The 57,388-nt window shown below is 60.6% G+C and carries 51 protein-coding genes and 1 pseudogene (1 of these 52 cut by a window edge); 31 read left to right on the forward strand and 21 right to left on the reverse strand.

Annotated features, from left to right (window positions below):
* Positions 1-92: 92 nt before the first annotated feature.
* From RCH06_RS01465 to RCH06_RS01480, 4 genes are all read right to left on the reverse strand, one after another.
* The gene (locus RCH06_RS01465) at positions 93-2,744 is read right to left on the reverse strand and encodes an SdrD B-like domain-containing protein (RefSeq protein WP_327079665.1); all 2,652 of its coding nucleotides are present in this window, start codon (positions 2,742-2,744) and stop codon (positions 93-95) included.
* A 121-nt stretch (positions 2,745-2,865) separates the two neighbouring features.
* Entirely contained in the window at positions 2,866-5,532 is a 2,667-nt protein-coding gene (locus RCH06_RS01470) for a beta strand repeat-containing protein (protein ID WP_327079666.1), read from the reverse strand.
* Positions 5,533-5,643: 111 nt separating this feature from the next.
* On the reverse strand, positions 5,644-6,144 hold the full coding sequence (locus tag RCH06_RS01475; protein WP_327079667.1) for a hypothetical protein: 501 nt from the start codon (positions 6,142-6,144) through the stop codon (positions 5,644-5,646).
* Positions 6,145-6,521: 377 nt separating this feature from the next.
* Complete coding sequence (locus tag RCH06_RS01480; protein ID WP_327079668.1) at positions 6,522-7,937, reverse strand: aminotransferase-like domain-containing protein; 1,416 nt, start codon at positions 7,935-7,937, stop codon at positions 6,522-6,524.
* Between the two features lie 123 nt (positions 7,938-8,060).
* On the opposite strand from RCH06_RS01480, the gene RCH06_RS01485 reads away from it, so the two are divergent.
* The 7 genes and pseudogenes from RCH06_RS01485 to RCH06_RS01515 all read left to right on the forward strand — a co-directional run bounded on the left by RCH06_RS01485 (position 8,061) and on the right by RCH06_RS01515 (position 14,396).
* Complete coding sequence (locus RCH06_RS01485; protein WP_327079669.1) at positions 8,061-8,672, forward strand: LysE family translocator; 612 nt, start codon at positions 8,061-8,063, stop codon at positions 8,670-8,672.
* Positions 8,669-9,601: a DMT family transporter gene (locus RCH06_RS01490; protein ID WP_327079670.1), complete on the forward strand. Its 933-nt coding sequence runs from the start codon at positions 8,669-8,671 to the stop codon at positions 9,599-9,601. Before RCH06_RS01485 ends, RCH06_RS01490 begins: the two co-directional genes overlap by 4 nt.
* A 55-nt stretch (positions 9,602-9,656) precedes the next feature.
* Complete coding sequence (locus RCH06_RS01495) at positions 9,657-10,874, forward strand: aminotransferase-like domain-containing protein (protein ID WP_327079671.1); 1,218 nt, start codon at positions 9,657-9,659, stop codon at positions 10,872-10,874.
* 95 nt (positions 10,875-10,969) lie between these two features.
* Positions 10,970-11,893 carry a PhzF family phenazine biosynthesis protein gene (locus tag RCH06_RS01500; protein WP_327079672.1) on the forward strand — a complete coding sequence of 308 codons (924 nt, stop codon included), beginning with the start codon at positions 10,970-10,972 and terminating at the stop codon, positions 11,891-11,893.
* Positions 11,894-11,943: 50 nt separating this feature from the next.
* A pseudogene (locus RCH06_RS01505) lies at positions 11,944-12,629 on the forward strand (VOC family protein).
* The gene (locus RCH06_RS01510; RefSeq protein ID WP_327079673.1) at positions 12,630-13,601 is read left to right on the forward strand and encodes a threonine dehydratase; all 972 of its coding nucleotides are present in this window, start codon (positions 12,630-12,632) and stop codon (positions 13,599-13,601) included.
* Positions 13,602-13,655: 54 nt separating this feature from the next.
* Positions 13,656-14,396 (forward strand): histidine phosphatase family protein, encoded by a 741-nt coding sequence (locus RCH06_RS01515; protein WP_327079674.1) that lies wholly within the window; start codon positions 13,656-13,658, stop codon positions 14,394-14,396.
* Positions 14,397-14,543: 147 nt separating this feature from the next.
* On the opposite strand, the gene RCH06_RS01520 is transcribed toward RCH06_RS01515, so the two are convergent.
* From RCH06_RS01520 to RCH06_RS01550, 7 genes are all read right to left on the reverse strand, one after another.
* On the reverse strand, positions 14,544-15,887 hold the full coding sequence (locus RCH06_RS01520) for a PQQ-dependent sugar dehydrogenase (RefSeq protein WP_327079675.1): 1,344 nt from the start codon (positions 15,885-15,887) through the stop codon (positions 14,544-14,546).
* Between the two features lie 209 nt (positions 15,888-16,096).
* Positions 16,097-16,555 (reverse strand): Lrp/AsnC family transcriptional regulator, encoded by a 459-nt coding sequence (locus RCH06_RS01525; RefSeq protein WP_327079676.1) that lies wholly within the window; start codon positions 16,553-16,555, stop codon positions 16,097-16,099.
* A 238-nt stretch (positions 16,556-16,793) separates the two neighbouring features.
* Entirely contained in the window at positions 16,794-17,321 is a 528-nt protein-coding gene (locus RCH06_RS01530) for a hypothetical protein (protein ID WP_327079677.1), read from the reverse strand.
* 153 nt (positions 17,322-17,474) lie between these two features.
* A complete protein-coding gene (locus tag RCH06_RS01535) occupies positions 17,475-18,326 on the reverse strand; it encodes a creatininase family protein (RefSeq protein WP_327079678.1) in 852 nt (283 codons plus the stop codon).
* A 59-nt stretch (positions 18,327-18,385) separates the two neighbouring features.
* On the reverse strand, positions 18,386-18,814 hold the full coding sequence (locus RCH06_RS01540; RefSeq protein ID WP_327079679.1) for a universal stress protein: 429 nt from the start codon (positions 18,812-18,814) through the stop codon (positions 18,386-18,388).
* A gap of 113 nt (positions 18,815-18,927) precedes the next feature.
* Entirely contained in the window at positions 18,928-19,347 is a 420-nt protein-coding gene (locus RCH06_RS01545; protein ID WP_327079680.1) for a hypothetical protein, read from the reverse strand.
* Between the two features lie 114 nt (positions 19,348-19,461).
* Entirely contained in the window at positions 19,462-21,084 is a 1,623-nt protein-coding gene (locus RCH06_RS01550; protein WP_327079681.1) for a B12-binding domain-containing radical SAM protein, read from the reverse strand.
* 247 nt (positions 21,085-21,331) lie between these two features.
* On the opposite strand from RCH06_RS01550, the gene RCH06_RS01555 reads away from it, so the two are divergent.
* Positions 21,332-21,700, forward strand: coding sequence for a hypothetical protein (locus RCH06_RS01555; RefSeq protein ID WP_327079682.1), 369 nt, complete (start codon positions 21,332-21,334; stop codon positions 21,698-21,700).
* An 879-nt stretch (positions 21,701-22,579) separates the two neighbouring features.
* Here the strand turns inward: RCH06_RS01555 and RCH06_RS01560 are convergent.
* On the reverse strand, positions 22,580-23,149 hold the full coding sequence (locus tag RCH06_RS01560) for a hypothetical protein (RefSeq protein ID WP_327079683.1): 570 nt from the start codon (positions 23,147-23,149) through the stop codon (positions 22,580-22,582).
* 320 nt (positions 23,150-23,469) lie between these two features.
* Between RCH06_RS01560 and RCH06_RS01565 the strand changes: the two genes are divergently transcribed.
* From RCH06_RS01565 to RCH06_RS01575, 3 genes are all read left to right on the forward strand, one after another.
* The gene (locus RCH06_RS01565) at positions 23,470-24,156 is read left to right on the forward strand and encodes a hypothetical protein (RefSeq protein WP_327079684.1); all 687 of its coding nucleotides are present in this window, start codon (positions 23,470-23,472) and stop codon (positions 24,154-24,156) included.
* Between the two features lie 436 nt (positions 24,157-24,592).
* Positions 24,593-25,624 carry a helix-turn-helix domain-containing protein gene (locus RCH06_RS01570; protein WP_327079685.1) on the forward strand — a complete coding sequence of 344 codons (1,032 nt, stop codon included), beginning with the start codon at positions 24,593-24,595 and terminating at the stop codon, positions 25,622-25,624.
* 285 nt (positions 25,625-25,909) lie between these two features.
* On the forward strand, positions 25,910-26,089 hold the full coding sequence (locus RCH06_RS01575; RefSeq protein ID WP_327079686.1) for a hypothetical protein: 180 nt from the start codon (positions 25,910-25,912) through the stop codon (positions 26,087-26,089).
* A 72-nt stretch (positions 26,090-26,161) separates the two neighbouring features.
* On the opposite strand, the gene RCH06_RS01580 is transcribed toward RCH06_RS01575, so the two are convergent.
* Together RCH06_RS01580 and RCH06_RS01585 are read right to left on the reverse strand one after the other, a co-directional pair.
* Entirely contained in the window at positions 26,162-26,368 is a 207-nt protein-coding gene (locus tag RCH06_RS01580) for a hypothetical protein (RefSeq protein ID WP_327079687.1), read from the reverse strand.
* A gap of 121 nt (positions 26,369-26,489) precedes the next feature.
* A complete protein-coding gene (locus RCH06_RS01585; RefSeq protein ID WP_327079688.1) occupies positions 26,490-26,963 on the reverse strand; it encodes a helix-turn-helix domain-containing protein in 474 nt (157 codons plus the stop codon).
* Positions 26,964-27,171: 208 nt separating this feature from the next.
* Here RCH06_RS01585 and RCH06_RS01590 point away from each other — a divergent pair, with 208 nt between their 5' ends.
* The 6 genes from RCH06_RS01590 (at position 27,172) to priA (ending at position 35,962) form a co-directional block, all read left to right on the forward strand.
* Positions 27,172-29,319: a protein-disulfide reductase DsbD family protein gene (locus RCH06_RS01590; RefSeq protein WP_327079689.1), complete on the forward strand. Its 2,148-nt coding sequence runs from the start codon at positions 27,172-27,174 to the stop codon at positions 29,317-29,319.
* A 56-nt stretch (positions 29,320-29,375) separates the two neighbouring features.
* Positions 29,376-29,840 (forward strand): CoA-binding protein, encoded by a 465-nt coding sequence (locus RCH06_RS01595; RefSeq protein WP_327079690.1) that lies wholly within the window; start codon positions 29,376-29,378, stop codon positions 29,838-29,840.
* Positions 29,841-29,858: 18 nt separating this feature from the next.
* Positions 29,859-30,599, forward strand: coding sequence for a hypothetical protein (locus RCH06_RS01600; protein WP_327079691.1), 741 nt, complete (start codon positions 29,859-29,861; stop codon positions 30,597-30,599).
* A gap of 83 nt (positions 30,600-30,682) precedes the next feature.
* Positions 30,683-31,990, forward strand: a complete 1,308-nt coding sequence (locus RCH06_RS01605; RefSeq protein WP_327079692.1) for a class I SAM-dependent methyltransferase — start codon at positions 30,683-30,685, stop codon at positions 31,988-31,990.
* A 160-nt stretch (positions 31,991-32,150) separates the two neighbouring features.
* On the forward strand, positions 32,151-33,260 hold the full coding sequence (hemE, locus tag RCH06_RS01610) for a uroporphyrinogen decarboxylase (RefSeq protein ID WP_327079693.1): 1,110 nt from the start codon (positions 32,151-32,153) through the stop codon (positions 33,258-33,260).
* A gap of 377 nt (positions 33,261-33,637) precedes the next feature.
* The gene (priA, locus tag RCH06_RS01615; RefSeq protein WP_327079694.1) at positions 33,638-35,962 is read left to right on the forward strand and encodes a replication restart helicase PriA; all 2,325 of its coding nucleotides are present in this window, start codon (positions 33,638-33,640) and stop codon (positions 35,960-35,962) included.
* Between the two features lie 219 nt (positions 35,963-36,181).
* Here the strand turns inward: priA and RCH06_RS01620 are convergent, their stop codons facing one another.
* The 3 genes from RCH06_RS01620 to RCH06_RS01630 all read right to left on the reverse strand — a co-directional run bounded on the left by RCH06_RS01620 (position 36,182) and on the right by RCH06_RS01630 (position 38,767).
* Positions 36,182-37,426, reverse strand: a complete 1,245-nt coding sequence (locus RCH06_RS01620) for a type II toxin-antitoxin system HipA family toxin (RefSeq protein ID WP_327079695.1) — start codon at positions 37,424-37,426, stop codon at positions 36,182-36,184.
* Positions 37,416-37,706: a helix-turn-helix domain-containing protein gene (locus RCH06_RS01625; RefSeq protein ID WP_327079696.1), complete on the reverse strand. Its 291-nt coding sequence runs from the start codon at positions 37,704-37,706 to the stop codon at positions 37,416-37,418. Before RCH06_RS01625 ends, RCH06_RS01620 begins: the two co-directional genes overlap by 11 nt.
* An 89-nt stretch (positions 37,707-37,795) precedes the next feature.
* Entirely contained in the window at positions 37,796-38,767 is a 972-nt protein-coding gene (locus RCH06_RS01630) for an AEC family transporter (protein WP_327079697.1), read from the reverse strand.
* 409 nt (positions 38,768-39,176) lie between these two features.
* On the opposite strand from RCH06_RS01630, the gene RCH06_RS01635 reads away from it, so the two are divergent.
* Positions 39,177-39,596 carry a PaaI family thioesterase gene (locus RCH06_RS01635; protein WP_327079698.1) on the forward strand — a complete coding sequence of 140 codons (420 nt, stop codon included), beginning with the start codon at positions 39,177-39,179 and terminating at the stop codon, positions 39,594-39,596.
* A 179-nt stretch (positions 39,597-39,775) separates the two neighbouring features.
* Here the strand turns inward: RCH06_RS01635 and RCH06_RS01640 are convergent, their stop codons facing one another.
* Positions 39,776-40,081, reverse strand: coding sequence for a BrnA antitoxin family protein (locus RCH06_RS01640; RefSeq protein WP_327079699.1), 306 nt, complete (start codon positions 40,079-40,081; stop codon positions 39,776-39,778).
* Positions 40,082-40,338: 257 nt separating this feature from the next.
* On the opposite strand from RCH06_RS01640, the gene RCH06_RS01645 reads away from it, so the two are divergent.
* The 8 genes from RCH06_RS01645 (at position 40,339) to RCH06_RS01680 (ending at position 49,592) form a co-directional block, all read left to right on the forward strand.
* Complete coding sequence (locus RCH06_RS01645; RefSeq protein ID WP_327079700.1) at positions 40,339-41,127, forward strand: DUF7946 domain-containing protein; 789 nt, start codon at positions 40,339-40,341, stop codon at positions 41,125-41,127.
* A gap of 239 nt (positions 41,128-41,366) precedes the next feature.
* On the forward strand, positions 41,367-42,056 hold the full coding sequence (locus tag RCH06_RS01650; RefSeq protein WP_327079701.1) for a hypothetical protein: 690 nt from the start codon (positions 41,367-41,369) through the stop codon (positions 42,054-42,056).
* A 343-nt stretch (positions 42,057-42,399) separates the two neighbouring features.
* Positions 42,400-42,525, forward strand: a complete 126-nt coding sequence (locus RCH06_RS01655) for a hypothetical protein (protein ID WP_327079702.1) — start codon at positions 42,400-42,402, stop codon at positions 42,523-42,525.
* Positions 42,522-43,535, forward strand: coding sequence for a helix-turn-helix domain-containing protein (locus RCH06_RS01660; protein WP_327079703.1), 1,014 nt, complete (start codon positions 42,522-42,524; stop codon positions 43,533-43,535). Before RCH06_RS01655 ends, RCH06_RS01660 begins: the two co-directional genes overlap by 4 nt.
* Positions 43,536-43,895: 360 nt before the next feature.
* On the forward strand, positions 43,896-46,037 hold the full coding sequence (locus RCH06_RS01665; protein ID WP_327079704.1) for an ATP-dependent helicase: 2,142 nt from the start codon (positions 43,896-43,898) through the stop codon (positions 46,035-46,037).
* A gap of 342 nt (positions 46,038-46,379) precedes the next feature.
* Complete coding sequence (locus tag RCH06_RS01670) at positions 46,380-46,772, forward strand: hypothetical protein (protein WP_327079705.1); 393 nt, start codon at positions 46,380-46,382, stop codon at positions 46,770-46,772.
* A gap of 52 nt (positions 46,773-46,824) precedes the next feature.
* On the forward strand, positions 46,825-48,015 hold the full coding sequence (locus RCH06_RS01675; protein ID WP_327079706.1) for a phospholipase A: 1,191 nt from the start codon (positions 46,825-46,827) through the stop codon (positions 48,013-48,015).
* Between the two features lie 230 nt (positions 48,016-48,245).
* Positions 48,246-49,592, forward strand: coding sequence for a cation:proton antiporter (locus tag RCH06_RS01680; RefSeq protein ID WP_327079707.1), 1,347 nt, complete (start codon positions 48,246-48,248; stop codon positions 49,590-49,592).
* 174 nt (positions 49,593-49,766) lie between these two features.
* Here the strand turns inward: RCH06_RS01680 and RCH06_RS01685 are convergent, their stop codons facing one another.
* The gene (locus tag RCH06_RS01685) at positions 49,767-50,705 is read right to left on the reverse strand and encodes a class I SAM-dependent methyltransferase (protein ID WP_327079708.1); all 939 of its coding nucleotides are present in this window, start codon (positions 50,703-50,705) and stop codon (positions 49,767-49,769) included.
* A 117-nt stretch (positions 50,706-50,822) separates the two neighbouring features.
* On the opposite strand from RCH06_RS01685, the gene RCH06_RS01690 reads away from it, so the two are divergent.
* From RCH06_RS01690 to RCH06_RS01710, 5 genes are all read left to right on the forward strand, one after another.
* Complete coding sequence (locus tag RCH06_RS01690) at positions 50,823-51,302, forward strand: MarR family winged helix-turn-helix transcriptional regulator (protein WP_327079709.1); 480 nt, start codon at positions 50,823-50,825, stop codon at positions 51,300-51,302.
* Positions 51,303-51,380: 78 nt separating this feature from the next.
* A complete protein-coding gene (locus tag RCH06_RS01695) occupies positions 51,381-51,800 on the forward strand; it encodes an organic hydroperoxide resistance protein (RefSeq protein WP_327079710.1) in 420 nt (139 codons plus the stop codon).
* A gap of 123 nt (positions 51,801-51,923) precedes the next feature.
* Positions 51,924-52,973, forward strand: coding sequence for a serine/threonine protein kinase (locus RCH06_RS01700; protein ID WP_327079711.1), 1,050 nt, complete (start codon positions 51,924-51,926; stop codon positions 52,971-52,973).
* Between the two features lie 160 nt (positions 52,974-53,133).
* Positions 53,134-54,159, forward strand: coding sequence for a L,D-transpeptidase family protein (locus tag RCH06_RS01705; RefSeq protein WP_327079712.1), 1,026 nt, complete (start codon positions 53,134-53,136; stop codon positions 54,157-54,159).
* Positions 54,152-54,730, forward strand: coding sequence for a M23 family metallopeptidase (locus RCH06_RS01710; protein WP_327079713.1), 579 nt, complete (start codon positions 54,152-54,154; stop codon positions 54,728-54,730). The genes RCH06_RS01705 and RCH06_RS01710 overlap by 8 nt, the downstream gene beginning before the upstream one ends.
* Positions 54,731-54,739: 9 nt before the next feature.
* Here RCH06_RS01710 and RCH06_RS01715 read toward each other — a convergent pair whose 3' ends face one another.
* Positions 54,740-55,309: a DUF882 domain-containing protein gene (locus tag RCH06_RS01715; RefSeq protein ID WP_327079714.1), complete on the reverse strand. Its 570-nt coding sequence runs from the start codon at positions 55,307-55,309 to the stop codon at positions 54,740-54,742.
* 298 nt (positions 55,310-55,607) lie between these two features.
* Positions 55,608-57,388 carry the 3' portion of a molecular chaperone HtpG gene (gene htpG, locus RCH06_RS01720; RefSeq protein ID WP_327079715.1) on the reverse strand. It continues 109 nt past the right edge of the window, so the window shows 1,781 of its 1,890 coding nt (coding positions 110-1,890); its start codon lies off the right edge, out of view — the gene reads right to left on this strand; it ends in the stop codon at positions 55,608-55,610.

A 57,388-nucleotide genomic window follows, 5' to 3' on the forward strand; every position in this document is an offset into this window, starting at 1 on the left:
AGCGTGTACTTGGCCCTTGATGTCTTTGTCATTTTCGTTTTCCTTGTCTGAATTGAACCACTCAGCAAGGGATACGTTTTCTGGGGGCAAGGTCAGATGCCGCTGGAAGGCAGCGTACGTCCATCTACAGCCACCGGCAAAGCGGCAGATGAAAGCAAAAGACCTGCAGCCTGCACGACTTCGTTGGGCGCACTCAGCGCCTTGCGCCGTGCCGCGACTTGCTCACGAATGCCCAGCGTGCATTCGGCAATCGCAAAATCCGCCTTCTGCAATTCGCCGTGCGTCAGGTCAACAAACCGGCTGACCGGATCCAGCGCATTGCGGTTGCTCAACACTTCGAGCGTAGCGCCTGCGGGCAAAGTGGTGCTGTCGACCTTGACGACATGGGTGCGCGGTGTCAAACCATACAGGCTGTACTTTCCCTCTTCATCGGTCACTGCGTAGGTGCCATCCTCCAGATAGAGTCGTACACCCGGAATACCGGGTTCACCCGCGTCCTGGATGCCGTTCTGGCGGCAGTCGGCAAACACCTTGCCAATAAGATAGGCTTTGTTTGAAAACACACCGCCAACTACCTGAACGCGAATGCTCGAATTGTTGGACAAGACATTGCCGCTTGCCGCCTGCGCCGTATTCACGCCATTGCCACCCTGACTGCCAGCGCCCACACGAACGCGATAAGTCAAGACCGGCTTGGCGCCCACGGCCACAAGTCCCAGCGAAAACTGCAGCCCCGGACCGGTTCCGCCTGTGGGGTCAGGAAGTGGCATGCCGTTGAGCCTGGCCGTTCCCCGCATATAGGCAAAACCCGCTGGCAGGCTGTCATTGACCACGGTGGCGGGGAGCCGCACGGCAGTGACATTGTTGAACTCGACTGAATAGTCGACAAAATCACCCACTTCGGCCGTGGTCTTGTTGGCTGTTTTTTTAATGAAGAGCCCGCCGGTCGCGCCAGCGTCAAGCGGCACATCAAACCGCACCGGCGCTCGGTCTGTGCTGGCAATGATGAACTCTTTGCCATAAGAACCTTGCGCATCAATCAGGCGTCCTGCCGGCTGAAGCGCTGCCGGCATTTTCGAGGGAAACGCATAACCCGCCAGCGTGCCCAGCGTCACCCTGTAAGTGCTGGGCGCCACCAGCGGAAAGGCAAAACTGCCATCGGGCGCAGTGACGATCTGACTCGGGGCTGATGCGCCGTCAGGCAAAAACACCCTCGCTGCAGCGCCTGCTTTTCCGCCATTGCCCGCGCCGGTGACATCGATCAGTTGCACGGTCACGCCGGCCACCGGCTGGTTGGTCTTGCTGTCGTACACCACGCCGCTGGGGTCGATCAGCAAGGTGGTGGTCGCCGAAACGGAAATGCCGCCACAGGCGGTGAGGGTCGCACTGACCACATCATCGCGCAGCACCTCCAGAATGCCGTCGCCCGAGGCCACGACATGGAGTGCAGCGTTGGCCGTCGGCACGTTGGGCAAGATACGAAACAAGCCGGTATTGACCCCCGTTTCGACCGCAGTAAAGGTTTCCGTATCGCCGGTGAGCTGGCTGACCAGCGTCACAGGTGTCGTATTGATCTGGGTCGGGCTGGTATTGCAGGTGGCCGCGTCCACTTGTACAAACAACGGGCGGCCGGTCAGGCTCTGGATTGCGGAGGCTAGGTAGCTTGTATTGGTATAAAAAGAAATTTTCGCTGCTCTTGAAGGCAGAGGCAACACCACGGTATTGCTGCCTGTGCTTAAGTGCGCACCCTGGTCTGTCCAGTCGGTATAGGCCGTGCCGGCAATCATGCCCGCAGCATTGGCGTTCACAGTAACAGTGAACTGCCCTTGCAATCTAGCGCCTGGCGCAAGGCTGGCAACGCCCCAGGCCACAGCATCCACCACGGCGCCCACTGGCAAGCTGGTGACATAGCTGTCGGCGGCGCTGCCCAGCAGATGGTAGAGCACTTGCACGCCAGAATTGCCTGGCGTCTGGGCGGATGCAAAGGTCACATTGACGGGAACCGGTACCCGCAGCACAAACAAGGTGGCTGGCGCATTGTTCAGCGTAACCGCCGTTGGCGCAGCAATTGAGCTGCCATTGTTGACTGCGCTGGCAGTCAACCCGAGCAACGTTTCAGGAGCAGCGGTGGTCGCCGATGCGGCCAAAGTTGCCACAATCGCAGCTCCGGTGGTCAGCGTTACCGTGTCGGTATTGCTGGCACTGACGCCCTGCAACGAACTCACAGCCGCAATCACCAGTTGTGCGGTCTGCCCCGGCGTACTCGTTGCGGGCGCTTGCGCGGTCAGCAGCAAATTGACGCTGGCCCCGGGTACCAGTGAAATGCCACCGCCCGCAAGAATAACGGGCTCGCCCGCATCGACACGGCCATTGGAATTGGTGTCCTGGGTCACCTGCACGCCCAAAGGCGTAAACGCACTGCCCGCATTGACACTGGCCGTGATGCGGTAGGTGGTCAACGCATTGCCGGTATTGGTCAGCGTATGGCTGATGGCGAATGAAGTGCCACTGGCCGCCAGCACTGTCTGGTTGGCGGCCAGTGTCAAGGCTTCCAGCACCGTAATGGTGGTGTTGACGGTATTGGATTTCAGACGCACCGACAGGCCGGAGGCTGAATCCACGTAACTCCCAGTTCCGGTGTTGCTGATGACGGTGCCTGCAGGCGCGGGCCCAGCCTGTGCTGCGGTCAACAAGACCAGCAACAGGCAAAAGGGCAAGAGCTTGCGAAGCAGACGAAAGAGCATGAAGGGGTGAACGGGTAAGGGCTGGTAGACGGTTGGCCGCTTTTTAGAAGCCACATTGCGGCTGGTTTCTAAAAAGCGGAGGGAGGCTTTTGCCCCCCTCCGCTAGAAGCTCACGACCTTGTTATTGGTCGATCTGCACACCAAAGGTCACCACAGCCGCCTGGCTGGAGGTGAGCGTGCCGATAGTGGCTGTGACAGCGCCCGTCTGACCGGCAGAAGGGCCGGTAACGGTGCCGAGTGACGAAGCAGCCAGGTTTTTCAGCTTCGTGTAGGTCGGTGTCACGTCAGACACGACCACTGCGGTGGCATCTGCAGAGCCCACATTGGTGACCGTAATCTGGTACAGCACGCATTCACCGGGCTTGGCGTTCAAGTTGCCGGAGGTGTAAACCGTCGAGCCTGTTGCACCTGCACAAGCCGTGTCAAGAGACTGGGCTTTGGTCAAAGTCAGGTTACCGGCGATAACCGTCGTGCTGTCCGTGGCAACGGTAGGCACTGGCGCGGCGACAACATAGTTATTGGTACCGTTGGTTGTGGTCACCGTGATAACCGTTGCATTCACGGCACCAGGAACGGAGCCACTCGGAGCAATCACCTTGTCGAAAATGGTGATGGATTGGCCAGGCGCAAGACCCGTAGCCAACACAGCATTCAGGGCACCAGTGATCAACGGATCAGTCGCGTCCAGGGTACCGTTACCGTTGCTGTCGTAGTACAGCGTCGAAGTCCAGCCAGACTGGTTGTTCGCAGCAGCCAAAGCGACGGCGCTGACCGTGCCGTTGCCTTCAGCCACGTTACCGTTGTTGGTCAGCGTGTGGCTGTAGACATACGAGCCGCCTGGGTAGGTCTGGCCTGCGCCGTTAGGCGTGATGCTGAGCGAGCGCACTGCGTTCACCGTAACTGCGTCATGCACGATGTCGCTGACACCTGAGGTAGGCGATTGAGCGCGGAAATACAGATCGCTCGTTCCTGCAGCAAAACCAGCTGGCACTGTGACTACGGCGCAAACCGTGACGGCGCCGCCTGCGGCTACAGAGCCGGAGTTGATGATGTTTGCTCCCGTGCTGGCGCAAGTGCCGCCAACGTTGGCCTTGAACGTCACCGTCCAGCCCGCAGGCAGTGTCAACGAACTGAAACCCGACACCGTGCTGGCGCTGAAGTTGAAGCTGTCAGGCGATGGGCCGGTGTTGTTCGCGACCAGCGTGAAAACCGTCGTGGTGCCGGGATTCGTGGTGTTGGTAACTTGTGCAGTGGCTTCAGGACCCGGGCCAAAGCCAGGCACGCCAGCAGCCGCTACCGAGTTATTGGTCAAGTCAACCGAAGCATTGGCAATGCTCGTCAGCGTGTCAGTCGTGGTAGCAGACTTGGTGGGATCGAACACCGAGGTGGCGATCTTGTTGATGCTGAACGGTGCACCGGCATTGGTGGCATTCGGCGGCAGCGTGGCTTTCAAAATCACGTTGTAGCTTGCGCCAACGGCCAGCGGGCCGGTATCGATGATGCCGTCGCCGTTGGTGTCAACCAGCGGTGTGGCACCGCCACTCTTGAACAACTGGAAGGTGGTTCCCGAAGGGAAGTTATTGGTCGCACCCAAAGTGATGTTGAAGGTGTCAATGCCGGTACCGGTATTGGTCACCACGTTGGTGAAGCTGACGGTAGAGCCTGGAGCGGCAGGACTTGTCACGGTGGCGCCAGTCAAGGTCACGTTCGCCGTTTGCGTCACGGTGAAGGGAACGGTGTTGGACGTGCCCGAACCTGTGTTGGCACCGCTGCCGTTGTTGTAGGACGTGGTGGCGGTATTGTTGATGACGCCCGGGGCCGTCGCAACGTCAACCTTGACCTGGAAGGACAAGGTGCCCGACTGACCGGGCGTCACTTGCGCCAGCGTCGCCAGGAAGGTCTTGGTGCCAGTAGTGTAGGAAGACGTCAGGGTGTTTGGCGAAGTGCCTGAGGAACCATTGGTATCGCTCAGTGCCGTAGAACCACCTGTCACGCTCCAGCGTGCAGAACCTGCGACATAAGTCATGCCAGCAGGAACCACGTCGGAAATGGCGACTGAAGTTGCCGCGCTGTTACCGGTATTGGTGTAGGTCAGGGTGTAGGTGTAAGGCACCTGCGCTGCGGCATTCGCCGGCGAAGGGCCACTGGCAACACTGACCGCTTTCGTCAGCGTGACCACAGCGTTGGTGGTGACGGTGGTGGTATCGATGTTCGATGCATTCTGGGCCGGCGTCAAAGCGCTGGCACCGTTGACCGTAATCACATTGGTTTGCGTTGCCGTTGCCGTAACAGGCAAGGTGCCAACCACGATGAACTTGAACGCAGCACCTGCAGCAATAGGGCCAGTAGACGTAATGGCCAGGCCAGTAGGCTGACCGCTGCCGTTGTCGGCAAAGATCTGCACATTCGTCATCTGGAACGGCGTTCCTGCACTGACAGCCGTCAGGTTGAACGTGTCCGAACCGTTACCCGTGTTGGTCAGGGTATGCGGGTAATAGACAACGCTGCCTGGCGTGGCGGTCTGGTTGCCAGGAGCCGTCAGGGTCAAGCTGGCGACCTGTGTCACCGTGGTACTGACCACGTTGGAGGTCACTGTGCGCGGGACGTTCGAGCCGTCGGTGTAGCTGGCTGACGCCTGGTTACTGATGGACGCGCCTGCAGCAGGCGCTGCAGCATGTGCCGGGATGGCGGCCAGCGCCAGCAAAAAGACAGCAAACAAAGCTGCCAGCCATCTGGTGAAGAAATGGGGCAGGCGCAACGAGTGCGGACTGATGGGATGGGCATACATGGTGGGTTTTCTCCTGGATTCAAAAAATAAAAAAAACAACGAACAACGAACATGCAAACGTTCAGCGCCGGGCCGTCGGGCTCAGCGCTATCACATAAAACTCAAAAATTTTCAGGGTTTGGTGCCAGCAGCGGCGACAGGGGTGTCAATGCGTACGCGCAGGCTGACCACGGTGCTGGCAGCCGCGCCCAGCGTGCCCACATCCCAGCGCAAAGCGCGGTATTCAGCCAGTGGAACGGCTTCCTTGCGCTCGGTGCCGTCGGCCTGCTTGACCATGCGAACCAGCGGCATGGCCGCAAAACGCGTGCCGTCGGTAGAAGCCTGGGCCGACGCCGGCTGGGCGCTACCCGCAATGAACGTGGTGCCGACGGGTACGGGCACGACGGCCTGGAGTTTTTCGATAGGTGTTGCGCCGCTGTTGCGGTAGGCGCCGCTGTATTCAATGACTTCGCCTGGCTTGCTCTGGACAGCCGGCTTAAGCACCGCTTTGCCGTCGACCATTTCCACGCGTTGCGCGCTGAGGGTGGAAGTAACGGCGGGTGTTTGCGCCAGCGCAGCCTGTCCAAAAGCCAGCGCGGCGACTACAAAACAAAGATTCAGAAGTGGTTTCATCGGGTGGGTTTCCAGTCATGAGACATATCAGGTAACCCACTGCGATTAGCCTTTAGCGGCTTTCGTGCAAATTGTTACTGATGTGACATTAGTTTTAAAAGTACGTAACTGCATGTTAGCCACCTGAAGAAAGCACTCTTCCCGACTAAATAAACATGAGAAACACGGCAAATCTCACAAAATTCATTGAAATACCGCCATAAGGCAACGCTTAAAGGCCATTTAGGAAATTTTTATACTTTTTGTTACTTATTTGTTAGGTTGATTTTTCTTGGTTATAAGTAACAAAATAAAAACATATTTTGAAAAAGTAAGCCATTGCCAACGTGGGCACCCCGTAAAAACCGCTTTGAATGCGCTCGATGACCCGGCACAGGTCAGCGCATGCCGTCCCGCAGCCGTGCAAATACGCGCCAGAACGCGGCGTCTTGCGTGGTCGCAAAGTTGATACGCATCAGGGTGCTGGGTTTGCGCACCGCATGGAACAGGGCGCCGGGCGCCATCAGATAGTCCTCATCAAGCATGCGCTGCGCCAGGGCATCGGTGTCCACACCCGTTTCAACCCAGCCAAACAGGCCTGCGGGCTCGGCGGCAAAGGTGCAGCCGTGCGCCAGCGCCAGCTTGACGCTGCGGGCCCGCGCCTGGTCAAGCCGCGTACGGATGCGTTCGGCATGCCGGCGCAACTGGCCTTGGTCAATGCACCAGGCCAGCGCCCGCTCCAGCAGCGCGGGCGTGGTCAGCGTGCCGAGCAGCTTGGTGTTGAGCAGCCGCTCGACCAGATCGGGCGGCGCGGCCATGAAGCCTACGCGCCAGCCGGGCGCCAGAATCTTGGAAAAACCGCTGACATAAATCGTGCGTTGCAGGCCGTCCAGCACAGACAAACGTGTGGCATGGTCGGGTGCCAGATGGCTGTACGTGTCGTCTTCGGCAATGTAGAAATTGTGCTGGCTGGCCAGCTGCAACACGCGGTGGGCGCTGCCCGGCGTCAAACAGTAGCCGGTCGGGTTGTGAAACACGCTGACGCTGACAAACAGCTTGGGGCTGTGCAATTGGCAATACTGCGCCATCACGGCCAGATCGGGCCCATCAGCACGGCGCGGCACCGGCAAAATCCGCATCCCCAGCGCATCGAGCCGGGCAAACTCCACCGCCCAGCCGGGCTCCTCGACCATTACGCAGTCGCCGGCGCGCAGCACGGTGCGGCTGATGATGTCCAGTGCATGGGTGGCGCCAACGGTGGTGATGATCTGCCCAGGGTCGGCATGCAGATTGAACGTGCCCAGCTTTTGCGACAGCGCGCGCCGTAGGCTCATGTCGCCCTTGGGTTCGCCGTAATGGAGCGACACATCCCGCAAGGCGCTGGCGCTGGTGACCTTTCTGATGGCCGTCGGCATGAAGGCAGTTTCCAGCCAGTCAGACGGAAAAACGCCCATGCCGGGCTGCGGCTTGTGGCTGACGGGCTCGAACATGCCGCGAATCAGCGCAGCGGCATCAATCGGCGCATTCACTATGTTTTTTATAGCTACTTGCGCCCGTCCAGCAGGCGCAAAAGGCGTATTTGGCACTAAATCCCGAACAAAGAAGCCGCGATTGCGGCGTGCCACGACCAGCCCCTGCGCCTGCAGCTGGTCATACGCGGCTACCACGGTGGACACACTCACGCCTTGCTGCTCGGCGCACAGCCGCACCGACGGCAAGCGCGCGCCCGGCGCCAGCAAGCGGTTGCGGATGCGGTCGGCAAAACGGGCGCAGAGTTGCTCGGTCAGGGATTGCGAAGCGGTTTTTATCAACATGGGGTGGCCTTGGGCGTGCAGGGCACGCATGCGGTGTGCTGCCAATAAGAGCAATACAGTTTGGTAATTTGTACCCTTAACTGTATTGGTGGTGTACTGCTTTCAACTATAAAGTCACTTCCCATGAACTGGCAAGAATTTACTGCGCTCCTGGTGCTGGCCACCGCAATGAGCTTTACCCCCGGCCCCAACACCACGCTGTCGACGGCGCTGGCCGCCAACCACGGTTTGCGCCGCGCGATGCCGTTTGTCTGCGCCGTGCCGGTCGGCTGGAGCGCACTGCTGGTGGTCTGCACGCTGGGGCTGGGGGCGCTGGTGGTGGCCGTGCCGCTGCTGAGCTGGAGCATCAAGCTGGTCGGCGTGGCTTACCTGCTGTGGCTGGCCTTCAAAATTTCGCGTTCACGCCAGCTCAGCCAGGCCGACGCGGCCCGTTTGAATGTGACGTTCTGGCAAGGCGCAGCGCTGCAGTTCGTCAACATCAAGGCCTGGATGCTGGCGCTGGCCATTGTCAGCGGCTGGATTGCCGGGCGCGCCGATACCGGCCCCCGTTTTGCCGTGGTGCTGGCCGTGATGCTGGCGTTTGCCTTCGCCAGCAACCTGACTTATGCGCTGGTCGGCTCGTTGCTGCGCGACTGGCTTTCGGGCCCGGCAGGCAGCGGGCAACGGCTGCTGTGGTTCAACCGCGTCATGGCCGCCGTGCTGGTCGTCACTGCCGTCTGGATGCTCTTTTTATGACACACCGCCAGAGCGACATCACCCGGGGGCTGTGGCTGGGCCTGCTCGGCATCGTGATTTTTGCCGCTACGCTGCCGATGACACGCCTGGCAGTCGGCACGCCCGACGCGCCGCAAATGTCCGGCCTTTTCATTGCAATGGGCCGGGCCGTGGTGGCGGCCATGCTGTCGGTGGTATTTTTGCTCGTCACCCGCGCGCCGCTGCCCAGGCGGGAAAACTGGTTGCCGCTGGCCATCACCGCTGGCGGTGTGGTGCTGGGGTTTCCGCTGTTCACCTCCGTCGCCATGCGGCATGTGGAAGCGGTGCATGCCAGCGTGATCGTGGGCGTGCTGCCGTTGGCGACGGCCGCTGTGGGCGCACTGCTGCACCGCCAGCGGCCCTCTGGCGGGTTCTGGCTGTGCGCGGGTGTGGGCAGCGCGCTGGTGGTGGCGTTTGCCATGCTGCGCTCGGGCACGCCGGGCGGCGGCTTGTCGATCCAGTTTGCCGACCTGTTGCTGCTGGCGGCCATGCTGTGCGCCGCCGTAGGGTATGGCTACGGGGCCCGGCTGTCGCAGCAAATGCGCGCCGAACATGTGATTTGCTGGGCGCTGGTACTGGCCCTGCCGCTGACCTTGCCGCTGTCAGTCATCAGCTGGCCGCAAGCAGCGCTCAAGACCAGCGCCTGGTGGGGCTTTTCCTATCTGGCCGTATTTTCGATGTGGCTCGGCTTTTTTGCCTGGTACCGGGGCTTGGCGCTCGGCGGCACGGTGCGCGTCAGCCAGGTGCAACTGGTGCAGCCGTTTTTGTCGATGTTGTTTGCCGTGCCGCTGCTGGGCGAGCGCCTGGACGCAGTCACGGTCGGTTTTTCGCTGGCCGTAATTGCCACGGTGTTTATCGGCAAGAAAATGCCGGTCAATGCCGCGCCCCGGCAGTTACCCTTGCAAACTTGAAATTGTGTATTGGGGTGGCCAAAGACCGGCAACCCGCCCAAAAAAGGAGACAGCTATGAAATGGACTCAAGCGCGACGCGCCGTCAAAATGAACCCTTCGGTGATCCGCGAAATCCTGAAGGTCACTGAAAAGCCCGGCATCATCAGTTTTGCCGGCGGCCTGCCCTCCCCCAAGACCTTTCCGGTCAGCGACTTCAGCGCTGCCTGCGAAAAAGTGCTGCGCGAAGACGGCCATGCCGCGCTGCAGTACGCATCCAGCGAAGGCTATGCGCCGCTGCGCGAAATGGTCGCCGCGATGCTGCCGTGGAACGTCGATCCGGCGCTGGTGCTGATCACCACCGGCTCGCAGCAAGGGCTGGACTTGATTGCCAAGGTGCTGATTGACGAAGGCAGCCGCGTGCTGGTTGAGACGCCCACCTACCTCGGCGCGCTGCAAGCCTTCACGCCGATGGAGCCCGAGATTGTCAGCGTGGCCAGCGACGACGGCGGCGTGGACATTGCCGACCTGTGCGCCAAAGCCGAAGGCGCGCGCTTCTTTTATGTGCTGCCCAATTTCCAGAACCCGACCGGCCGCACCATGCCCGAAGAGCGCCGCGCCGCCCTGAGCCAGGAAGCCGCCCGGCTGGGCCTGCCGCTGGTCGAGGACAACCCCTACGGCGACCTGTGGTTTGACACCCCGCCGCCATTGCCGCTGACGGCGCGCAACCCCGAAGGCTGCATTTACCTGGGTTCTTTCTCCAAAGTACTGGCACCGGGGCTGCGGCTGGGGTTCATGATTGCACCGGCATCGATTTTTCCGAAACTGCTGCAGGCCAAGCAGGCGGCTGATTTGCACAGCCCCGGTTTTAACCAGCGTTTGGTGGCCGAGGTGATGAAGGACGGCTTCCTCGACCGCCATGTGCCGACCATCCGCGCGCTGTACAAATCGCAGCGCGACGCCATGCTGGCCGCCATGCAGCGCGAAATGCCCGAGGGTGTCGAATGGAACACGCCAGCCGGCGGCATGTTTTTATGGGCGCGTTTGCCCGAAGGCATGAACGCCATCGAGTTGCTGCCGCAAGCGGTTGAGCGCAACGTGGCTTTTGTGCCTGGCTGGGCGTTTTATGCCGACCAGGCCGACGCCCGCACACTTCGCCTGTCGTTTGTCACGGCCAGCGTGGCGCAGATTGACACCGGCATCGCCGCATTGGCCGAGGCAATTCGCGCCATGCAGGCCGGCTTGCCGGTACCAGTGCAGCAGGCTGAAACCGAAGCCGCCGCAGCAAGCCATTGAAGCAGGTCTGGGCCGTCCAAAAGCTGGCCCGCCCTGCGCCGCTGCACGATCTCCCGCCTGATGCGCCCCCCCAACCTCACCCGTAAAGCCTTTTCATGAAGCAACGCCTGTTCAAGCAAGTCGACGTGTTCACTGACACGCCTTATTTCGGCAATCCACTGGCCGTGGTGCTGGACGGCAGCGGACTGGGTGACGACGCCATGCAGCGTTTTGCCCGCTGGACGCAGCTGTCGGAAACCACGTTTTTGCTGCCGCCCACCGACGCATCGGCTGACTACCGGGTGCGCATTTTCACGCCCGGCGGCGAACTGCCGTTTGCCGGCCACCCGACGCTGGGCAGTTGCCACAGCTGGCTGCAAGCCGGCGGCCAGCCCAAAAGCGCCGAATTTATCGTGCAGGAATGCGGCGTCGGCCTGGTCAAAATTCGGCGCGAGGCGGGCACGCAGCGCCTGGCTTTTGCCGCGCCCGCCCTCAAGCGCTCGACGCCCAGCCCCGCGCTGCTGGCGCAGGTTGCGGCGGCACTCGGCGTGCAGCCAGCGCAGATGTTGGCCGCACAAACGCTCGACAACGGCCCGGTCTGGCTGGGGCTGTTGCTGGACAGCCCGGAGACCGTGTTGCAACTGGCGCCTGACCACCGGGCGCTTGAACAACTGGGCGTGGATGTCGGCGTAGCCGCCATTTACCTGCCCGAAGACGCCCCGCCGCTGATAGGACGCGCCAACCGGGAAGCGCGCGCTTTTGACACTGCACCCAAGGCAACCCTCAGCGCCGCGCCTGATCTGGAAGTACGCGCTTTTGCCGCCGGCATCGGCATCACCGAAGACCCGGTCACCGGCAGCCTGAACGCCAGTCTGGCGCAATGGCTGATGGCCGAAGGCCGCATACCAGAACGTTATCTGGCCTCGCAAGGGGTTTGTCTGGGCCGCGCCGGACAGGTTGACCTGACGCGCGATGCACAGGGCCAGGTCTGGGTCGGCGGCGAATCGGTGACCTGCATTGACGGCCAGGTCACGCTGTAATCCAGCATCAGCCAAGCATCATGATCAAAACTTCCCCCTGTGTTGCGCCGCTGCAGGCGACCCTGGACCATCTGGTGGTGCTGGCCAGCAGCCTGGACGAAGGCACGCAGTGGTGTGAAGCCGTGCTGGGCGTGACGCCCGGACCGGGCGGCGAGCATGCGCTGATGGGCACGCACAACCGGCTTTTGAGCATGGCGTCAGCGCTTTATCCGCAGGCTTACCTGGAAATTATTGCTATTAATCCAGGAGCTGTCAGCGTCCGCCCACCAAGCGCCAGGCGCTGGTTTGACATGGACTGCGCGAAAATGCAGCGGCGGCTGGCAACAGATGGGCCGCGGCTCGGGCACATCGTCGCCCGCACCGCGCAGGCACAGGCTGGCGTGGCGGCGCTGGCCGGCCTGGGACTGGACCGGGGCCAGGTGCTGCAGGCTTCGCGCCCCACCCCGCACGGCCTGCTGCAGTGGCGCATTACCGTGCGCCAGGACGGCCAGCGCCTGTTTTACGGCATGCTGCCCACGCTGATCGAATGGAGCGAGATACACCCCAGCGCCAGCATGCCACCCTCGGGTCTGACACTGCACTCGCTGCAGGCGCACCACCCACGCCACGAGGCGTTGCAGGCCGCCTACAACGCCATCGGGCTGGCGGGCTAGAGGTCATGGCCGGCCCGCCCAACCTTGTCGCCACCCTGCAAACGCCGCGCGGCCTTGTCACGCTTGAATCCAAAGGACTTTAGATGCCCCTCGCCGCCCTGCCCAGCCTGCAGCAAATAGAACACGCCGCCCGCACCGTGTACCGCGAATTTCAGGCGACGCCGCAATACCGCTGGGGCCTGTCGAGCCAGCGGCTGGGCACCGATTGCTGGATCAAGCATGAAAACCACACGCCGGTCGGCGCGTTCAAGATTCGCGGCGGGCTGACCTATTTTGAGGCGCTACAAAAAAGTGGCCCCATGCCCGCAGAAGTTGTCAGCGCCACGCGGGGCAACCACGGCCAGAGCATCGGGTGGGCTGCCAGAGCGCATGGCGTGGCCTGCACCATCGTCGTTCCGCACGGCAATTCGCACGAGAAAAATGCCGCCATGCGGGCGCTGGGCGTCACGCTCATCGAACACGGTGAAGATTTTCAGGAAAGCCGCGAGTTCGCCCAGCAACTGGCCGCGCAGCGCGGCGCCCACATGGTGCCCAGCTTTCATGCCGATTTGCTGAGCGGCGTGGCGACCTACTGGTGGGAATTCATGCGGGCCGTGCCGCAGCTTGATGTGGTCTATGTGCCCATCGGCCAGGGTTCTGGCGCTTGCGCCGCCATTGCGGCCAAGTTGGCGCTGGGGCGCAAGCTGCGCATCGTGGGCGTCGTCAGTGCACACTCCACGACGTATGCCGATTCGCTGGCCGCTGGCCGCGTGGTGGCAGCGCCTGTCACCACGCAGCTGGCCGACGGCATGGCTTGTCGCATGGCCGACGAGGCGGCACTGGCGATCTTGCGGCCACATCTGGAGCGCATCGTGCAGGTGACCGATGAAGAAGTCGCGCAGGCCATGCGCGACCTGTATGCCGACACGCACAACGTCGCCGAAGGCGCGGGCGCGGCCAGTTTTGCCGCCGCCATGCAGGAGCGCGTCAGCCTGCGCGGCCAGGTGGTCGGAACGACGCTGTGCGGCGGCAACGTGGACAGCGCCGTGCTGGCCGGGGTGCTGGCAAACGCGTGAGTGCTCGTCCCCCGTGCGACTGAAAACCGGCCGGCTGCGCGCCACAATTTACGCATGGGAACACTTTATTTGGTACGCCACGGCCAGGCTTCGTTTGGCGCAGAGGACTATGACCTGCTGAGCCCGATGGGCCACCAGCAAAGCCGGCGACTGGGCGAGTATTTCAAGGACAAGGGCGTGCGGTTTGACGCCGCCTTGAGCGGCACCCTGAAGCGCCAGGTGCAGACCCTTGCCGGCATTTGCGAAGGCATGGGGAGGACGTTTGAAAGCAGCCACGCCCCCACTGCCGCCAACAGCGCAGCAGATGCGGCCCTTGGCATGGACTCAAGGCCACTGCCGCATCTTTTTTGGCCGGGCCTGAATGAATTCGACAGCGCCGCCGTGATTGCCACCATTCACCCGTATCCGCTGGCCAAGCCCGACACGCCCGAGCTGTACAAGCACCACTTTCGTCTGCTCAAAGACGGCCTGGCGCAATGGATGGCCGGCGTGGTCAGCCCCTACGGCATGCCCCATTACAACGAATTTGTCGCCGGCATCACCGGGGCGCTGGAATACATTCGCACCCACTGTCAAGGCAATGTGCTGCTGGTGTCCAGCGGCGGGCCGATTTCCACAGCCGTCGGTCATGTGCTGGGCACCAGCCCCGAAACGACGATTGAGCTGAATCTGGCCATTCGCAATTCCTCGGTGACGGAGTTTGGGTTTACGCCCAAGCGCCAGCGGCTGGTAACGTTCAACACGCTGCCGCATCTGGATGCGCCTGACTATGCGGACTGGGTGACTTTTGCCTGACTGAGCGGGGCGACTGCGCCGCTGCAGCGCTGGCTTGCGGCGCAAATTTACTATCAATTAAATAGCAGCTTGCGCACGTCCTGTTTGCGCAAGCGGCCTGTTTGGCTAAAAAACTGCGTCAAACCTTTGACAAAGCGCCTTGCAAGCTCACTTCGCAGCCGTGCCACTGACACGCCAGACCACGTTACCCACATCGTCCGCTACCAGCAGTGCGCCGCCTTTGTCCATCGCCACACCGACCGGGCGACCGTAGGCTTTGCCGTCAGGACTCAAGAATCCGGTCAGCACATCGACCGGCAACCCTGCAGGCTGGCCCTTGGCGAACGGCACGAACACCACTTTGTAGCCACTGAGCGGCTTGCGGTTCCAGGAACCATGCTCGCCGACAAACACGCCGCTGGCCAGCGACGGCGGCAACGCGTTGCCGGCTGAAAAAGCCATGCCCAGCGGTGCTACGTGCGCACCCAGTGCGTAATCCGGCGCAATCGCTTTTGCCACCAGGTCGGGGCGTGGCGGCTTGACGCGCACGTCCACGTTCTGGCCGTAATAGCTGTACGGCCATCCGTAGAAAGCGCCGTCTTTGACCGACGTGAGGTAGTCAGGCACCAAGTCGCTGCCGATTTCGTCGCGCTCGTTCACTACCGTCCAGAGCGCACCGGTTTCAGGCGCCCAGCCCATGCCGTTCGGGTTGCGCAGGCCGGTGGCAAATTCCCGGTGCGTGCCGGTTTTCGCGTCCACTTCCCAAATGGCAGCGCGGCCTTCTTCGGCCGGCATGCCGTTTTCGCCGACGTTGCTGTTCGAGCCGACGCTGACATACAGTTTGCTGCCATCAAGGCTGGCAATCACGTTTTTCGTCCAGTGGTGATTGATGAGGCCACCGGGCAAGTCCAGCACCTTGACCGGCGCTTCGCTGATGCGTGTCTGACCGGTCTGGTAAGCCACCTTCACCAGCGCGTCAGAGTTGGCAATGTACAAATCGTTGCCTACCAGCGCCATGCCATAGGGCGAATTCAGGTTTTCCATGAACACCGTGCGGGTTTGGGCTTTGCCTTGACCATCGATGCCGCGCAGCAGCGTGATGCGGTTGGCTGACGGCACACCGGCACCGGCCTTGGCCATGACTTTTTTCATGACCCAGCCCTTGATGCCTTTGCTGTCTTCAGGCTTGGGCGGCGCATTGCTTTCGGCGACCAGCACGTCGCCGTTGGGCAGCGCATACACCCAGCGCGGATGGTCCAGCCCGGTGGCCAGCGCGCTGACGCTCAAGCCGGCCATGGGCGTAGGCATCATGCCTTGCGGCCAGCCGGTGGCCGGTGCAATGTTGACGGTCGGAATCAGGGTGCTTTTAGGTGCCGGCAGGGTTGGGCTGGCGCCCACGTCGGCGTTCAATTGCAGCATGGAGGCATCGCCGCATGCGGCCAGCCCTCCCAGCATGACCAGGCACAAGGCGCTTGTGCGGCAGCGGCTGAAATAAAAACTGCGTGGATGCATGGAAAATCTCCTTGAAAACAGGGGCCGATACGGGCGCGAATCAGCAGTAAAACTGTTGCGTTACTTTGACTGCAGGGTGGGCCAGCCGCTATCAGTCAGTGGCGCAGAAATATGTCGGTGTTTCACCTGGTGCTGCGCGTTGCATCGCTCGGGCCGATTTGGGGCGGACAGCGTTTCGTTCGCCGTGAATCAAAAGCACTGCCTGCCCGTCAGCCCGACAGCAAAGGCAAGTCGGCTTTTTTTAGCGTGCGCAGCACAAAGCTCGACTGGCTGTGGCGTATGCCCTTAATCTTGTAGAGCCGCTCGCGCAGCAGCCGCTCGTAGTCTTTGGTGTCTTTGACGGCAATGCGCAGCAGGTAGTCGTATTCGCCCGACACCAGCCAGGCTTCGATCACTTCGGGAATGGCCGCCAGCGTTTCGCCAAACTTTTCCAGCGTGTTGTCGGAATGGCTGTCGAGCGTGACCTGCACCAGCACCGTTTCGCCCAGCCCCAGCGCCTGCGCATTGAGCCGCACGGTGTAGCCCTCGATGATGCCGGCTTCTTCCATTTTCTTGATGCGGCCCCAGCACGGCGAGGGGCTCAGCCCCACGGCCTGGCCAATATCGTTGAGGCTGGTGCGCGAGTCAGCTTGCAGCACCTGAAGAATTTTTCGGTCTAAATTATCCATACAGATAATTTATCCGATATTTCTTTTTTTACAGAAAATTAATCTGGATTAATGAAATTAACCGGCAAATCAAGAATATCCTTCGGCGCTGCCTGGCCGATACTTGTTTCACACCGCAGCCAGCTTACCCGCCAGGCCCGCGGTACAAACCCCCAAGCTGCTTACCCCTGGCTTGGGGGTTTGGTCTTTAGGCAGACGGCTCTTACGACCGCCCCGCCCTGTTTCCGAACCCGGCAGCTCAGCGCGGATTGTCCAGATTGTTCTTCATTCTGGCCAGCGCCACCGCCAGCGCCGCGCCACCCAGTACTTTGATCAGGCCCGAATGCTCGGCATAAAACTGGCTGACCTGATCAACCACGCCCGGATGGGTTTGCTCGGCTTCTCCGGCAATCGCGCTGACCTGCGCGGGCGACAGCTGGGCAGCCTGTTCGGGCGTGACCTGCGACTGGCCGGCAGGCAACACCTTGCCCAGCGCGCCGCCCGCCAGCGCCGCAGCGGCAGTGGGCCCCAGTGCCGTCAGTATCCGGTTCAGCAAGCCCGCCTGTTGCGTTGGCGACGACTGGCCGAACATCCTGGAGACCATCTCGGAAAAAGGCGGCGTGTCTTTGGAGCGCATGGTGGCGGCCAGGCCGTCCGCCATCTGGTCGGGTGACGCCTGTTTGGCGACCTGGTCGAAATGCGTTTCGGCATTGTTATTGCCGTTGGTGTTGCTGTTGCTGTTGCTGTTGCCGTTCAGTGCTTGCTGCAGCAGATCCATTAATCCCATGATGCGCTCCTTGAAGAGGGTAAAAGCCCGATGGTAGTGCCGGCGGCCGACCCTGAAAGCCCCAAAAACCGCCCTTCACCGTAACAATCGGTTATCGGCTTTTAGGCTTGTGCTGACTGACTTTATGCACCTGCGCAAGGCAGCGGCTTTGGCTTACAACGCCGTGTGATCACGCAGGGTATCGGCCGGCAACTGGTCAATTTCAGCCAGCAACTGCGCCAGGCTGCGGCCCATTGCCCCCAATAACGCATGGCCTTTTTCTGCCGTAGCAGCAGCAGCGTTGCCGACTGCGCCGTGCGGGTTGTAGTCCTGCATTTGCCAGCCCAGCTTGGCGCTGCGGCCATCGCCCAGAATGCTGAAGCGCTCAGAGCGGTCTTGCGAGGTCGAATGAAAATTCCGCGCCTTCGCCATATCAACCTGACCGGGTTGCAGCGCCAGCATCATCGAGGTCTCCATCTCGCCGGCATGAATGCCAAAACGGTGTTCATGCGCGCTGAACCGGTCCGCCACCGACGCCCCGTTTTCGTCCTTGAGCGGCAGATTGAATGAATTGACGCTGTACACCAGCATGCTTAGACGCGTACGCAAGTCGCGCGCCACGACATCCATCAGCCCGACATTGCCGCCATGCGAATTGAGCAGCACCAGCTTTTTCACGCCCGTGGCAGCCACCGACTCGGCCAGCTCGGTCCAGAGCCGGATCACGGTTTCGGCTTTCAGCGTCAGCGTGCCGGCAAAACGCGTGTGTTCAAGGCTGAAACCGATGGATTGCGTCGGCAAAAACAGCACTGGCAAATCAGCCTGTAAATGTGGCAGCGCAGCTTTGATGACACCATTGACTAGCGTCGTATCAACATTCAGCGGCAAGTGCGGCCCATGCTGCTCGATGGCCGCCACCGGCAGCACGGCAATGCAGCGGGCCAGGTCAAGCCGCGCAAAGTCGGGGCTTTTCAGGTCGGCCCAAAAGCGCGGCAAGGCAGAAGGTGCAGTCGTTTCGAGGTTCATGGCGCTATTGTCAGCGCGCGGGCCGGTGACGACAAAAGCGACACCGTGTCAGCCTGAATCTATTTGACCAGCAACACCGGAACCGATGACTGATGGATCACCGCCTGTGCGACCGAGCCGATAAACAGGTTGCCCATGGCCCCCATGCCGCGTGTCCCCATGACGATCTGGTCAACCTGCCGGTCTTTTGCTATCCGCACGATCTCATTGGCAATCACGCCATACGCGCGGACGGATTCACTCACTTTGAGCCCCGCAGCACTGGCCTGCTCCATTGCCAGCTTCAGGATGACGTTTTGCTGAATGTCCTGCTCGGCTTCGATTTTCTGAAGGGTGGCGGCGCTGTAGCTTCCGTAAAAAAGCGGCTCAGGGCTGACACACAGCAATATCGCCTCCAGTTCGAGCGAAGCGCGGGCCATCTTGCCAACAGCCGCCATCGCCCGTTCTGCGTGTTCAGAACCATCCACCGCAATCAATATTTTCAGCATGTCCTGCTCCTGCCTTTAACTTCTGGAAATTAAAAAATGTTCGCCTGCCTTTCAAGCAGGCAGGTCATTGCAAAGCCGGTGACGCCAGGCCAAACCGGCTCAAGCCACCGGACTCAAACAGCCGTTTTGCGAAAATTCTCGACGCCGCTCTTGAGTTTTTCAAGCGAGCTGCTGAAGTTCTCTTTCACCTGATTCCACGACGCCAGCGTGGCTGTTTTCACGGCGCCCAGACGCTCCTGCGCTTCGTCCATCTCGACTTCAAGCTGCTTCACTTCGTCAGCCAGCCGGGCTTTTGTGGCGGCGCCGGAGACTTCGGCCTTTACCTTGAATTCGGTAATGGCCACTTTCAGTTCATCCAGCTCTTTTTGCGCAGCTTGCGCAAACGCCGTGCGCTCGCCCTCCTGCGGACCCGCCTGGTCTGCCGTTGCAGCAGGTTTTTGCAATTCCGGCATCGGCGGCCGCAACTTGTCACACGACACACTGGAAATGGCCGCAAGCAGGGCCAGGCTGACAACTGAAAAGGGATGTTTCATGATGACTCCATGGTTCAGAAGATGACCCTCTGAAATCTAGCCCCGTCCCGATAAAAACTTTTGAGATATATCAACGGCCCGCCAGTCCGCACGCACATTCACCACGACATCAGATTAAGCCGCTGCAGCCGCTTTCTGAATCGCGTCGCGGTGGGTTTGCTGGCTGACATGGCGCTCTTGCCGCTCAGACCGGCGCTTGACCGCTCCCGCCGGCAAGGCCGAACGCTCGGCGCTCAACAGATCAGCCAGGCATTGCGGCCGGCCACGCGCCCCGCTGGCGCGGTAGTCGGCCAGCAAGGCGGCGCGAACCGCGTCATCGTTCAGACCGCGCACCGTCGTCAAGTGGTCAAACAATACATCGACCAGCTTTTCCAGCGCAAATTCATGCGTCTTGGCGGTGGTGCGCCAGAGCCAGTCGCTGAAAGCCAGAAAATGCCCGAATGCCGAGCCCGCCGCCTCCGCGTCATCGCGCAGCAGCAAGCGCAGCGCCGCAGAAAACCGGCCTGAATTAGCCACCATTTCCCAATAGCGCGCAAACCGCTGGATGCGCTGCATCGTCGCAAAGCCAATCGTCGAGGTCTGCAAAATCGTGTACGGCGTTTGCGGGTCGTAAGCCATTGCAAAGTCTGCCGTGTGCCGCGTGATGGGCGTGCCGCGCAGGCGCTTCAAAATGCCGAACTGGATTTCATGCGGCGCAAGTTCATAGAGCCGGTCAAAGCCGTCGGCAAAGCTCTGCAGCGTTTCGCCCGGCAGGCCAAAAATCAAATCAGCATGCACATGCGCCTGGCTTTCGCCCACCAGCCAGCGCAGGTTGTCGGCAGTCTTTTGGTTATCTTGCTTGCGCGAAATGCGCTGCTGCACTTCGGGGTTAAAGCTCTGAATGCCGACTTCAAACTGCAGCGAGCCGGCCGGAAACTGCACGATCAACGCCTTCAGCCGGTCCGGCAGGCTGTCAGGCACGACTTCAAAATGCACGAACAAATCGGGTGCCATCCGGTCCAGGAAAAACTGCAAAATCCGCACCGAAAAATCGACTTTCAAATTAAAGGTGCGGTCGACAAACTTGAAGTTGCGCGCGCCGCGCTGAAACAGTGTGTCCATCTCGGCCATGAAGCCGTCCAGCTCAAACGCCCACGCCGTCTTGTCGAGCGAACTCAGGCAAAACTCGCACTTGAACGGGCAGCCGCGCGAGGCTTCGACATACAGCAGGCGCTTGGCCAGGTCTTCTGCCGTGTATTCGTCGTAGGGCAAAGCCAGTTCTTGCAGCGCCGGCTGCTCGCCGATGACGACTTTCATCAGCGGCTTCGGGCCATCGAGCAGCGCGCGACACAGCTTGGGAAAACTCACGTCGCCCCAGCCGGTCACCACATGGTCGGCCAGCCGGCAGATTTCCTGGCTATCGGTTTCATAGCTGACTTCCGGCCCGCCCAGCACGATCTTGATGTCGGGCCGCAGGGTTTTCAGCAGGCGCACGACCTGCGTGGTTTCGACCACGTTCCAGATATAAATGCCCAGCCCAATCACCTGCGGATTGAGCGCCAGCAGGTCTTCAACGATTTGCGTGGGCCGCTGCTGGATGACGAATTCGCGCAGTTGCGTGCGGGCGCGCAATCCCGCGCCGCCATGCCGGTCCATGTTGGCCAGCAGGCAGCGCAGGCCGAGCGAGGCGTGAATGTACTTGGCGTTCAGCGTGGCCAGAACAATGGCGGGCGAGTCGGTGGCTTGAGGGAAAGGCATGGCGGCATTATCGAGTTTTGCCGCCAAAACGGCTTTGCGCGCGCGCCGCACCCGCACGGGGACAGGCTGCATTGCCAAACCCGCATCGTGTGTGGCATGACCTGTGTCAAAGGAAGCGGTGCCACGGACGCTTGTCCCACAGCGTGGCAGTCGGTTGGCTCACGGGAGCGGCCGCCAGCGCGACTTATAACCGGGGTTGCCACGGGCGTTCTGCCCGTTGACGCGTCAACTTTTCTCAGGAGCGCACATGAACTCATCTACCCCCCAGCCAACAGACACACAGCCCGTTGATGGAGACCTTGTCGAGCAAGCCGTGCCCGGACACGGCATTCCGTCGCAAGACCCGAATCTTGCGGCGCAGGTTGCCCTCAGTCCTGAAGAAGCGGAGCGTGAATCCAAGTCCACACTGATCGGCTGCGGTCTGGTGGCGGGAACAGCGACAGGGGCCGCAGTGGGCGCTGCGGTGGCAGGCCCGGTCGGTATCCTGGTCGGCGGCATGATCGGCGCGGTGGCCGGTGCAATGGGCGGCGCTGGCGCGGGGGCGATGGCAAGTTCGGACAGCACGACGCCGGCTGACGATGCTGAAAAAGCCCATAAAGACACCCTGCCACGCTGATCCACCTGGCAATTTGAAGGGCCGTCTCGACACGTCAAACAACAGACTGAGGGTGGGCCGCGTCTTGGGTCTGCCCACGGAACGGCCACGGCGCACCGCATAGTCTTACGTGATCCATCGCGTTTCGCCATCGTCGAGCTTGTTCATGGGCCAGTTCAGCACCGGGCCTGCAAACCCCTCGTCAGCACCGGAAAAACCCAGCCTGTGTTCGGCCAGTCAATCGCCGCCTGTACGCTACTAAATTAATAGCTGCTTGCGTAGGTTCAGCTTGCGCTAGAGGCGTAAAAAAATTAAAAAATGACCCGTACGAATGCGGCTGCTCGGTGTAAGGCAGCAGCAGGGTCATGCGCGCCAAAAACACTTCCTTAGATTGATTCAAATGGTTACGATTGAATCGTCACGACTGAACGGGATGCGTTTCGTTCGTTAAATGCTTGGCACGCCGCCGGGCCGTTCGCAAGTCAGAAAAACCTGTCCGGTGGTTTCGCAGCAAAGGAGTTGGCTATGAGCAAAGGTAGCGGCGGCGCAGGTCGCGGGGGTTCTGGCGGTGGCACGACTGGCGGCGGGGGCAAAGGCGGCGGCGGGGCCAGTGGCGGCGCGAAAGGCGGCGGTGGAAGTGGCGCAGACGGCAAAGGCGCAGGCGCTCCGGGTGGCTGGCCAAGCACTACCAGAATGCCTTCGGGCGGTGGCCGGGGCAATGCGCCGCCTTCAAAGTAATACGCGATAAGCGAATTGCGGGCACGGGGATTTTATCGTCGTAGCTCGTAACTTGTGCTTCTTTCAAAGGCACAGAGTTATGAAAAGTGCGATTAGGTCATATTCAAATTAATTTGAATCTAAGTCTAATTTCCCGCTCTGGATATCAGCGACTTTTATCCTCTAAAACATTAAAAGAGGATGGTTCTTCACGCCGCTTTTATTCATATTTTTCATAAAATCAGTTTGTAATTGAAAATTTAAAAATTTATTTTCAGTGAATGTTGTTCGATTATTTCTATTCATCATCATTAGTAAAATCGACTCATTCAAAAAACAGAATCTATCTTCTACAATTTGCTGATAAGCAAATAAATATTTAGCCCCGAAAAAAGACTTTATTTTTTCAGCAAGTTTTTTGTTTCCTCCTATAAAGCATGATGAAAATATAATTATTTTTTCATGGTTTTTAGGATTAACTATAAAGTTATTAGTCCCATTAATTATTTCCCCATTTGATAAAATAAAACCATCAGCTTTACACACATGCCCACTAAAAATAATCACGTCCTCTTCAATGTAATTTTTAAAAAAATATTCAATATCAGCCAAAGAGTGGACGCGCTCATAAGTAAATCTCCAGCCTGAAGCAGCACAAAAAGTTCTCCAGAAATCTGCTGAATTTCTGATTGTGCTATCACCATTTTTATGAGTAGATAAAATGGTATCAAATACGCGAATTCCTGAAATCATTACTTCTCCAAATATTGTTAATCTTAAAAATTATAAAACTTGCACTAAATTATAAAATAGCTTCTACTTTAGTAATATATGTTTTTAACTAGTCCTCTAACAGGCTGCTGAAATACTCCCGAATAGGAAAATCCGAAAAATTTCGACCTCATAGAACGGCCTACAAGTGATTTTTTCAAAGTAGGCAAGGGGTCAGGTACTCTTTTTGCAACTCTTTTTGAGGGCGAAAACCAGTATTTCAGCAGCCTGCTAAACCGAAGAACTATTCAGCTCTTTTCACATGCGCCAAGATAGTATGAGGATAAATTTATCTAAAATATATGAATGTGATCGTACAAACGCTTGAAAACTGGAAAAATTCTCTACCTAAAGAGGTGCCTCTGGCAGGCTTGATTTCAATCAGCCCAACCGCCTATAAGTGGAAGGCGCTTTATCGTTCTCGTATTTTGAGAGAAACTGTTTTCTGGCGGCTTCATGACTTGCTAACTCAGTCGTACACATTACATCAGCAAGGATATGCACTGGGTGCTCGCATCTTACTACGGAGTGGATTTGAGACACTGGCAACGCTCATCTATCTTAACCAACTCAACACTAGTGTTTTGGATGGATCGTTGGATTTTCATGCATTCGGTGACAAAACATCTGTGCTGCTGCTGGGCTCAAGAAACGAAACGACAAAACATAAATCTATCAATATAGTAACGGTACTTGAGAAATGTGATAAGTCTTATCCAGGCATGATGAAATTATATGCAGACCTTTCAGAAAGTTCGCACCCAAATCATGAAGGGATATGCATTGGTTATTCGTCAATTGACTTTGAAAATCATATAACTACATTCTCAAACAAATTTCCCAGCATGCATTCTGGAATGCATCAGGAATATATGCTGCTGTGCATGAAAATCTTTGAGCATGAATATAACGAAGTGTCGGTATCGAAAATTAGAAAATTGGAAGCATGGATCGAAACGAATGATGCTCAGCTTGAAGCAACAAAATAGACCTGATCGAAATTAAGGATGTAGAGCCTAGTGAGTTACCTACTAACTCATGTAGAAGTAGCCGACCCATCCTGCTTGCACTGCGATTCCAGCCGCTATACTTCCCCGCAAGCCCACATCAAAAAAAGATATGGCCGAGATTGGTCTCTCGAATCACTCTGCGACATAAGCCGCAGTCTTCCCGCAGAACCTGTGGCTTCATCATTTGTGCTTCCAGTTTTTGGCAGCTCGGATGGGGGAGCTTCTGCTCCGCCGGTTTTCGCAAGAGTGCCCGGTAGACCAACCCGTTCGAGCTGCCGCCCCCGATTGGTCTCGGGTGCGGCGGTTTTTGCAAACTGCACTCTTGGAGGCCATGCATGGCTCACTCTTCCGCACACTCGCCCGTGGCATTCCACGGCGCACCGCTTTTCGCCTTTTCCCGCCAAGGCGGTGCCGCATGAGCGCCAGCCTGAGCCTTGATCTGGCCGCGCGTCTGTGGCGCTGCGCCCTGCCCCGTGGCACGTCCAAGCTGGTGCTGCAATGCTTTTGCCACCACGTCAACAACACCTCTGGCCTGTGCTGGCCGTCCATCGCCCGCGTGGCGCGGATGTGCGGCCTGAGCGAGCGCGCCGTGCAGGGCCATGTGCGCGGGCTGGTTGCAGCGGGCATTTTGCGGCCCCGGCTGCGCGTCGGCCACGCCACGCGCTACACAGTTCACCTGGACGGCTTGGTGCCGCTGGTGTTAGCGTCTGCGCCGGGCGGCGGCGTTGTGGTGCTCAATGACGCGTGGCAAGGCGCTGGCGCTGTTAATCGCCCAGCCCCAACCCCCGCAGTTTTTGCCACGCCCGCCGCAGAAAACGACACGCCACCCCCGCAGATTTCGACCTTGACCCCCGCAGAATCTGCACCCATAACAGTATTGAACCTTCAACAGAACACCAAAGGAACAAGCGCACCGGCCTTGCCAGCGGTGCTGAGTCGGGTCAATGGCGTGCGCCCCGAAGTCCTGGCCGACTTTGCGGCCATCCGCCAAGCCAAACGCATGGGGCCGGTCACGGCAGCGGTGATCGAGGTCATCGGCCAGCAAGCCCGCCTTGCCGGCCTGAGTCTGGAGCAGGCGCTGCAAACCTGCTGCGACCCGCGCCGCCGCTGGGCGCGGTTTGAGGCTGGTTGGCTGTCAGCCGCGCCCGGTGGCTTGGGCCTCAGCCCCGCCGCCACGACCGCCACGGTGAAAGCGCCCGCACTGTGGAAGCCGCCCGTCGCCCAACCCGCCGCACCGGAAGTCGTAGCCGCTGGCCGCGCGCGCATCGCCGCCCTGCGCCAAGCCACGGTGGGCGCAGGTCTGGGCAGCAGCAAAGGCTGTGGCTGGGCGCATGCCGCCATCGAAAAACACCAGTCCGGCCAGCCCGTGCGCCGCGCCGTGCTGCTCGACGCCTGCGCCGCGCTCAGGCTGAATCCGGCGAGTTTGAGGGCGGCGCGGATGCATTGAGGGCAGAAATTTATCAGTGGTCGCGACGGATAGATACGGCTGGCTGACTTGCAGCGGCAGATTGCGCTTTAAAAGTTGGCGAAATAGTTGGCGGAACTATAGAAAAATCCAATTAAATCAAATGCTTATGTTCGATTAAACCTTGGCAAAGCCGGCTTGGTGTTTGACGCCGCAAGGCAAGTACCCGCTTCGCCAGCCCCTCTCATGGGCAAACCATGCCAAACCGCGCTTTGAATTCATAGACCCATCCCGTATTGCAATACGGGCAACCCGCCGCATGAGCCGGTGCCCAATCCGCAACGCTACCGCCGACTGTTTTTTGCCTGGGACGGCGAGGTGCTGGTGGTCAACATCCTGGGTAAACCCGGCGCTGGCAAGGAAGCCATCGGCAAGCCCAAGGGCACGCAGCTCCGCATCCGGGCACCGAAAAAACTGCTGGCGGTGTTTGCGCTGCCCGCCTCGTAAATCACTACTTTATTGATAGCTGCTTGCGCCCGCCCTTACTGCACTAGAGGCCAATTTGGCTACTATTTCGGTTCAATTTCTGCGCAGCGCCCGAAGCCGCTGCCACACCACGGCCTTGGGTTCCACCATGGCCATTGCCTGCATGCAGCGCTCCAGCCATCCTTGCCGGGTTTGCAGCCGCAGCAGGGCCTTGCCCAGATCCTGACGAATGGCGTTGCCATAGGCACCGTGCGCTTTCAGCAGGGCTTGTCGAAGCAGCGCCAGTGACGGCTTCATCATGGCCAGGTCAATCACGTCACGGCTGAAAACGCCGTCGTCGGCCCATCAGCAACGGGCCATTGAGCGCGCGCAGCACCTGGGCAATGCGCTGGTGGTGCGGTCGTTCAAACAGGGCGGGCATTCATGTCAGGGCCAGGCGCAAGGCATCGACCAGTTGCCGCTCATGCGGCTGCAGCGTTGACGCGTCGATATGGCGCCAGTTGCGCTCATAAATACTGAGCGCTTCTGCCGGTGTCAGTTCATCAACGCCCTGCACATGCCAGGCCAGTTGCTTGAGTTGCGGGTAGTCGCCCAAACGCACTCGCGCTGGAATCCAGCCCGTGCGGTCGGCAGTCGGCGCAGCGGCGGCTTGATCAGCTGGCAGGCTCAGGCTAATGTCCAGCCCCAGCGCCGCCGTGACGTTGAGGTAGGCCGCCATGGTGACGGCGGGCGCGCCTTTTTCCATGCGATGCAAGGTCACGCGCGACAGGCCAGCGGCTTCTGCAGCGACCGTGGCGCTGAGCTTGAGCGCCTTGCGGCGCGTGCGAATCTGCTCCCCGAGCGCAGCCAATCGAGTGGCTGAGGTGTTTGAAATGGCAAGCGGTGGTGCGGGCATAGTGTTTCTCATTTTATACATTTAGATAAAAATGTAAATAATGAGAAACTTATTTAAAGTAAACGCAGCCGCAAGGTGACCCATCACAGGCGACACCGGCGTGAACGACGCAGCGCGCGCTGGCGCACAATCCGGGATTCGGACGCCGTCTGCGCGTCCTCTGGCTGCTGCCGGAACTAAAGGCGGGGCCGTCACTCCCATTAGCACCATGAATTTTCAACGTTTTATTTCCGCTATTTTTTTAATAGCTGCTTGCGCCCTCGGAACAAGCGCATCAGCCCAAAATGGCTTGTTAAAAACAGCTTCGCACAGTCCGGTGGTGACCACCGACCAAGTGCGGGCCGAACTGCTGGCCTGGGCGCCTGAAGGCGTCGAGGCGGGCAAGCCGGTCTGGCTGGGCCTGCAACTGGCGCACCAGCCGGAATGGCATACCTACTGGAAAAATTCCGGCGACTCGGGTTTGCCGACGATGCTGGAATGGCAACTGCCGGACGGCATCACGGCGGGCGAGATTGCCTGGCCGACACCGAAAAAAATCCCTATCGGCACGCTGGCCAACTACGGCTACGAGCAAACCGTGCTGCTGCCGGTGCCGCTGACGGTGGCACCGGGGTTCAACGCGCAGCAACTCGACATCAAGCTGAAGGCGGCGTGGCTGGTTTGCCGCAAGGAATGCATTCCGCAAGAGGGCGAATTTACGCTGAGTCTGCCGGTCAAGGGATCGACAGCCGCCAGCGGTCAGGCGTTTCAGGCGGCGTTTGATGCCGCGCCCAAACCACTGGCCACGGGCAGCAGTCAGCTGGAAGTGAGCGGCACGGCGCTCAAGGTGTCGCTGGCCGGTTTGCCGGCGGCGCTGCAAGACCAGACGCTGGCGCTGTTCCCCGAAACCGCCGGCGTGATCGAGCCTGCTGGCGCGTGGCAGCAAGCGTGGCAGGGCGCGGTCTGGACGGCAGAGCTGCCGCTCTCTGGCCAGCGCACCGAAAGCCCCGCGAACATGCCGCTGGTCGTGGCCTACAACAACGCGGCTTACCGTATCGACGCGCCGGTCAAAGGCGACTGGCCAGCCGTTGCCAGCGTCGCCGTGGTGTCGCCGGCGCTGGCGGCGGCGCTGAAGGCCAATGCGGCGGCAATGCCCGCAGCCCAGCCCGCCGCACCGTCTTCAATCAGCCTGCTGGCGGCTTTGCTGGGGGCACTGCTGGGCGGCATGATCCTGAACCTGATGCCCTGCGTTTTTCCGGTGCTGGCCATCAAGGTGGTGGGGTTTGTGAATGAGAAAAGCCAGGCTGCGCGCCTGACTTCAGGGCTGGCCTACAGCGCTGGCGTGGTGCTGTCTTTTCTGGCGCTGGGGGCGTTGCTGCTGGGCCTGCGGGCGGCGGGCGACCAGTTGGGCTGGGGCTTTCAGCTGCAAAGCCCGGCGGTGGTGGCGGCGCTGGCAGCACTGTTCACGCTGCTGGGGCTGAACCTGGCGGGGCTGTTTGAATTTGGCACCATCTTGCCCAGCCGCGCCATGAATCTGCAGTCAAAAAATCCCGGCGTGAATGCGTTTTTATCTGGCGTGCTGGCCACGGCCATTGCGTCGCCCTGCACCGCGCCGTTCATGGGGGCGTCGCTGGGGTATGCCGTGGGCTTGCCGGCGCTGCAGGCGCTGGCGGTGTTTGGTGCGATTGGCGTGGGCATGGCGCTGCCGTATCTGGCGCTCAGTGCGCTGCCCGGCCTGGCGCGCGCCCTGCCCCGGCCCGGCGCGTGGATGGTGACGTTGAAGCAGTTGATGGCTTTTCCGATGTTTGCCACCGTCGCCTGGCTGGTCTGGGTGCTGGGCCAGCAAAGCGGCATTGACGGCGCGGGTGCATTGCTGGCGCTGCTGGTGCTGCTGTCGCTGGCAGTCTGGGCGCTGGGGTTGAACGGCACGGCGCGACGCAGCATTGCTGCATTTTCAATAGCACTCTTCGCACTGGGAATATGGACTATCGGCCCGAACATCATCAAACCTGTGCCGACGCCCGCGACCGCCGCATCAAGCCGCTGGCAAGACTGGCAGCCGGGCCGGGTCGCAGAGCTGACAGCGCAAGGCCAAAGCGTGTTTGTCGATTTCACCGCTGCCTGGTGCGTGACCTGCCAATACAACAAAAAAACCACGCTGGTCAACGCCGACGTGCTGGCCGATATGGACGCCAAAAAAGTGGCCCTGCTGCGTGCCGACTGGACGCGCCGCGACCCGGCCGTGACGCAGGCGCTGGCCGAACTGGGCCGCAGCGGCGTGCCGGTTTACGTGATTTACAAGCCCGGCCGCGCGCCCGTGGTGTTGTCCGAAATTTTGTCTGTGCGCGATGTCCGGGCCGAACTGGCCAGGCTGTGAGGGGTGCGCCGCCAAGCCGCTAATATCCATCCATCCTCAACCCCCGGAGACTGACGATGAATTCTGTCACCCATGCCGAACGCATTCCGTACATCCTCAATCATTGCCGCACGATTGCCGTCGTCGGTCTGTCGCCCAAGCCGCATCGGGCCAGCTTTGATGTGTCGCGCTACATGCAGGCCGCCGGCTACCGCATCATTCCGGTCAACCCGAACGCGACCGAGGTGCTGGGCGAAAAAGCCTATGCCACGCTCACCGAAGCGGCGCAGCACGAAACCATTGACCTGGTGAACTGCTTTCGCAACAGCGAAGACATTCCGCCCATCGTTGACGAGGCGATTGCCATCGGCGCCAAAGCGGTCTGGATGCAGCTCGGCGTGGCCCATGCCGGCGCGGCTGCCACCGCCGAAGCCGCAGGCCTCTTGGTGGTGCAAGACCACTGCATCAAGATTGACCACCGGGTGCTGCTGTCCAGCGGGTTGCTGCATTCGCCTGCGCAGCCAGAGACGCCCGCGCGCTGAGCCGTGGCGTCCCGGCCGATGCGTGCGCCACGCGGCGTTGCCGCGCCCTTTGCCTTGCCTTTGACCGTGCTGCTGCTGGCAGGCTGCGCCAGTTCGGTGCCCACCACGCGCGGCCAAACGCAGGTCGCCCCGATGGCCCCGTCGGAAGTCGTCCAGTCAGACGTGAACCGTATGGCGACGCTGGGCATGCGCGACAACCTCGACAGCCTGCTGCGCATTGCCGACAAGCTTTACAAGCGCAACCCGGCCGAATGGCGCAAGACCGGCGTCACCAGCCGCGACGCCGCGCTGGAAAAACTGCGCCAAACCATCGAACGCCCTGCGCCCTGGCCCGAACTGCAGGGCAAACGCGATATTGCGGCCCTGTCGCTGGCGCTCAGCAACGACTTCAGCGGCGACCGGGTGGCGGCGTTTGTGCATGCCAGCGCCGACATGCTGGTGACGGCGCACGGCGGCAAAACCACGCTGTATCTGATTGACAGCCTGGACGCCCAGTACATCTACAACGCGGCCCGCAACATTGAGATTGCCGTCTGGCTGCTGTCCACCCGGCGCAATGCCGCCGGCCAGACGCTGCTGCTGGCGGACGAAATCTCGGGACTGGAGCGCAACCTGAGTTTTGAGCGCGAATTTGGCAAGATCATTGGCCGGCTCGATTTGCTGGCCGAAGTGGTGACCGAAAAGTACCGGCGCGCCGTCATCAGCTATGTACAAAATCTGGCCGGCGGCACGTTTTTGCAGTTTCTGCCCGTGCGCTGACGCCTTGCCAACCGTGGCCGCGCTAGAGGCTCGCAGACCCTGAAACCTTCGCCCCCGGCTTTCTTTTTCTTTTCGAGACACGCATGCCCCAGAACTATCTGCCCAAGGTCAAAAGCCAGTACGAATCCCTGCCCTACCCGCCGTGCGACCCGGAAGACGACCGCAAGCGCCTGGTGCTGACCTGGCTTGAAGACCTGCCGATGATCAACCACTACTGTTTTGCCGGAAAACAGTCGTTTACGCACAATTTCCGGGCGCTGGTGGCCGGCGGTGGTACTGGCGACGCAACGATTTTCCTGGCCGAGCAGTTGCGCGCAACTAACGCCGAAATCGTTCACCTCGACATGAGCCACGCCAGCACCGCGCTGGCCCAGCAACGCGCCAAAATTCGCGGTTTGAACAACATCACGTGGGTGCATGACTCGCTGCTGAACCTGCCGGCGCTGGAGCTGGGCCAGTTCGACTACATCAACTGCAGCGGCGTGCTGCACCACCTGGCTGACCCCGACCTGGGCCTGCGGGTGCTGCGCAGCGCGCTCAAGCCCGCTGGGGCGATCGGCCTGATGGTTTATGCCACCACCGGCCGCGCCGGCGTGTACCAGATGCAGGCGCTGATGCGGCTGGTCCATAACGAGCAAAACGGCCATGAAGTGGCCGAGCAGCGCAAGATTGCCAACACCCGCGAGTTGCTCGGCAGTTTGCCGCCCAGCAACTGGTTTTTACGCGGCGAAGACCTGTACCACGACCACAAGCTGGGCGACGCCGGCATCTACGACTTGCTGCTGCATTCGCAAGACCGTTCTTACAGCGTGGGCGAATTGTTCGACTGGCTGGGCACGCAGCACGGCCTGCATTTGAGCTTCAGCGATGTGCAGCGCGGCCGCTCGCCCTATTTGCCGCACATGGTGCTGGGCCGCAAACCGCCCGCCATGACCGCCAGCCTGCGCCAGTTGCCGCTGCGCCAGCAGTACGAAATGGCCGAATTGATGATTGGCAACATCGTCACGCATTCGCTCTACCTCACGCAAAACGCCGCTTGCACCGCGCCGTATGGCGATGCGGCCTATATTCCGTTTTTCTACCATGAACCGCTGACCGGCGAGATTGCCGCGCAGGTGTTTGACAGCCACCGGGGCCAGCCCTTCATGCTCGCGCACCAGCATTCAGGCGTGACGGTCATGGTCAATCCGGGCAAATACGGCGCCAAAATCCTGCGGCTGATCGACGGCCAGAAAAGTTTCGGCCAAATTTTTGACCAGTTCCGTGCCGACTGGCGTGGCCGGGCCGCCGCGCCTGACAACGCCGCGCTGTTTGCCGACTTTGCCGAGTCGTACGGAACGCTCAACGCGCTGGAGCGCCTGCTGCTCAAGCACCCGGATGCCACGGCTTGAAAAACGCCGCACCCGCACGGATTTTGCTATTTAAATAAGAGCTGCACACGCCCGCAGTGTCTGCACAAGCGCCTGTTTTGATGCAAAAACAGGGCGTGCAGCCGCTGCCAAGGCCTGCTGCAGCATTTACCGCCATCCCACACCTGAGACAATCCCCCGTATGTTTGCACCTCTTCAAAACGACACCTTTTTGCGCGCCTGCTTCCGTCAGGCGACCGACTACACCCCGGTCTGGCTGATGCGCCAGGCGGGCCGCTATTTGCCTGAATACAAAGCCACGCGCGCTTTGGCCGGCAGCTTTATGGGGCTGGCGACCAACACCGACTACGCGACCGAAGTCACGCTGCAGCCGCTGGAGCGCTTTCCGCTGGACGCGGCCATTTTGTTCAGCGACATCCTGACCGTGCCCGACGCGATGGGCCTGGGTTTGTCGTTTGCGCTCGGCGAAGGGCCGAAGTTCGCCACGCCGATTCGCGACGAAGCCGCCGTGGCCAGGCTCGAAGTGCCCGACATGAACAAGCTGCGCTATGTGTTTGACGCCGTCACGTCGATTCGCAAGGCGCTCAATGGCCGGGTGCCGCTGATCGGCTTTTCCGGCAGCCCCTGGACGCTGGCGTGCTACATGGTCGAGGGCGCAGGTTCCAGCGATTACCGCCTGGTCAAAACCATGATGTACCAGCGCCCCGATTTGATGCACAAGATCCTGGCGGTCAACGCCGATTCGGTCGCGCAATACCTGAACCTGCAAATCGAAGCCGGCGCGCAAGCGGTGATGATTTTTGACAGCTGGGGCGGCGTGCTGGCCGATGCGGCTTTTCACACCTTCAGCCTGGCCTACACCGCGCGCGTGCTGGCGCAGCTCAAGCGCGAACACAACGGCGTGAAGATTCCGCGCCTGGTGTTCACCAAGGGCGGCGGCCAGTGGCTGCAAGCCATGAAGCAGCTCGACTGCGAAGTGCTGGGGCTGGACTGGACGGTGAACCTGGCCCGCGCCCGCGCGCAAGTCGGCGAAAACGGCCCCAACGCCAAAGCGCTGCAAGGCAACCTAGACCCCAACGTGCTGTTTGCCAATCCGGCGCAAATCGAAGCCGAAGTGGCCAGCGTGCTGAACAGTTTCGGTACGCCGCACACCGACCGCACGCAAGACGGCCCGACCCAGATTTTCAATTTGGGCCACGGCATCAGCCAGTTCACGCCGCCAGAAAACGTCGAAGTGCTGGTGCGCGCCGTGCATGCGCATTCGCGCAGCCTGCGCACCGGCGCCTGCTGAAAAAACAGGCACCAGCGGCTCCAAACCCGCTGGTTTGGGCACTTTCCAGACAGGGAAAGCGCAAAAATCAGCGCATTCAGTGCGACTTATGCACAAAATCTGTGGTACGGCTATTTAATTTCTATTTTTGGCCGCCATCCTCGCTATCAAAGCCATAGCACTCGTAAGTCGTTGATTTATAAGGAAACTTCAAATTGCCTTTTTTCCGTGCAATGGAAGGAAAACCCTGCTTTACACCCCTTTTCAGCGCATCGGCGCAATCTATCAACAAAGTTATCCACAGGCAGACTGACTCCGTCCAAAATGTTGAAAAATCAAGGACTTAGCGTTCGGTCTGAAGGCGGTTTTTTCCCTAAACGCCCCTCTGGACGCGCCCCATGAGCCACTGGCTTCAGGTCGTGGTAGCCACACCGGCGCACAGTGCCATCGCCGGACCGCTGACCTACCGCAGCGAATTGCCGCACTGCCCCGGCACCTTGGTGCGCGTTCCCTTTGGCCGGCGCGAGGTGCTGGGCGTGGTGTGGGACGTGTTGCCTGACAGCGGCGGCTTGAAGGAAACCAGCATCCGCGACATTGCCGGCGCGCTCGACGGGCTGGCGCCGCTGTCATCAACCTGGTGCAAGCTGGTGGCGTTTACCGCCAGCTATTACCAGCGCTCTTTGGGTGAAGTGGCGCTGGCCGCCTTGCCGCCGCAACTGCGCGAACTCACGGCGCTGCAACTGGCGCGGCGGCTCAAACGGCCCGTTAAAGACACCAGCAGCGTGCCAGATACTACCAATTTAATAGCACTCAGCGACCAGCAGACAACCGCTATCGCCGAATTTGATGCTGAAACCGTCGGAAAACAGCGGCCTGCGCTGCTGTTTGGGGCCACCGGCAGCGGAAAGACCGAGGTGTATCTGCGCGCCGCCGCCGCCGTGCTGGCGCAAGACCCGTCGGCGCAAGTGCTGGTGATGGTGCCGGAAATCAACCTGACGCCGCAGCTGCAGGCACGTTTTGAAGCCCGATTTGCCCACTTGGGACGCGAACGCGTCGTGCCATTGCACAGCGCCTTGACGCCCGCGCAGCGGCTCAAAAGCTGGCTGGCCGCGCATTCCGGCCAGGCCCGGCTGGTGCTCGGCACCCGCATGGCGGTGTTTGCGTCCCTGCCCAATCTGCGCCTGATCGTCGTCGATGAAGAGCACGACCCCAGCTACAAGCAGCAAGAAGGCGCACGCTATTCGGCGCGCGACCTGGCGGTGTACCGCGCGCGGCTGGAAAGCTTGAAGACGAACGCGAACAGCGCCCAAGTTTTCGCCACCGTGTCCCCGCCTGCCCCAGCAGGGGCCACGGAACCGGCTTCGCCGGGCCGTAGGCGCAGCGCCCCCTTGGGGGGCAGCGAACCCCACGCAGTGGGGAGCGTGGGGGTCAACACTTCATCGGCTTCGCCGGGCCGCAGGCACAGCACCCCCTCGCGGGGCAGCGAACCCCACGCAGTGGGGAGCGTGGGGGTCAACACTTGCCGGGTTTTGCTCGGCTCGGCCACGCCGTCGCTCGAAAGCTGGCAGGCCACGCTCACTGGCCGCTACCAGCGCCTGAACATGGACCAACGAATCGGTGACGATTCGGCCTTGCCTTTGGTCAGACGAGTGGACATGAACCACCAGCCCAAACACTGCGTCATCGCCCCGCCGCTGCTGCTAGCTATTGGCGAGCGCGTGGCGCGTGGCGAGCAGTCGATGATTTTTTTGAACCGGCGCGGCTATGCGCCAGTGCTGGCCTGCCACGACTGCGACTGGAAAAGCGACTGCCCGTACTGCAGCGCTTACCGGGTGTTCCACAAAATCGACCGCACACTGCGTTGCCACCACTGCGGCTTTACCGAACGCGTGCCGCGCGCCTGCCCGACCTGCGGCAACATCGACATTGCCCCCGTCGGACGCGGCACCGAGCGGCTCGAAGAACACTTGGCCGAATTGCTGGCGGGCGTGAGCCGACCCGACGGCAGCCCGGTGCGCATTGCCCGCATTGACGCCGACACCACCCGGCACAAAGGCACGCTCGAATCACAACTGGCCAGCGTGCATGCCGGCGAGGTCGATGTGCTGATCGGCACGCAAATGATTGCCAAGGGCCACGATTTCCGCCACATCACGCTGGTGGCGGCCATCAACACCGACAGCGCGCTGTTTTCCAGCGACTTTCGCGCGCCCGAGCGCTTGTTCAGCCTGTTGATGCAGGCGGCAGGCCGGGCTGGCCGCGACGCCCGGCACAGCGCCGCCAGCGAAATGTGGGTACAGACCTTTCACCCCGACCATCCGCTGTTTGAAGCGCTGAAACGGCACGACTACCCGGCGTTTGCCGCACAGCAACTCGAAGAACGGGAGGCTGCGGCCCTGTCACCGTTCGGCTTTTCCGCGCTGGTGCGCGCCGACGCCAAAACCCAGGAAGTGGCGCAGGGTTTCCTGAATGCCGCCGCTCTGGCCGCACAAGACCAGCAACTGCCCGGCCATGACCACGTCACGCCCTATCCGGCGGTGCCGATGACGATCCAGCGCGTCGCCAACATCGAGCGCGCGCAAATGCTGGTGGAAAGCCCGTCGCGCAAGGCGCTGCAAGGCTTTTTGGCCGCCTGGCAGCCAGTGCTGTTTGAAACGCGCCGGCAAGCCGACTTCAAAAGCCTGGTGCGCTGGGCGATTGATGTAGACCCGATTGCGATTTGACAGCCTTTCATGTCGATTCCGGTCTGGTGACAGCCCTCAGATGACAACCGTAGTGCGGGCAAGGTTAGCGGAGCTCTGCGCAAGCTCGCAGATCAACCCATCAACTCCGTTCAAAAAACCCAATGCGGCGGACATAACTTGCCCGTGCGTCCACATCCAATTGAGTCCAAGGATTAGCCGCTTTTCGTCGATTCAAACGGGCACTTAAATTAATACAAATTATCTCTGCTGGCCACCCCGCGCAGTTTGCCCCGCCAACATCAAACCAGACTGCCAGGCCGCGCTCATCTGTGCATGCAGCGGCGCAGCAATCCGGTGGTCCGATCTACATTTGGCTAAAGCCTGCGCCATACCTTGGGCAATACGCTGAAGAACCGCTGCGGGGTCAGACACGCCGCAGATGCGCCGCCCAAAATCCAGCAAGTCTTTAGCGCAGGGATAAATTTTTGACCCCTTGGCACCGGCAAATAGTTTGAGCGCCATGGTGTGGTCTTCCAGCTCGGGGCCGCCTTCAAAGCGTTGGTATTTGTAGATGGACGTAGTGACTACGTCGAACATGGGTGCGAGGCGCAAGTCATCCAGGCTGCTGTAGAGCACACCATAGTTTTTAAGGTGCCCGTCGCCGTTACGCACCATGACAGTAAAGGCAAGCTGCTCAAAAAACCGCGCCAGCCCGGCTGCCGGCAAGTTGATCAACTTTAAGGCAGTGACTACGCGTTCATAGCTGCCGTGGTACTTGCGATCTGACAGCGTATCGCGCACATGCTGGCCCATCAACGATGCGACGTCTTCAAAGCCCAAGCGCTTGCCGTTTGCGGCGATGTCAAAACGCTCAATCACCAACAGCGAGCCGTCTTCAGACAAATCAAAAGGTGCCACCTCAATGCCCGCTTCCCGCGCGGCACACAGGCACATGAACTCGTTGGCAGATAAGCCGGGGTAACGGTCAGCCGCCATTTTGATGATCAGGGTGGGCACCGGTAGAGTAGCTTTGTCGGGCACCATGATTTTGGGTTGAACACCTGATATACCCGCCCCGGTGGACAAATAGGCGTGCATCAGTTGCGCAAAAAGCGCCGGGCCGTTACCGCTGGCCAGCAAGTCGGCCTTGTTGACAACGGCAGCAGGCGTTAAAGCAGTTGCATCAGCCAGCCGATAGCCCAGCCGCCCAATGCCGTTGTTGCCCATCAAGGCCAGCAAGTGCATGGGAGTGATCGTCTGTTTGGGGAAGAACTCACGGATTTGCATGAACAAGTAGCCCTCGGGCAGGTTCATGTCCATCGCTGGAAACAGCGCGCTACCGCCGTCAAAATGCAAGATGCCAGGCGGCATCAGCAAAGACACACTGGGCTGCGAACCCTCATCGCGGCGGTAGTCAAAGGTGTAAGTGGACGCGTGCGCCAGTTGCCCGCTGTGCGCGCCGTTGATGTCTACATCGAGCAGACGGATGCGCTCAGGCAGCATTTTTGCTCCCTGCTTCGTTCCCTTCGTCCTCGTCTGCAAACCTGCGCTGCATTTCTTCAAGCGTCGGCATACCGGTCTTTTGCAGGCTGATACATAAACCCATGGCGCGGAGAATTTCAAACAAAGACGCTACGGTGACATCGTCGCCACGCTCCAGGTTGTGCAAGACGGTGCGGCTGCGCCCGGCTTTACGCGCGATGGCGACGGCAGACAGCTTGTTGTCCGCTCGATATTGGGCGATGGCTTTGCCAAGGTCCGCGGGAATTTTTAATTTGTTCATTTAAATGAACATTTAAGCCTGAAATCACAAAAACGTCTAGGTAAATGTACATTTCCAAATCAGATTTCTGACGACTCGATCTCAGAATATCAAGTCAGCCAGGCCACCACTGCCGGAAAGCTGAAAAACGCCAGCACCGTTGACAGCAAAATGATGCGCGCAATGCGCCCGTTGTCAGCGCCAAAGCGCTCGGCCAGCATGGCTACGTTGCTGGCGCTGGGCAATGCCGCCACCAGCACCACGACGGTCAGCGTAAAGCGCTCCAGCGGCAAGCCCAGCGCAATGGCGCCCAGGCCGACGCCACCCACCAGCAACGGATGCAGCACCAGTTTTATCAGTGCTACCGGCACGTAGTCCGCCAGGGGCGTGCGCGACACGCTATTCATTTGTGAGCGCGCCAGCACCGCGCCAATGGTAAACAGCGCCACTGGCGAGGCCGCATCGGCCAGCAAACTGACCGTGCCCATGACGGGTTTTGGCAACGCAAAATCCAGGCTAGATGCCAGCGCGCCCAGCGCAATCGACCACGGCAGCGGATTGACCACCACGCCCTTGAGCGCCAGCTTGGCGGCCCGTGCCGCACCGTGCTCGTCCGCGCCATCGAGCCGCGACAAGGCAATGCACAGCGACGACGTGACCAGCATGTCGATGACGATGGTGACAATCGCCGGGCCGGCGGCCTGCGCGCCCAGCAGCGCCACCAGCAGCGGCACGCCCATGAAGCCGGTGTTGGGAAAGGCCGCGACCAGCGCGCCGAACGCGGCGTCGTTCCAGCCCACGCCCCGCCGGCCGCCTTGGGCGCGATGCCGTGTCACGGCCACGGTGATGCCGACGATCAGCAAGGCGCACAGCAAATACACGGCAATCAGGCTGCCGTCGAGCAACTGCGCAATCGGCGTGCCGGCACCAAAGCGGTACAGCATGCAGGGCAGCGCGAAATACAGCACAAACGTGTTGAGACCCGGAATGGCCGCTTGCGGCAACAACGCCCGCCGGGTGGCAAGGTAGCCGCACAGCACCAGCGCAAAGAAGGGAAAGGTAACGGCAAGGATATTGAGCACGGGGCGTATTGTCGCCGGCCAGATGCGCTGGCAACTTGGCAGCGTCTGTACAAGCAAGCCACCGGTTTTGAGGCTGAAAGTGCCTGATTAGCTACCTACCTCAAAGAATAAAACCCGTCATTCCCGCGAAGGCGGGAATCCAGTGCCACATGCTGAACTCCGGCTGGATTCCCGCCTTCGCGGGAATGACACGGAAAAATCCGTGTCTGAGGTAGGTAGCTAATGAGATAAGAGTGCCTTTTTCGCATACTGCGCCTGCGCTGGCAGCTCTATTTTTTGTAGCATGTTCGACTTGCCTTGCGCTGCCATGTTGCGTGCGCCGGGAGTTTTTTTGATCACGCCATCCCGGCGTGGCGCTACGCTTCATTCTTTGCCCAAAAACCACCTTCCCCAGAAACCCAAGGAAACCATGGCCACCCACACAGAAATCGCTCAATTCCTGGCGCGAGAATTTCCCCAGACCCAATGCACCGTGGAGGCGGTGGGCAACCAATCCGCCACCATCCGGCACCCGATTGGCATTCATGAACTGCGGCCCGGTGGCACCGTGGCCGGGCCGGTGCTGATGGCGGTCGCCGATGTGGCGCTGTATGTGGCCATCCTGGGCGAAATCGGCATCGTTCCGCTGGCCGTCACCAGCAGCTTGAGCATCAACTTTCTGCGCAAACCGTCAGCCGACCGCGCCATCATCGGCGTGTGCAAACTCATGCGCGTGGGCAAATTGCTGGCGGTCGGCGAAGTCAGCCTGTACTCCGAAGGCAGCGACGACCCCGTAGCACATGTCGTCGGCACCTACGCCATTCCCCGCCAGCGGGCTGCGGCCGCCTGAGCGTTTGGTTTTTCGATTGTTGAATAAATCGCTACTTAATTTATAGCTGCTTGCGCACGTGCAGCGTGCGCTAGAGGCCTGAAAAACTTAATAAAATCAATTCTTCAGACTGTTCACAAGCCTGAACCCGGCGCTTCCCCGTTCAGCCCCGTCCCGCTGAAGGAAGGCGGCGCTGGTTATCACACAGGCGAGTGATTTTTCAGCCAGTCCTTGAGCGCCGCGTCAATGCGCGTCTGCCAGCCCCGGCCCGTGGCGCGAAAGGCCGCCGACACCTCGGGCGAGAGCCGGATGGTCGTGGGCACCTTGACCGCGTCCTGGGTGCTGCCCACGGGACGGCCACGGCGCACCGCCTTGGCGTACTGCGCGGGGGACACTGGCTTGTCGTCAATCAAAGGGGTGGCGTTGCGAAAGAAAGCCTCGTCCAGTTCGGGGGCATCGTGGGGGTCAACCCAGGCTTTGGGCGTGTCTGGCAATTTCGCGTTCATTGGCGTACCTCATGGAAATGATGCGGCGAGCCGCGCCGCGCGGTGTGTCGAGCACGTCAGGGCGCACGGATTGCGAAGCAAATTCATTCGCTGGAATTTAGTTTTTCCTAAACGGCTTGCTCACTTGTTAGCGCACTAAAAAGAGAAATAAATTGCAAGTTTCTTCTTTTAGGATCGTAACTTACAGTAATAGTAAGTAACATTCAGTTGTCCAATATACGTTAGCCTTAAAGTTCAAACACTCGTAGGGTCGCTTAATGTCAGAACTCAAAATCAAGTTTCGTTACGAACATGGCACAGCCGATTCAGGAAGGTTGGAAATCTATGACGCGGCGGTTGCGCTTCACGGGATCGCGCGAGCAAGCTCGATAGTCACGCACGCTTACCTAAATGGTGAAATACGAACTCGCGCCGAGGCAGTTAATGGCGCCAAGATATATATTGAAACGCCAAAAAGAGGGAGCTTTGTTTATGAGGCTACGATTTGGACGGCAGGCGCTTTAACGAGTGGCGTCTTTTATGACTACATAAAGTACGCCTTTAACGAGGCAGTTGGAAAATTTAATCAGCCCGCAGTCCACTCAAATGCGCTCGATAAGCGGATCGAGCCAACTTTAGGTGAACTGCCTGCCGTGCTTGAATCTGCGCTTGAGGAAGTTCATCGACCAATACGCCAAGACAAAAAGATAGTGCTCACCGTAACTCGCCCTCGCGGCGAAGAGTTAGCTGTTTTCGATGCGCAGTCACTACTTTATCTTCGACCCGCTACAGTTCCAGCACCTCACGAGATATCTGGCAACGTCACCAAATACAACTCACTCACTGGCTGGGGAAAATTCTTCGACTTGGTAGAGAAACGTACCGTTTCATTTAGCATCGATCTTGAAAGTTCGGAGAGAGCTAGGTCGCTGATAACTTGGTCGCTTCACGAGAACAATATGAGCAGACCGGGTCTTCTTTATCTAAATGCAAATGCGGTAGTAGCGCCGACGGGAAGCATTAAAAGATATATCGTTCATGGCGTTAGTGATTATCCGATAGCTTGATATCTAAGGAACCTCTGCATAACCCCGTTTTTTCTAGCTCAAACGCTCGTAAGTCATTTATTCCATTGACGCCAAAAATCGGAAAAACGACTTATGCAGACCATCCCTAAAACGGCATTGCAGTGGATCAGTTTCGCCAACTACTGAATTTAAATGTCGGCCCTTTCCAACCTAAAGTCTGAATTTGTTAATAAGTACTTGAATAAAGGAGCAAATTAGTGAACGCAATATTGAAAATCATGATCTTGGTAAGTGCAGTTGCTTTAACCGGATGTTCCACACTTCGGCATTACACGACACCAGACGAAGACAATCTGTTAAGCGGCGCAGGCTCACTGATGGTTGATAAAACTTCCAAAACGGCCGAGAAGTTTGAGCAGATCGATATAGGCGATCTATTAAAGCATTATGGTCTCGATAATCCAGAATTGGTGTCTACGTCGGCTGAAATGACCAAATTTCAGTACCTGCGTAATGATCTGCAAGACAGAATAATTGCAGCATCGAATCAACGATGTGGGACTTTTCTACGCGTACTTGTTTCTTCAAAATCTCAAACCCAAATGGGATGGAGCGGGTTTGCAACCCTACTATCCGGTGCTGCGAGCATTGCTACACCGGTATCTGCTGCGAAAGCGTTGGCGGCAGGAAGTACAGTTTCAAATGCTTTCTTGAGCCTGTATAACGAAGCGTATTTTAACAATCTCACAGTGAACGTTATTTCTGCAGGTATATCAAAGCAACGTGAGGGTTTATTGCAGTACATGACTAAGGAAAGAGAAAAGCCGCTTTTGCAATATCCTGTAAATCGAGCTATAGCAGATGCATTAACCTACCATTCTGCGTGTAACATCATTACTGGTCTTGAAGCAGCAGCAACTGCAACCAAATCTCCCTTGACGGCCAATATCGCCCCCAAGAATCAGTAAGAAAATAGGCACAAATCATCATTCCACCAGACCTGCGCAAAAGGCCGTTCAGGCAGATGAATTAAAACATTCAGCCGCTATACTCCGCCACAAGTCCACACCAAAAAAAGGTGTGGCCGGGTTTGGTAGCCCGTGTAACTCTCCTGCGACGAAAGCCGCAGTTTCCCCGCAGAACCTGCGGCTTCATCATTTTCGCTTCCAGTTTTTGGCGGCTCGGATGGGGGGGCTTCGGCTCCGCCGGTTCTCGCAGGAGGTTCCCGGTCTACCAACCCGTTCGAGCTGCCGCCCCCATTTGGTAGTGGGTGCGTCAGTTTTTGCAAACTGAACGTCCTGGAGGCCATTCATGGCTAACGCTCCCGCATTTACGCCCGTGGAATTTCACGGCGCGCACCTTCTCGCCTTCACCCTCAACATCGCGCCCCGTGCATCCGCCGCTATCGGCCAATCAACGAAGGGCGGTGCCGCATGAGCAGCCTGGAAATGATTGGCCGGGTCTGGCTGTCGGCCCTGCCCAAGGGCGTCAGCAAGATCGTGCTGCTGTGCTTTTGCGCGCACCTGAACGATTCGGCCAAGCTGAGCTGGCCGTCGGTGGCCCGAGTGGCGCGGCTGTGCGGCATGGGCGAACGCACGGTGCAAAAACACATCAGGGCGCTGGAGCGCGCGGGCATTCTGGTCGCCCGGCTGCGCCGCACGGGCCGCGCGACGCGCTATGCGATTGCGCTGGACGGGCTGCGGCCCCTGCCCTGCGCGGCCCCGGCGTGGCAGGTTTTGCCTTGTGCGCCGGCAGACCACGCTGCGCTTGATGCCATTGCCACAGTCCCAACCCCCGCACAATTTGCACCGTCCCCGGCAGATTTCGACGTGCCACCCCCGCAACTTTTGACGCCGACCCCCGCAGAATCTGCACCCATAACTGTATTGAACTTGAAAGAGAATAGTAAGACGCCAAACGCACCGGCCTTGCCGGCGGCGCGGGTGAGAATCGATCAGGTGAATCCGCAAGTCATGGCCGACTTTGCGGCCGTGCGGGCCACCAAGCGCAAAGGCCCGGTGACGGCGACGGTGGTGCAGGACTTGTGCGAACAGGCGGCGCTGGCGGGTATCACGCTGGAGCAGGCCATGAAAACCTGCTGCACGCGAAACTGGGCGCGGTTTGAGGCCGGATGGTTGCAGCCGCTGCCCGGCGCGGGCGCGGGCGCGGGCGGTGCGACAGTGGCTGCGCCTGCGCTGTACGTGTCGCCGCCCACGCTGCCCGCCGCGCCTGCGGTCGCCGCCGCCGGTCGTGAACGACTCGCCGCCCTGCGCCAAGCGGCCATCGACGCCGGGCTGGGCAGCGCCAAAGGCTGCGGCTGGGCGCACGCGGCGATTGAAAAGCACCGCGCCGGCCAGCCGGTGCGCCGCGCCGTGCTGCTGGACGCCTGCGCCGCGCTGAAGCTGAAACCGGCCAGTCTCAGCCTGCACGCCGCCCACCTGCACTGAGCGCCGTTATCCGTCATTCCCGCGCAGGCGGGAATCCAGTACGCCATGCCACCCCCCAGCGCCGGCTGGATTCCCGCCTACGCGGGAATGACGCGGAGAAACAAACGCTGGATGCCCGCCTGCGCGGGAATGACAAAGGCAAAGAAAAATAGGACTTGCGCAAAACTGCCACTTCCGTCATTCCCGCGAAAGCGGGAATCCAGTACGCCAGGCCACCCCAGCGCCGGCTGGATTCCCGCCTGCGCGGGAATGACGCGGGGAAATCCGCGTCTAGCTATGATGACCGCTGCCTTGGCGGCGCTTCGATGTTTCGTGGCGCGGCGTGCCGCCCGCCCTTATCGCTTCCTACTTTGCGCCTGTATGTCTTCACTTTCACCCACCTCTTCCAAAGCTCCCGCCATCGCCCACGGCCTGAACCTGGCCCAGCAGGAAGCCGTCAACTACCTGCACGGCCCTTGTCTGGTGCTGGCCGGTGCCGGTTCGGGCAAAACGCGGGTCATCACGCACAAGATTGGCCGGCTGATCCAGACCGGCATGCGGCCCGAGCAGATTGCCGCCATCACCTTCACCAACAAGGCCGCCGCCGAAATGCGCGAGCGTGCCAAAAGCCTGATCGGCAAGCCGGCCAAGGGCGTGCTGATCTGCACCTTTCATGCGCTGGGTGTGCGCATGCTGCGGCAGGACGGCGCGGCGCTGGGCCTGAAGCCGCAGTTTTCCATCCTTGACAGCGACGACGTGACCAGCATTTTGAAAGACGCCGGCGGCAGCACCGACGTGGCCACGGCGCGCCAGTGGCAGTGGACGATCAGCGCCTGGAAAAGCGCCGGGCTGAACGCCGCGCAGGCCGAAGCACAGGCCAGCGGCGACGAGGAACGGCTGGTGGCGCGCGTCATGGCCAACTACGAAGAGCGGCTGGCTGCCTACCAAAGTGTCGATTTCGACGACCTGATCGGCCTGCCGCTGAAACTGCTGCAAGAGCACGAGGAAGTGCGCAATAAATGGCAGGCGGCGCTCGGCCACGTGCTGGTTGATGAATACCAGGACACCAACGCCACGCAGTATGAAGTGCTGAAACTGCTGGTCGGCGCGCGCGGCCGCTTTACAGCGGTGGGCGACGACGACCAATCCATCTACGGCTGGCGCGGCGCGACGCTGGACAACCTGAAAAAACTGCCGCAAGACTTTCCGACGCTCAAAGTCGTCAAGCTGGAGCAGAACTACCGCTCAACCAGCGCGATTTTGCGCGCCGCCAACAACGTCATCGGCCCAAACCCCAAGCTGTTTCCCAAGACGCTGTTCAGCGAATTGGGCGAAGGCGAGCCGGTGCGGGTCGTCGACTGCGACAGCGAAGAGCACGAGGCCGAGCGCGTGGTGGCGCGCATCCAGAGCCTGCGCGCCGAAGGCAGCCTGCAAACCGAAGGCCAGCAGTACCGCGAATGGAAAGACTTTTGCGTGCTGTACCGGGCGAACCACATGGCCAAGCCGTTTGAAAAAGCCTTTCGCAAGGCGAACATCCCATACAAGGTGTCGGGCGGGCAAAGCTTTTTCGACCGCGCCGAAATCAAGGACTTGTGCAGCTGGATGGTGCTGATGGTCAACAACGACAACAACGCAGCGTTCATCCGCGCCATCAAGACGCCCAAACGCGGCATTGGCCACACCACGCTGGGCGCGCTGACCACCTTTGGCGATACCTACAAGCTCAGCCTGTTCGAGTCGCTGTTCAGCAATTCGCTGGGTTCGGTGCTGCCTGCCAAGGCGGTCGGTTCGTTGCAGGAGTTTGGCCGCTACCTGAACGACCTCGAATACCGCGCCAAGCGCACCGTGGGCGCTGAGGACGCACGGGTTTTTCTGACCGACTGGCTGAAGGAAATCGACTACGAAAAGCACCTCTACGACGGCGAGGACAGCGAGAAGGTGGCGGCGGCGCGCTGGAGCAATGTGATGGATTTTTGCGACTGGATGGCGCAGCGCTGTGGCGGGCAGATTGACGACGCATCCGGCGCGACGGTCGAAAAACCGACCAAGACCATGCTGGAAGTGGTGCAGACGATTGCGCTGCTTTCAACCATCAGCGAACGCGAAGGCGACCAGAACGTCGTCACGCTCTCGACGCTGCACGCGTCCAAGGGGCTGGAATGGCCGCATGTGGTACTGGCCGGTGTCAACGAAGGGCTGCTGCCCTTCAAGTTAGAGGATGACGACGGCAGCAATGGCGACAGCATTGAATTGCGTCTGCAGGAAGAGCGCCGGCTGATGTATGTCGGCATCACGCGCGCCCAGCGCACGCTGGCGGTGAACTGGCTGCGCCGGCGCAAGAAAAACCGTGAAACGATTGCCGGCGTGCCCAGCCGCTTTATTGCCGAAATGGCGCTGGACAAGGCAACGATCAAGGAAGACCCGCGCGAAAAAATCAAGGCGCTGCGGGCCGAGTTCGCCAAGAAAGCCGCCGATGGCGTGGCCGCAGCGGCGGCGGCCAAGGCGGCTTACGATGGCCGGTAAGCCGCATTGACCGACCGGTGCAGCACAGCGCCACCGAGTTTGTAAAACCGCGCAGCCCGCATTCACCCGCCGGTTGACCGCCATGAAAACCTCACGCGTTCAGCCGCAGCAGCCACCCGGAAATACGCTTTCAGCTAACATGGCCGGCCCGTGATTGACCGCCTTGGGCTTCAAACAGCGTCTTTTTCGACCGACGTCCATCACGAAACCGATCCGCTTATTCACCGATTCATGTACGCCAGACTTTCCAAATTCGCTATTATTTTAATAGCCAGTAACGCTCTGCTGGCGTGCGCCAGCACCCAAAACAAGCTTGAACCAGCCTGCCCGCCAGCGCTAAGCATGAAAGCCGAGCAGCTGTATGGCCGCTGGGCCGTTCGCTTTGACCATCCACCGGCCGGACTGCCCGAGCGCGCCACCATGCGCCTGCAGCGCCACGCCGAATTTTCGGAAAGCCTGGCCGGCACGGTCAGCCGTGATTTGGGGGCTGCTGCCGGCACACCGGCCATTGCCGGGCACGCCGCCGAAGCGGCGCTGGCTGGCGACCTGGACGAAGGCATGTTGTTGCTTGACGAGTCGTCTGACCGGATCAGCATCACCGGCACCTGGAACGGCGAAATGCAGCCGGGCTCGTGCGGCCGGGTTTACCAGGGCCGCTGGAAAGACACCAGCGCCAGCGCCGCGCCTGATGCGGCCGACATTCCTTTTACGTTGACACGACTTCCTTCACCCTGAACCTGACTGCCCCGCCAGTTTTCGACCTATCGCCTGCCCACTGAACCTCCTCATGACCTTTCCACTTTCCCCCCTTAGCCGAATTTTGCTGGCCTCTGGCCTGCTGGCTGGCAGCCTGGCCCAGGCACAAGCCGCCACGCCGGTCGTCAACATGCCGGCCAACCGCCCGACCAGCCTCGGCTGGCAGGTTTGCCAGGCCATCAAAAACGACACCGGCGCGCAGCTGGCCTGTTACCAGCAATGGGCCGATTCGCAGTTGCCAGCCAACACGCCGCCTGCAGCGCTGACCACTGCACCGGCCAACCCGGCCACCGGCAAGCCGGAAACTGAAATTTTGCTGCTGCCGTCGCTCAACACCGAAGCGCCTGACGGCAAACCCATCGGCTGCCGTAACACCCAGTATTCCGAGCTGTCCAGGTTCTGGGAACTGCAGCGCGGCACCGACTGCGACACCTTTGCGCTTCGTGGCTACCGGCCGATTTCGGTCGCAGGCGTCATATCGGGCGGCGTCAGCCCCCCGCCGGTGATTGGCGCAGGCACGCCGCCGGACTACAGGCATGGCGAAACCAAGATCCAGCTGTCGGTGCGCACCAAAGTGGCCAAGGGGCTGCTCAAAAGCGGCGAAGCTGACGGGGACGACCAGGATTCGCTCTGGTTTGGCTACACCCAGCAAAGTTACTGGCAGCTGTTCAGCCCGGCGATTTCGCGGCCTTTTCGCTCGACCGACCACGAGCCCGAGATCGTCTATATCTACCCGCACCAGATTGCGCTGCCGGGCGGCTGGAACTACCGGCTCTCGGGTTTGGGGCTGGTGCACCAGTCCAACGGCCAGTCTGATCCGCTGTCACGCAGCTGGAACCGCACTTACCTGATGGGCGCGGTTGAAAAAGAACTCAGCCCCGAGTCCAGCCTGCGCCTGCAGGCCCGCATCTGGGACCGGCTGCGCGAATCAGCGCCAAATGACAACAACCCCGGCATTGAGAACTACATCGGCCGCGCCGAACTCACGGCCAACTGGCAGATCAACAAGGCCAACACCGTGGGCGTGACGCTGCGCCACTCGCTGCGCAGCGAAGCACGCGGCTCCACCCGTGTCGACTGGTTGATGGCCCCCACCTCATCGCCGAACTACACCGGCCTGCGCTACCACGTTCAGCTGTTCAGCGGTTACGGCGACAGCTTGCTGGACTACAACAAAAGGCGCAATGTGCTGAGCGTCGGCCTGAGCCTGGTCGACTGGTAGACCGGCCACGGCACGCCGCCCGGTGCGCTACTTATTTAATAGCAAACCGCGCCCGTGGTTACTGCACAAGAAGGGGTTTTTATTCTTAATTCAGCCTCTGAACCCGCACCAGTCGGGCTTGAAGCCGCCCTGCGCGGCTGAACAGCCCCAGCTATTGACTTGACGTAAGCTGTGCGCATGTTTTTACCCCTCAATCGCACCGGCAACTGCCGCACTTCACCGACTGGCCCATGAACGGCACCGATGCGTTCACGCTGGGCTGCGTCATTTTTGGCTTGCTGCTGATCGCCAAGACGCTGGGCGGCTCGTTCATCAGCCGTCTGCCGTTGAGCGCGGCCATGATTTACTTGGCCGTGGGCCTGGCCATCGGCCCAAGCGGCATCGGATTGCTGGAGCTCGATGCGCTGACCGACACCGTGCTGCTTGAGCGGCTGACCGAAGTGGCCGTGCTGATTTCGCTGTTCACGGCAGGCATGAAACTCGAACTGCCATTGACCGACAAACGCTGGCGCATTCCGGTGCAGCTGGCCACGCTGTCGATGCTCGTGACCGTGGCGGCCATCACGGCGCTGGGCGTCTATGGACTGGGTTTGTCGCTGGGCGCGGCGGTGCTGCTGGGCGCGATTTTGGCGCCGACTGATCCGGTGCTGGCGTCTGACGTGCAGGTGGCCAACCCGCAAGACCGTGACCGCCTGCGTTTTGGCCTGACCGGCGAAGGCGGCCTAAATGACGGCACGGCTTTTCCGTTCATCATGCTCGGCCTCGGGTTGCTGGGCGTGCATGAACTGGGTGAAGGCGGCTGGCGCTGGTGGACGGTTGATGTGCTGTGGGCCGTGACCGGCGGGCTGGCGCTGGGCTATGCGCTGGGGGCGCTGGTTGGCCGCACCATTCTTTATCTGCGCATGCGCCACCGCGAAGCGCTGGGCTCTGACGAATTCATCGCGCTGGGGCTGATTGCGCTGACCTATGGCGTGGCGCTGCTGTGCCAGACCTATGGCTTTCTGGCGGTGTTTGCGGCCGGACTGGCGCTGCGCCGCATTGACGATGCCAAGCCAGGCGTAGAACCGGCAGCGCCGGAGCCGTCACCCCAAGACGCCGCGCTCAGTCCTGAAGAGCAAGCCGCCACAGGGGCCGAAGCGCCGGCCAACATGATGAATGCCGTGCAGCGCTTCAACAGCCAGCTGGAAAGTTTTATCGAAGTGGCGATGGTGCTGGTCATCGGCGTGCTGGTGGCGACGGTTGATTTCCGGTGGGAAGTGCTGTGGTTTGTGCCGGTGCTGTTTTTGGTGATTCGGCCCCTGGCGGTGTACATCGGCCTGGTGGGCACGCACGTCAAGGGCGCGCAACGCAACCTGATGGGCTGGTTTGGCATTCGCGGCATTGGTTCGATGTATTACCTGCTGTATGCCATCAACCACGACATCGAATCGGCGCTGGCCGAGCGCTTGCTGTCCCTCACGCTGGCGGTGATTGTCGCGTCCGTGGTGATTCACGGCGTTTCCGTCACGCCGCTGATGAACCACTACGAGGCGCGCAAGCTGGCCAAGAAAAAGCAGCGCGGCGACGCCAAAGCCTGAAAACTGGCGCGACGATGCGTCATCGTCCGGCGACTTTTAATCACTCTCAATTCAATAGCTGCTTGTGCCCATGCAGACTGCACGAGCGGCCTGTTTGATGCATAAAACCGCTGTACAACAGTCCAGCCGACGCCAAAGCGGCGCACGGCTTGCTCAGACGGCGGTTTTACCGGCTCAAGTCAAATCGGCCACCACGGCAAACCGCGCCGTCAACTCGCCCAGCCCCAGCTCATCGAGCACCTGCTGCAGGCGCGTTTGCGCGGCGCGGGTCTTGCCGGCGTTGGCCGTGGCCGGGCGACTGGCCAGAATCAGCTCGTTTTTCATCGAATGCTCCCAGCCGACCAGCTCGGTCACCGTGACCTGGTAGCCGTTGGCCTCCAGCTGCAGGCAGCGCAGCACGTTGGTGATCTGGCTGCCAAATTCGCGCGTGTGCAGCGGATGGCGCCAGAGTTCGGCCAGCGGGTTCTTGTTCAAGTTCAAGGCGCGCGACTTTTTCAGCACGCCGGCCACCTCGGCCTGGCAGCACGGCACCAGCACCATGTGGCGCGCCTGCTTCGCCAGGCCGAAAGCGATGGCGTCGTCGGTGGCGGTGTCACAGGCATGCAGGGCGGTCACGATGTCCACCGTGGGCGGCAGTTCAGCAGATTTCGTGGCCTCCTGCACCGACAGGTTCAGGAACGACATATGGGCAAAGCCAAGCCGCGCGGCCAGTGCGCGCGATTTTTCGACCAGTTCGGCACGGGTTTCAATGCCGTAAATATGGCCGTTGGGCCGCTGACCGGCCTGCGCCACATTAAAAAACAGGTCATACAAAATAAAGCCCAGGTAGGACTTGCCCGCGCCGTGGTCGGCCAGCGTAAAGCCCTGCCCTTGCGCCGCCACTTCGTTCAGCAACGGCTCGATGAACTGATACAGGTGATAGACCTGCTTGAGCTTGCGCCGCGTGTCCTGGTTGAGCTTGCCGTCGCGCGTCAGGATGTGCAGCTCCTTGAGCAACTCAATGGACTGGCCGGGCCGGAGTTCTTCAATGACTTGCGCGGGTTGGGCGGACTGGGCGGCGGCCAGCGCCTTGCGGGTGGGTTTGGCAGAAGGGGTAGGGCTGATTTTTTGCATGACCCCGCAGTTTAGTACCGCACTTTTTGCGGCCAAGCGGCACGCCGTCAAAGCCTTATGGCAACGCCCCGCACAAATTAAATTGCACACAATTTAATTGCACGCTACAATTTAGCCATGCCGGATACTTTGCCCTCTTCCACGCTAGACACCCCAAGCACCGACGCCATGCTGCGGCTGGACAACCAGCTGTGTTTTGCGCTGTATTCGACTTCGCTTGCCATGACGCGGCTCTACAAGCCGCTGCTGGACGCGCTGGGCATCACGTATCCGCAATACCTGGTGCTGCTGGTGCTGTGGGAGCGAGACGGCTTGAGCGTGTCCGAACTCGGCAACCGGCTTTTCCTGGACTCGGGCACGCTGACGCCGCTGCTCAAGCGCATGCAAGCCGCCGGGCTGGTCACGCGCCAGCGCGCCCTGGACGACGAGCGCCGGGTTCACATTGCGCTGACTGAAGCCAGCCGCCTGCTGAAAACCCAGGCCGCCAAAATTCCCGGCTGCATTTTGAATGCGGCGCAATGCCCGGTGCCTGAACTGGTGGCGCTGACGCGCCAGATGCAGGCCCTGCGTGAGCGGCTGCGCACCGATGCGGCCTGACCGCGTTCCATCCGCTTTGTTTGACTGTTTGATTTCTCAACCCCGCCTTGCCCTCAAGGCTTTTTCAAAGGACTCCCGATGACCACGAAACTTGACCAAGTGCTGTATACCGCCCACACCCACACCACCGGCGGCCGTGATGGCCAGGCCAAATCCGACGACGGCCACCTGAACATCACCCTGAGCTCGCCCGGCACCAGCGGCACCGGCACCAACCCCGAGCAACTGTTTGCCGCAGGTTACTCGGCCTGCTTCATCGGCGCGCTGAAAGCGGTTGCCGGCATGAAGAAAGTGGCTTTGCCCGCCGACACCAGCATCGACGCCAGCGTCGATCTGGGCAAGATTCCGAATGGCTACGGCATTGCCGTGCGCCTGGACATTACCCTGCCCGGCATGGACCGCGCAGCCGCGCAAGACCTGGTCGATGCCGCCCACCAGGTGTGCCCGTACTCGAACGCCACACGCGGCAACATTGAAGTGACGCTGACGCTGAAATAAGCCGGCCTACGCCAGCACGCCGCGCCATTTGCGCGCCCAGCCCACCGGCCACCGGCCCTTGGGCTTTTTTTGCGCCCGCCTGCGCCGCTTGAAGTCCCGCGCCCGGTGCAACGACAATCAGGCATGACTGATTACAACAAGGCGGTGACGCCAAGCGAGGCCATCCACGTTTACGAACACCTGACGCCCGACGTGGTGCTGGACGCGCTGGCCAGCGTCGGCCTGCTGGGCGATGGCCGGCTGATGGCGCTGTCGAGCTACGAAAACCGCGTCTACCAGGTGCATCTGGAAAGCCCGGTCGGCAGCGCCGCGCTGGCCGGCGATGTGGTGGTCGTCAAGTTTTACCGGCCTGACCGCTGGAGCGACGCGCAAATCCTGGAGGAACACGACTTTGCCGCCGAGCTGATGGCCGCAGAAATCCCGATGGTCGGCCCTTTGGTGCTGAACGGCACGACGCTGAACCACTTCAACGGCTTCAGCTTCAGCGTGTCGCCCAGCCGGGGCGGCCGCCGCCCGGAGCTGGAAAACCTCGACGTGCTGGAGTGGATTGGCCGCTTTTTGGCGCGCATCCATACCGTTGGCAGCGCCCGGCCTTTCGTGCATCGCCCGGCGCTGAACCTGCAGACTTTCGGCTACGACTCGCGTGACAGCTTGCTGGCCGGCGGCTACCTGCCGCTGGACATGGAATCGCGCTGGCGTCAGGCGTTTGACGAAGCCATGAACGTGGCGCAGGGCGTGCTGGACAGCGTTCCCCCGGCGCGGCAACTGCGCCTGCACGGCGACTGCCACCCCGGCAATATCTTGTGGACGCCCGAGGGCTTGCCGCTGGCCGGGCCGCATTTTGTCGACCTGGACGATGCGCGCAGCGGCCCGGCGGTGCAGGATTTGTGGATGCTGCTGTCGGGCGAGCGCAGCCAGCAGCTGCGCCAACTGGGCGCGCTGGTCGATGGCTATGACGAATTTGGCGAATTCGACCGGCGCGAACTCGCCCTGATCGAGCCGCTGCGCACGCTGCGGCTGGTGCATTACAGCGCCTGGCTGGCGCAGCGCTGGCACGACCCGATTTTCCCGATCAATTTCCCGTGGTTCGGCTCCAGCGACTACTGGAAAGGCCAGGTGGACATGCTCATCGAGCAGACCGAGGCGATGCAAGCCGCGCCGCTGGTGGCCTAGCCGGCCCTTCGTTTGCGCCGCATCGTCAGCCCCTTGCACGGTGCAGGGCGCAGGTCGACAAGGGGGTTTGCAGCCACCCGACCACACGGCCTTGGCTGACACGGTTGTGCTTTTTCGGGTTTTACCATGCGACATCACCCCTTAAAGAAGAACCTTTTTTATGCCAATAACCTCTTTGATCGCCCGCCGCCAATTACTTGGCTGGCTCGCCGCAAGCACCGTTTTTCCGGCTGCAGCCGCCACGCGCCGCGCTGCCGCACCCGCTGCCAGTTCGCTCACGGGCAGTGCGTTGATGGAGCAAGTCAACGCCGCAACCGACACGCCCGCACTCGCCCAGGGCGCACGCGGTCCGGCCGTCTTGCGGGCGCAAATCCTGCTTGACCAGGCGTGGTTTTCTCCGGGCGAAATCGACGGCGTTTTTGGACGCAACATGGGCCGCATCGTGGCCGCGTTCCAGACGGCGAACAGCCTGAAATCCAGCGGCCGCATTGACCCGGCAACATGGAAAGCCTTGATGGGCGAGAAGCCTGTGCCCTTGCTGACCGACTACACGATTACGGCGGAAGAAGCGGGCCGCGCCTACGACAAGCTGCCCGCCGACACGATGGCGCGCGCGCAGCTCAAGTCGCTGGGCTATGAATCCATTGAGGAAGCGCTGGGAGAAAAATTCCATTGCAGCCCCAAATGGCTGCGCGCCGCCAACCCGGCCAGCAGCTTCAAGGCCGGCGAGAGCCTTGTGGTGCCGGCCACCGGCAGCGACAAGGCGCCGACCAAGGCCGCCTCCATCCGCATCGATAAATCGGCGCATGTGCTTTATTTGCTCGACAAGGATGCGCTGCCGGTCGCTGCGTTTCCGATCAGCATGGGCGGCATCACGGACGACTTGCCAATTGGGCGCATGGAAATCAAAAATGCCGCCAAAGACCCGGTCTTCACTTTCAACCCCGACTTGCTCAAGGGCACCAAAAAAACCGATGTCAAGGCAGACATTGCGCCCGGCCCGAACAATCCGGTGGGCGTGTACTGGCTCGGCTTGTCAAAGCCGCATTGGGGCATTCACGGCACGCCAGAACCGGCGCACGTGGGCAGGTCGGAATCCAACGGCTGCATCCACCTGACCAATTGGGACGTGCTGCGCGTGGCGCAGGTCGTGAAAGTCGGTTTTGCCGTGGAAGTGCATGCCTGATTTTCGCCAGCCCGGGCGCTGGCGCAGGCGCATCGCTATCGCCCTGCTGTGCCTCGTTTCTGCGTTGGGTGCCCAAGCGGCCACCGCCAACACCGCGCCGCCTCTTGCATCCGCCAAAGCGCCTACTCAGCCGCCGTCCCTGCTGCTGCCGGTTCAGGGCGTGGCAGCCAGCGACTTGCGCAACACCTTTGACGACGGCCGCGACGGTGACAAAAGAGGCCATGAAGCGATTGACATCATGGCGGCGCGCGGCACGCCGGTGCTGGCCGTTAATGACGGACGCATCGCCAAGCTGTTTTTGAGCCAGCCCGGCGGCATCACGGTCTACCAGTTTGACCCGAGCGGACAATTTGCCTATTACTACGCGCACCTGGACCGCTATGCCGACGGCCTGGTCGAAGGGCAAACGGTGCGCCGGGGGGCGGTGCTTGGCTATGTCGGCGCCAGCGGCAATGCCAGCCCGGACGCGCCGCACCTGCATTTCGCCCTGTTTCGGCTTGGGCCTGAAAAGCAGTGGTGGAAAGGCGAGCCCATCAATCCGTTTGAATTTCTGGGTGGCCGCAAGCCCTGACGGGCAGCGTTACCAGTTGCGCACGCGGCCCGTGTCGAGGTGCACAAACTGGTCACGCGGATAAAACCCCACCCCACCCGCGCCCAGCGACAGCGCCGCCTGATGCAGCTCAGCCAGCGGCACGCCGGGCAGGCGAATGTCAATGGCGCGGCCTTCCATGTGCAGGCTTTTCGTCGCGACGCCGCCGCTGCCCGTTTTGCGCAGGCGGCTGTTGGTGGCCGGGCAGCGGTAACCCGATATCACCGCGAACGCGCCCTTGCTGCCCAGCGCCCGCTGCACGCGGTACAAAAAATCAAACATCTGCGGGTCCATCACGCCGACATCGCCGGTGTAGTGGTCACGCAAAAAGCGGTTCAGCCCGCCCAGCGCCTGGGGCAGGTAACGCTCGCCGTTGGCATAGACCAAGTCGATTTTTTCACCCGTATGGGTGTGCGTCATGGCCAGTTTGCGGGTGTTGGGCACTGACGCCAGCGCGGTATGCGTTGCCAGCGAAGGCAGGGCCACCGCCGCAGCGAAACGGGCGGTATGCTGCAAAAAATGACGACGGGCCGGTGGGGTGAGCGGGTGGGGTGGGGTCATGAGGGCTTTGGGTGCGTTGACGGCAGCGACGCCGGATTGCCTGGCGCAGGGCGTCGTTTGGCGGGCGGTCGAGGGCATCGATAGGTGCAAGGAGTATCGCGCAGCTTGACGTACAGCAAGCGCGCTGCGGCTTTGGTGGCAGTTTCAGCACAACGCCCAGACGCCTTATCACAGCGTGCGCGTTGGCATCGAATCCCGGGCAGCGCATTACTTTGTCACCGGCCCATAAAAAAAGTCCCGCAGGCAGCGCCCGGCGGGACTCTCAATGACTGAGCGGCTTCAGCTCAAGCGTGCGGCATTACACCAGCAGCGCATTCACGCGGCGCACGTAAGCGGCTGGGTCGGCGGGCATGCCGCCTTCGGCCAGCAGCGCCTGGTCGAACAAGATGTTGGCCAGGTCGTCAAAGCTGGCCAACTCGGCGCTGGCTTCGAGTTTTTTCACCAGCGGATGCTGGGCATTGACTTCCAGAATCGGCTTGATCTCTGGCACGGTCTGGCCGGCCTGCTTGAGCATGCGGGCGAGCTGCGTGGACATGTCGCCGTCCTGCACCACCAGACAAGCCGGTGAATCGACCAGCCGCGAGGTCGCGCGCACGTCGGACGCCTTGTCTTTCAGCGCTTCCTTCAGCTTGTCCAGAATCGGCTTGAACTGGGTTTGCGCTTCTTCGGCGGCTTTTTTCTCGTCCTCGTCCTGAAGCTTGCCCAGATCGACTGCGCCTTTGGCGACTGACTGCAATGGCGTGCCGTCGAACTCGTTCAAGTAGTTCAGCGCCCACTCGTCCACGCGGTCAGCCATCAAGAGCACTTCAATGCCTTTCTTGCGGAAGATTTCCAGTTGCGGGCTGTTCTTGGCGGCGGCCAGCGTGTCGGCGGTGATGTAGTAAATCGCGTCCTGACCGTCCTTCATGCGCGCCTTGTAGTCGGCAAAGCTCACGCTGGCGGTGTCGGTGGTCGAGCTGGCAAAGCGCAGCAACTTGGCCAGGCGCTCGCGGTTGGCATGGTCTTCGCCCAGGCCTTCTTTCAGCACCGCGCCAAATTCGGCGTAGAAAGTCGTGAATTTTTCCGGCTCGTTGTTCGCCATGTCCTCGACCATCGACAGCACGCGGCGGGTATTGCCTTCACGGATGGCTTTGACGGCGCGGCTTTCCTGCAGCAGTTCGCGCGACACGTTCAGCGGCAAATCCGATGAATCGACCACGCCTTTCACAAAGCGCAGGTAGCTGGGCAGCAGCGCCTGGGCGTCGTCCATGATGAAGACGCGTTTGACGTAGAGCTTGACGCCCGCCGCCTTGTCGCGGTTGAACATGTCCATCGGTGCTTTGGCCGGGATGAACAGCAACTGGGTGTATTCGGTCGCGCCTTCGACACGGTTGTGCGTATAGGCCAGCGGTGCTTCGGGGTCGTAGCTGATCTGTTTGTAAAACTCGGCGTACTGCTCGGGCGTGATGTCTTTCTTGGCACGTGTCCAGAGGGCAGCGGCCTGGTTCACGGTGTCCCATTCGCCGGTTTTGGCCATCTCGCCCGGCTGGTCGTTTTCGCCCTCTTTCCACTCTTCCTTTTCCATCATGATGGGCAGCGAAATGTGGTCGGAGTACTTGTTGATGACGCTTTTCAGCTTCCAGGCGTTGAGGTATTCATCGGCGTCGTCTTTCATGTGCAGCGTGATGCTGGTGCCGCGCTCGGCGCGCTCAATCTCGCCGACTTCAAATTCGCCCGTGCCGTCGCTGACCCAGCGCACGCCTTGAGCGGCGGGCAAACCGGCGCGGCGGCTTTCGACCGTGATCTTGTCGGCAACGATGAAGCCCGAGTAAAAGCCGACGCCAAACTGGCCAATCAGCTGCGAGTCGGCCTTCTGGTCGCCCGACAGGTTCGACACGAAGTCGCGCGTGCCGCTCTTGGCAATCGTGCCGAGGTGGTCAATCGCTTCTTGCTGCGACATGCCGATGCCGTTGTCGGTGATGGTCAAGGTTTTGGCAGCGGCATCAAAGCTGACGCGCACTTTCAGTTCGCTGTCGTTTTCGTACAGGCCGGCGTCGTTCAGCGCTTCAAAGCGCAGCTTGTCGCAGGCGTCCGAGGCGT

The organism is Polaromonas sp. CG_9.5 (assembly GCF_035984465.1).
In the GTDB taxonomy this organism is placed as follows: domain Bacteria; phylum Pseudomonadota; class Gammaproteobacteria; order Burkholderiales; family Burkholderiaceae_C; genus Polaromonas.

Bases quoted from the DNA above. Each gene is read 5' to 3' on its own strand.
- RCH06_RS01465 (WP_327079665.1), bottom strand. From the start codon at position 2,744: ATGCTCTTTCGTCTGCTTCGCAAGCTCTTGCCCTTTTGCCTGTTGCTG.
- RCH06_RS01470 (WP_327079666.1), bottom strand. From the start codon at position 5,532: ATGTATGCCCATCCCATCAGTCCGCACTCGTTGCGCCTGCCCCATTTC.
- RCH06_RS01475 (WP_327079667.1), bottom strand. From the start codon at position 6,144: ATGAAACCACTTCTGAATCTTTGTTTTGTAGTCGCCGCGCTGGCTTTT.
- RCH06_RS01480 (WP_327079668.1), bottom strand. From the start codon at position 7,937: ATGTTGATAAAAACCGCTTCGCAATCCCTGACCGAGCAACTCTGCGCC.
- RCH06_RS01485 (WP_327079669.1), top strand. From the start codon at position 8,061: ATGAACTGGCAAGAATTTACTGCGCTCCTGGTGCTGGCCACCGCAATG.
- RCH06_RS01490 (WP_327079670.1), top strand. From the start codon at position 8,669: ATGACACACCGCCAGAGCGACATCACCCGGGGGCTGTGGCTGGGCCTG.
- RCH06_RS01495 (WP_327079671.1), top strand. From the start codon at position 9,657: ATGAAATGGACTCAAGCGCGACGCGCCGTCAAAATGAACCCTTCGGTG.
- RCH06_RS01500 (WP_327079672.1), top strand. From the start codon at position 10,970: ATGAAGCAACGCCTGTTCAAGCAAGTCGACGTGTTCACTGACACGCCT.
- RCH06_RS01510 (WP_327079673.1), top strand. From the start codon at position 12,630: ATGCCCCTCGCCGCCCTGCCCAGCCTGCAGCAAATAGAACACGCCGCC.
- RCH06_RS01515 (WP_327079674.1), top strand. From the start codon at position 13,656: ATGGGAACACTTTATTTGGTACGCCACGGCCAGGCTTCGTTTGGCGCA.
- RCH06_RS01520 (WP_327079675.1), bottom strand. From the start codon at position 15,887: ATGCATCCACGCAGTTTTTATTTCAGCCGCTGCCGCACAAGCGCCTTG.
- RCH06_RS01525 (WP_327079676.1), bottom strand. From the start codon at position 16,555: ATGGATAATTTAGACCGAAAAATTCTTCAGGTGCTGCAAGCTGACTCG.
- RCH06_RS01530 (WP_327079677.1), bottom strand. From the start codon at position 17,321: ATGGGATTAATGGATCTGCTGCAGCAAGCACTGAACGGCAACAGCAAC.
- RCH06_RS01535 (WP_327079678.1), bottom strand. From the start codon at position 18,326: ATGAACCTCGAAACGACTGCACCTTCTGCCTTGCCGCGCTTTTGGGCC.
- RCH06_RS01540 (WP_327079679.1), bottom strand. From the start codon at position 18,814: ATGCTGAAAATATTGATTGCGGTGGATGGTTCTGAACACGCAGAACGG.
- RCH06_RS01545 (WP_327079680.1), bottom strand. From the start codon at position 19,347: ATGAAACATCCCTTTTCAGTTGTCAGCCTGGCCCTGCTTGCGGCCATT.
- RCH06_RS01550 (WP_327079681.1), bottom strand. From the start codon at position 21,084: ATGCCTTTCCCTCAAGCCACCGACTCGCCCGCCATTGTTCTGGCCACG.
- RCH06_RS01555 (WP_327079682.1), top strand. From the start codon at position 21,332: ATGAACTCATCTACCCCCCAGCCAACAGACACACAGCCCGTTGATGGA.
- RCH06_RS01560 (WP_327079683.1), bottom strand. From the start codon at position 23,149: ATGATTTCAGGAATTCGCGTATTTGATACCATTTTATCTACTCATAAA.
- RCH06_RS01565 (WP_327079684.1), top strand. From the start codon at position 23,470: ATGAATGTGATCGTACAAACGCTTGAAAACTGGAAAAATTCTCTACCT.
- RCH06_RS01570 (WP_327079685.1), top strand. From the start codon at position 24,593: ATGAGCGCCAGCCTGAGCCTTGATCTGGCCGCGCGTCTGTGGCGCTGC.
- RCH06_RS01580 (WP_327079687.1), bottom strand. From the start codon at position 26,368: ATGATGAAGCCGTCACTGGCGCTGCTTCGACAAGCCCTGCTGAAAGCG.
- RCH06_RS01585 (WP_327079688.1), bottom strand. From the start codon at position 26,963: ATGCCCGCACCACCGCTTGCCATTTCAAACACCTCAGCCACTCGATTG.
- RCH06_RS01590 (WP_327079689.1), top strand. From the start codon at position 27,172: ATGAATTTTCAACGTTTTATTTCCGCTATTTTTTTAATAGCTGCTTGC.
- RCH06_RS01595 (WP_327079690.1), top strand. From the start codon at position 29,376: ATGAATTCTGTCACCCATGCCGAACGCATTCCGTACATCCTCAATCAT.
- RCH06_RS01600 (WP_327079691.1), top strand. From the start codon at position 29,859: ATGCGTGCGCCACGCGGCGTTGCCGCGCCCTTTGCCTTGCCTTTGACC.
- RCH06_RS01605 (WP_327079692.1), top strand. From the start codon at position 30,683: ATGCCCCAGAACTATCTGCCCAAGGTCAAAAGCCAGTACGAATCCCTG.
- hemE (WP_327079693.1), top strand. From the start codon at position 32,151: ATGTTTGCACCTCTTCAAAACGACACCTTTTTGCGCGCCTGCTTCCGT.
- priA (WP_327079694.1), top strand. From the start codon at position 33,638: ATGAGCCACTGGCTTCAGGTCGTGGTAGCCACACCGGCGCACAGTGCC.
- RCH06_RS01620 (WP_327079695.1), bottom strand. From the start codon at position 37,426: ATGCTGCCTGAGCGCATCCGTCTGCTCGATGTAGACATCAACGGCGCG.
- RCH06_RS01625 (WP_327079696.1), bottom strand. From the start codon at position 37,706: ATGAACAAATTAAAAATTCCCGCGGACCTTGGCAAAGCCATCGCCCAA.
- RCH06_RS01635 (WP_327079698.1), top strand. From the start codon at position 39,177: ATGGCCACCCACACAGAAATCGCTCAATTCCTGGCGCGAGAATTTCCC.
- RCH06_RS01640 (WP_327079699.1), bottom strand. From the start codon at position 40,081: ATGAACGCGAAATTGCCAGACACGCCCAAAGCCTGGGTTGACCCCCAC.
- RCH06_RS01645 (WP_327079700.1), top strand. From the start codon at position 40,339: ATGTCAGAACTCAAAATCAAGTTTCGTTACGAACATGGCACAGCCGAT.
- RCH06_RS01650 (WP_327079701.1), top strand. From the start codon at position 41,367: ATGATCTTGGTAAGTGCAGTTGCTTTAACCGGATGTTCCACACTTCGG.
- RCH06_RS01655 (WP_327079702.1), top strand. From the start codon at position 42,400: ATGGCTAACGCTCCCGCATTTACGCCCGTGGAATTTCACGGCGCGCAC.
- RCH06_RS01660 (WP_327079703.1), top strand. From the start codon at position 42,522: ATGAGCAGCCTGGAAATGATTGGCCGGGTCTGGCTGTCGGCCCTGCCC.
- RCH06_RS01665 (WP_327079704.1), top strand. From the start codon at position 43,896: ATGTCTTCACTTTCACCCACCTCTTCCAAAGCTCCCGCCATCGCCCAC.
- RCH06_RS01670 (WP_327079705.1), top strand. From the start codon at position 46,380: ATGAAAGCCGAGCAGCTGTATGGCCGCTGGGCCGTTCGCTTTGACCAT.
- RCH06_RS01675 (WP_327079706.1), top strand. From the start codon at position 46,825: ATGACCTTTCCACTTTCCCCCCTTAGCCGAATTTTGCTGGCCTCTGGC.
- RCH06_RS01680 (WP_327079707.1), top strand. From the start codon at position 48,246: ATGAACGGCACCGATGCGTTCACGCTGGGCTGCGTCATTTTTGGCTTG.
- RCH06_RS01685 (WP_327079708.1), bottom strand. From the start codon at position 50,705: ATGCAAAAAATCAGCCCTACCCCTTCTGCCAAACCCACCCGCAAGGCG.
- RCH06_RS01690 (WP_327079709.1), top strand. From the start codon at position 50,823: ATGCCGGATACTTTGCCCTCTTCCACGCTAGACACCCCAAGCACCGAC.
- RCH06_RS01695 (WP_327079710.1), top strand. From the start codon at position 51,381: ATGACCACGAAACTTGACCAAGTGCTGTATACCGCCCACACCCACACC.
- RCH06_RS01700 (WP_327079711.1), top strand. From the start codon at position 51,924: ATGACTGATTACAACAAGGCGGTGACGCCAAGCGAGGCCATCCACGTT.
- RCH06_RS01705 (WP_327079712.1), top strand. From the start codon at position 53,134: ATGCCAATAACCTCTTTGATCGCCCGCCGCCAATTACTTGGCTGGCTC.
- RCH06_RS01710 (WP_327079713.1), top strand. From the start codon at position 54,152: ATGCCTGATTTTCGCCAGCCCGGGCGCTGGCGCAGGCGCATCGCTATC.
- RCH06_RS01715 (WP_327079714.1), bottom strand. From the start codon at position 55,309: ATGACCCCACCCCACCCGCTCACCCCACCGGCCCGTCGTCATTTTTTG.